The sequence below is a fragment of the Streptomyces sp. NPDC005402 genome, from assembly GCF_040606575.1.
Classification (GTDB): domain Bacteria; phylum Actinomycetota; class Actinomycetes; order Streptomycetales; family Streptomycetaceae; genus Streptomyces.
Genome location: NZ_JBEXFB010000013.1, coordinates 115,344 through 170,936 on the forward strand (window position 1 = coordinate 115,344; position 55,593 = coordinate 170,936).

Below are 55,593 nucleotides of genomic sequence, written 5' to 3' on the forward strand. Positions count from 1 at the left end.
GTACGGGTCGGGGGCCGGGGACGGCCCCTGGGCGGGGTCGGGCTGGTGGGGCCCAGGGGGCGGGGGTATGGACACGGGTACCGTGCTCCTGGTTCAGGCAGTGGTGGGGAACTGACGTACGACAGGGCGCATGGTATGCGCGGGGCGGGCGGGGGTGGAATGCCGATCACGGGTACGACGACCCTGGCGGTGAACGGGCTGACGGCACGGTGGGCTGGGGTGTCTTCCGGGGGGACCGTGTTCTCGGCCGCCGGGGTGTGGCCGCTGCTGGCCTTCCTGGCCGATGGGGCACAGGGCACGGCACGGGCCGAGCTGGCACGGGCGCTGGGGGTGCCCGCGGACCAAGCGGCCGCGGCGGCGCGGGAGTTGCTCGAGGGGCTGGCCGACGCGGAGGCGCTGGACTCGGCGCTCGGCCTGTGGACCAAGCGGACGCTGGAGCTGCGCGAGGAGTGGGAGGCGGGGCTGCCCACCGACGCGCACGGGGTCCTCGCCGGCGATCCCGCCCTCGACCGACGGGAGCTGGACGCCTGGGCGGCGAAGCGCACGGGCGGGCTGATCGAGCGGATGCCGGTGGAGGTGCGGGACGACACCGAACTGGTGCTGGCGAGCGCGCTGGCTCTGCGGACCACGTGGCTGCGGCCCTTCGAGGTGCGTCCGGTACGGCCGTCCGCGGGCCCCTGGCAGGACCGCACCCTGCGCGGGCTGAACCGTCGGAGCGTGCGGCTGGACCGGGTCGCGGTGGTGGCCGCGCCCGAGGGCCGGGTCACCGAGGCGAAGGTGCTCGGCGACAACGGCGTCGACGTCCATCTCCTGCTCGGTGACGAGCACATGACGGCGGGTCAGGTGCTGGCGGCGGGCACCGCCGCGCTCGACGGCACGTGTCCGGCCGTCAGGGGGTCGCTGCTTCCGTACGGGCCGGCGGGGCCGGGGTTGCGGGTGGAGGAGCGCCCGTGTGCCGGTCCTCGGCAGCCGACGCTGGAGCTGACGACGGCGGCGTTCGAGGCAAGGGCGCACCACGATCTGCTGGACCTGCACGGGCTGTTCGGGCTCACGGCGGCACGGGACGCGCGACAGGGCCACTTCCCCGGTCTCAGCTCCTCGCCCCTGGCCGTCGGCTCCGCCCGGCAGTCCGTCCTGGCCCGCTTCGACGCGCTCGGCTTCGAGGCGGCCGCGGTGACGGCGGTCGCGGCGGCACCGGGTGGGGTACCGCCCACCCGTCGGTACACGTCGACCGTGGTCACGGCCGCCTTCGACCGCCCCTTCGGCTTTCTCGCCGTACATCGCGAGACGCGGCTGGTGCTGGCGGCGGGGTGGGTCACGGAACCGGCGCCGTTCCGCTGACCGCGTGCGGGCCGTCGGCCGTCAGTCGTCGAAGGCGGTGGCCCGGGTGTTCTTCTCCCAGGCGGCGACATCGGCCCGTACGCCGTCGAGGTGGTCGAGTACGGCGGTCACCGCGTCGTCGCCGAGGGGCAGGCGCAGCGGGGTCTCCTCGGCGTCGAGGGCGGCGCGGATCAGCGCCGCCGCCTTCGCGGGGTCGCCGGCCTGGGTTCCGTCGCCGCCGGAGACGAACCCGCGGGTCTCACTCACCTTGGCGTAGACCCCGCTGTCGGCACTGACTCCCGCACGGCCCGCGTCGAACAGCGAGGTACGGAAGGCGCCCGGCTCCACGATCAGCACCTTGATGCCGAACTCCCGCACCTCGTCGGCGAGCCCCTCGGACATGCCCTCCAGCGCGAACTTCGTCCCGCTGTACGCCGAGAAGCCCGCGAAGGACATCTGCCCGCCCATGCTGCTCATCTGCACGATCGCCCCCGAACGCCGCTCGCGCATGCAGGGCAGCACCGCCCTCGTGAGCGCCGCCGGCCCGAAGACATGCAGGTCGAACAGCTCGCGCAGTTCGTCCTCGGTGGTCTCCTCGAAGGCGCCGACATGCGTGCGGCCCGCGTTGTTGACCAGCACGTCGATCCGGCCGTGCCGGGCCACCACGTCCCGTACGGCGGCCTCCGCGGCGGCCGTGTCGGTCACGTCCATACGCAGCGCCTCCACCTGGTCGGGGTGGGCGGCCACCAGGTCGTCCAGCGCCTCGGGCCTGCGGACCGCGCCCACCACGACATCGCCGTCGGCCAGGGCCGCCTCGGCGATCGCCCGCCCGAACCCGCTGCTCGCGCCCGTGATCAGCCAGACCTTGTTCATGACGACTCCTCGCGGTTCGACTGTCGTGTCACCAACCAGCCTGCTGCGGAAGTCGGTTGCCCGTCCAAGACCCACGGTGATAACCGATGGCTATGACGACCGACGTACATGTACGGGACCTGCGCTACTTCGTGGCCGTGGCCGAGGAGCTGCACTTCACGCGAGCGGCCGAACGCCTGTACGTGTCGCAGCCCGCGCTGAGCAAGCAGATCCGGGCGCTGGAGCGGCAGTTGGGCGTGGAGCTGTTCCGTCGGGAGCCGCGCGGTGTGCTGCTCACCGAGGCGGGTGAGGCACTGCTGCCGCACGCCCGGCAGGTGCTGGCGGCCTGGGCGGCGGCGGACGCCGCGATGGCGACGGCCCGGGCGGCGGGGCGCGGCACGCTGGTCGTGGGCATGAGCACCAGCCCCGGCCGCGGTGGCCTGCTCCCGGCGATCCGCTCCCGCTTCACGGCCGCGCATCCGGAGGCGGTCGTACGGCTGCGGCAGATGGGCTGGCAGGACCCGACCGCGGGACTGGCGGACGGCGAGACGGAGGTCGCGTTCGTCTGGCTGCCGCTGCCCGACGAGGAGCGCTACGGGTGGACCGTGGTCGCCGAGGAACCCCGCCTGGTCGCCCTCCCCGACCGCCACCCGCTCGCCGCCCGCGAGGAGGTCGACTTCGCCGACCTTGCCGACGAACCGTTCCTCGCGCTGCCGCCGAGCGCGGGCCCCCTGCGCGACTTCTGGCTCGCCCTCGACGAACGGGCCGGCCGACCGCCCCGCATCGGCGCGGAGATCGCGGGCACCGAGGAGACGTACGAGGCCCTCGTCGCGGGCCTGGGCATCTGCCTGGTGGCCGCCGGCAACGCCCCCCTGATCACCCTGGGCGGGGTGGTCACCCGGCCGGTGCGCGGAATCGGGCCGAGCAGGTACGTGCTGGCCTGGCGGAAGGGGGACGGGGGGCGGCCGCTGGTGCGGGGGTACGCGCAGGCTTGTCGGTGGGTGGCGGGGGCGGGGGCGGTCTGACGGGGCGTGGTTTTCCCGGCCCCGGGAGCTTGTTCCGGATCGGGCTGCTGCCCCACTCGGCGGCCGGGCCGACGAGACGGCGGGTGCACGCGGGACGCTTCCGGGTTGCCGCGGGTCGCGTTCGCACCGGTCACCGGTCACCGGTTTGCAAGGGTGTGTCGGGAGCGCGGTGGATTCGGTGGAGCCGGCGCCCGATCCGCCGTCGGCCGTCGGCCGTCGGCTCAAGTCACTCGGCGGCCGTGAGCCTCTCGTCCGTCATGCCGAGACGCGCCTGTTCCTCCTCGACGATCTGTCGTGCCAACTCGGTGTCCGACACGTCGATCGCGTCCGGGGAGGCTTCGGCCACGGCGCTGCGGCGGGCGTAGGCATCGAAGAGACGGGTCTTGGCCTCCAGCATCTTCACCATGCGTTCGTCGACGCCCCCGGTGGCGAGGAGACGGTACACACGCACCGGCCTGACCTGCCCCATACGGTGGGCCCGGGCCACCGCCTGGTGTTCGATGGTCGGCTTGATCTGGGGTTCGCAGATGACAACGACGGAGGCGGCCTGCATGTTGAGGCCGACGCCCGCTGCCTGAATCTGCGCCAAGAGCACCGCGGGACCCGGAACACCGGCGAAGTCGTCGACGATCTGCTGCCGCCGTCCGGCCGGGACACCCCCGGTGAGCGGGCCGAACAACGGAGTGCCGGCGGTGGACGCGGCCGCGAGTGCTTCCCGCACCACGCTCAGTACGTCCTTGAAATAGGAGAAGACCACCGTCTTCTGCCCGTTCTCGCCGGCCTCCTGAACGATCTCCCGGAGCCGGTCCAGCTTGGCCGACTTCTCGGGGCGCAGGTAGGCGGCCCTGCGCATCGCCATGAAGTTGCCCGCGCGCACGGCCTCCCGGTACGCCTCCTCGTCCGATGCGCTCAGTTCCTCCCACTGGTCGGTCTGCTGGAGACTCGGGAGTTCCGTCAGCACGTCCTGCTGGTTGCGCCGCAGGTAGACCGGGGCCACGGCCTTGCGGAAGGCGACCGATCCGGCCAACGCGTCCCGTTCACCGAGGGAGTCCGCGAGGCCGCCGTCGAGCATCCGGACCAGGTTGTGGAACTCCACGACCCTGTTCTCCATCGGGGTTCCCGTCATGAACAGGGCGCGTCCGCAACGCTCCGCCCACAGGGCGACCGCCTGGGACCGCTTGGCCTTCGGGTTCTTCACGGAGTGCGCCTCGTCCACCACGAGCAGTCCGACCTCACCACCGCCCGGCGCGGGAAAGCCGCGCAGCGCGTCGAACGTGGTCAGCCCGACCCCGCCCCGCTCCCTCCAGTCGGCGAACGCATGGTGTCGGTCGGGGCCGTGGAGCACCATGACACGCAGGGCGCTGCGGGCCTCGATCTCCCGTGTCCAGTTCACGAGGACGCTCGCCGGGCAGACGACCATGAAGCGGCTCTCTCCCCCGGCGGCCAGGTGCGCCAGCACCGCGATCGCCTGGATGGTCTTGCCGAGCCCCATCTCGTCGCCGAGTATCACCTTGCGCTGCGCGAGCGCGAACCGCGCGCCGAACGCCTGGTAGCCGCGCAGCGAGACCCGCCGGTGGGTGTCGTCGAGACGCTGGGTCCGTACCCGCTCGGCGATCTCGTCCGGCAGGAAGCCCTCGGCGGCGGCCGTGTCCGGCGGCCGCCCGGAGATCTCGGCCAGCAGGCTGTAGTACTCGGCGGAACGGAGTTCGAAGTCGACCCACGCCGCGACATCGGACGAGGGCCCCCGGAGCAGGTCCACCGATGCCTGGGCGAACAGCCCGGGCAGGTCCGCCCGTTCCGCCTCGTCCACCAGCGACCGGATCTCGGTGACCGCCGCCGACGCGCGAGCCTTCTTCTCCTGACCCGCCAGGAGCATCCGGATGCGCCCGGCGGCGGGCCGGGCGTCGGTGAGCAACGGCTGGAGCCGCTTCGACAGGACGGCGGCCTTGTCGACCGCGCGCCGGGCGTCCGGACCGGCCTCCACCAGTACGTGCAAGGCCGTGACGAGCGCGGTGGTGCGGGGTTCCGGCCGGTCCACGTCGATGTGGACGGCGACGGTTTCGTGCACGGCCTCGGCGAGTCGGCGGGCGGCCGCGAGCATCTGGTCGACGGTGCGCTGCCCGACACCGGGGATCTGCCGCAACCGGTAGGGGCCTGCTTCGAGCACGCTGCCGACTGTGCGCAGCCCGCTCTTTTCGACACTGCCCAGCCGCAGCCGCCCTTCGGTGACGTCCTGCAGTCGGGCAACAGGGATGGTGTCGAGCTCGCGCCGCACCGCTGCGTCGTGGATCGGCTTCAGGGCCGCCCGTGCCGCTTCCACCGCCCTTTCATGGTCCCCGACCACGGCCTGGGCCGCCTCGTACAGCCGCGCCCCCGTCGCGACCGTGTCCCGCTCGCCACGCCCCACGCTCCCCGCCCCTCCATGGACAGAAACCTGTGCCCGCCCGCCGAGAAGCGGGTGAACACAGGTTCCTGATGGTCGTCAGACGTTGAAGCGGAACTCCACGACGTCCCCGTCCTGCATGACGTAGTCCTTGCCCTCCATCCGCGCCTTCCCCTTCGCGCGGGCCTCGGCCACCGAGCCGGTCTCCACCAGGTCGTCGAAGGAGATGACCTCCGCCTTGATGAAGCCCTTCTGGAAGTCGGTGTGGATGACTCCGGCGGCCTCGGGGGCGGTGGCGCCCTTCTTGATGGTCCAGGCGCGGGACTCCTTGGGGCCGGCCGTGAGGTAGGTCTGGAGGCCGAGGGTGTTGAAGCCGACTCGGGCGAGGGTGGTGAGGCCCGGCTCCTCGGCGCCGACCGACTCCAGGAGCTCCATCGCGTCCTCCTCGTCGAGCTCGGCGAGGTCCGCCTCCAGCTTGGCGTTGAGGAAGATCGCCTCGGCGGGGGCGACCAGGGCGCGCTGCTCGTCCTTGAAGGACTCGTCGACCAGCTCGTCCTCGTCGACGTTGAAGACGTACAGGAAGGGCTTCGTCGTCAGCAGGTGCAGGTCGTGCAGCAGCTCCTCGTTGCCGGAGCCCTGGACGATGCCCGCGGAGAACAGCGTGTCGCCCTTCTCCAGGATCTCCTTCGCCGCCTCGACCGCCGCGACCTTCGCCACGACGTCCTTCTTGATCCGCGACTCCTTCTGGAGGCGGGGCAGGACCTTTTCGATGGTCTGGAGGTCGGCCAGGATCAGCTCGGTGTTGATCGTCTCGATGTCGTCCTTGGGCGAGACCTTGCCGTCGACGTGGACGACGTTCTCGTCCTTGAAGGCGCGAATGACCTGGCAGATCGCGTCGGACTCGCGGATGTTCGCGAGGAACTTGTTGCCCAGACCCTCGCCCTCGGAGGCGCCCTTCACGATGCCCGCGATGTCCACGAAGTCGACGGTCGCCGGGAGGATCTTCTGGGAGGAGAAGATCTCGGCCAGTTTCGTCAGGCGCGGGTCCGGGACGCCGACCACGCCGACGTTCGGCTCGATCGTGGCGAACGGGTAGTTGGCCGCCAGCACGTCGTTCTTGGTCAGGGCGTTGAACAGGGTCGACTTGCCGACATTCGGCAGGCCGACGATTCCGATCGTGAGCGACACGTTGCGACTTCCCGTACATGAGAGGAGACGTGAGGAGACTGGCGGCCAGGGGGCCGATCCACCAGTCTACGGCGTGCCGCAGCGCCCTCCGGCGGCCCTGTCGAACGCATGGCCAAGGTCTTTCCCACGGCGTGTCCGAAGAGCGATTCCGCACATAAACAGACCTAGGTTGGTCCAGTGGAGCAACACAGGACCCGACCCCCGCACAACGGAACACGACGCCCGGCCCAAGGAGCACCGCTACCCGCCCAGGCCCGCGGCGAGCGCCGGCCACCGGTGCCTCGCCGCCCGCCGCCGCCCGTGGTCCGGACACTGCGGCGGCTGCCCAACCCCCGGCTCACCGGGCTCGGCGGCGGCCTGTTCTGCACCGGGCTGATGGTCGTGCTCGGCTTCCTCGTCTCCCTGCTGTTCGGCTCGTCGCTGACGCTGTACGGCGTGCTGTTCGTGCCGGTCAGTGTGCTGACGTCGGTCTGGATGCGCCGGGGTGATCTGCTGACCGCCCCGATCATCGTGCCGATCGCCTTCGCCGTCGGGCTCGTCCCGGTGGCCGACAGCAGCGGCGGCACCTCGGGCCGCCTGATGGGCCTGTTCACCGCGCTGGCCACCCAGGCCGGCTGGCTCTACGCCGGCACGCTGGCCGCCGGCCTCATCGCACTGGTCCGCAGGATCCGCCTGGTCCGGGACCGCTCGCGCTGACACTCACGCAGGCTTACGGCACGAGGAACGGCTCCCGGACCGTGTGAGCCGGGGCCGCATGAGCCGGGGCCGCGTGAGCCGGGGCCGCGTGAGCCGGGGCCGCGTGAGCGGCTGCGCCGGCGGAGCGGGTGGCCGTAGGCGTGGCGTCCGCCCGAGACGGGTGGCCGGTGGCCCGTGGCCTCCGGCGGCACCGCCCACGAGCGCGCCAACCCGCCACGCACGGCACGAATACGGCTCCCGAGCCGCCGACCCAGAAGGCACGGCCGACGGCTGCGCCGCCGAAGCGGGTGGCCGTAGGCGTGGCGTCCGCCCGAGACGGGTGGCGGTGGCCCGTGGCCTCCGGCGGCGCCGCCCACCGGGCCCGGCCCCCCTGCCCCTTCACCCCCGCAACTCCGCGGTGGGCCCCTTACCCCTGCGCCGCCCGCATCGCCGCCCCCACGATCCCCGCGTTGTTCTGCAGCTGCGCCGGGACGATCTCGGCCTTGATGCCCTCGATGTGGGGCAGGAACTTCTGGGACTTGCGGCTGACGCCGCCGCCGATGATGAACAGCTCGGGCGAGAAGAGCATCTCGACGTGGGCGAGGTACTTCTGGACACGGTGGGCCCAGTGCTCCCAGGTGAGCTCCTCGACCTCCCGGGCCCTGCTGGAGGCCTTCTTCTCGGCGTCGTGGCCGTGCAGCTCCAGGTGGCCCAGTTCCGAGTTGGGGACGAGGACGCCGTCGACGAAGACCGCGCTGCCGATGCCGGTGCCGAAGGTGAGCAGGATGACGGTGCCCTTGCGGTCCTTGCCCGCGCCGAAGTTCATCTCGGCGACGCCCGCCGCGTCCGCGTCGTTGACCACGGTCACCGGCAGCCCGCCGAGCCGCTCGCTGAACAACGCGCGCGCGTCGGTGTCGATCCAGCTCTTATCGACATTGGCCGCCGTCCGGATGTGGGATCCGTCGGTGACCACGCCCGGGAAGGTCAGCCCCACCGGGCCCGTCCACCCGAAGTGGTCCACGACCTGCTTCACCCCGTCGGCCACGCCGTCGGGCGTCGCCGGGTGCGGGGTGAGCACTTTGTGGCGCTCCTGGGTGAGGTCGCCCTTGTCCAGGTCCACAGGGGCGCCCTTGATCCCGGATCCGCCGATGTCCAAGCCGAAGATCTGCATGGCCCTACGTTACGACGGACGACGGACAGTCACGCCGGGGAGGTCCCCTTGCGCTCCGCGACCAGCGTCGCGGCCTCCTCGCGCAGGTCGCGCCGCAGTTCCTTCGGGAGGGAGAAGGTGATGGACTCCTCGGCCGCCTTCACGAGCTCCACGTCGCCGTAGCCGCGCTGCGACAGCCACTCCAGGACCTCCTCGACGAGCACCTCCGGCACCGAGGCGCCCGAGGTGACGCCGACCGTGGTCACGCCCTCCAGCCAGGCCTCGTCGATCTCGCTCGCGAAGTCCACGAGGTAGGCCTCGCGGGAGCCGGCCAGCTTGGCGACCTCGACGAGCCGCTTGGAGTTGGAGGAGTTGCGGGAGCCGACCACGATGACCAGCTCGGCCTCGGCACCCATCTGCTTCACCGCGAGCTGGCGGTTCTGCGTGGCGTAGCAGATGTCGTCGCTGGGCGGGGAGATGAGCTGCGGGAACTTCTCCTTGAGGGCGTCGACGGTCTCCATGGTCTCGTCGACGCTCAAGGTCGTCTGGGAGAGCCAGACGACCTTCGACTCGTCGCGGACCTCGACCTTGGCGACGTCCGAGGGGCCGTCGACGAGAGTGATGTGGTCGGGGGCCTCGCCGGAGGTGCCGATGACCTCCTCGTGGCCCTCGTGCCCGATCAGGAGGATGTCGTAGTCCTCGTTCGCGAAGCGGACCGCTTCCTTGTGGACCTTGGTGACCAGCGGGCAGGTCGCGTCGATGGTGGCGAGCTTGCCGCGCGCGGCCTCCTCGTGGACGACGGGGGCGACGCCGTGGGCCGAGAACATGACGATGTTGCCCGGCGGGACCTCCTCCGTCCGTTCGACGAAGATGGCGCCCTTCTTCTCCAGGGTCTGTACGACGTACTTGTTGTGGACGATCTCGTGCCGGACGTACACCGGAGCGCCGTACTGCTCCAGGGCTTTCTCGACGGCGATCACGGCGCGGTCCACACCCGCGCAGTAGCCACGGGGGGCGGCGAGCAGGACACGGCGGCCAGGCGAAGCAGTCATGCGTCCCATCGTAAGGCCGCTTTCGGGCGGTCAAAGATCGCGTGCACATGACCTTCCCGGGAAGACTGACCGGCAGACGCAGGGGGAGCGACGGGCGAGGAGGAACACGGCGGCCTGCGGCGCACCCTGGGCTTCCGGGACCTCGTCGTCTACGGGCTGCTGTTCATCGCCCCCATGGCGCCCTTCGGTGTCCACGGCACCCTGGACGCCAAGTCGCACGGGGGCCGTCGCCCTCGTCTATGTCGTCGCCACCGTGGCGATGGCGTTCACCGCGTTGGGTTACGCGCAGATGGTGCGAGTCGCCCCCGGGCGGGGTCGGTGTTCGCCCACGCGCGCGGGGCTCGGCAAGCGATGAACTCCCTGGTCCCGGAGGTCTCCCGCTGGGTGTGGACGGCGCTCGCGGTGGTCGTCACGACCCTGCTGAACCTGTGGGGCGTACGGGCGGCGGCCCGGGTGGGGTTCCTGGTGCTGGCCATGGAGATCGTGGTCCTGCTGGTCTTCGCGGTGTCGGCGGTCGTCGTCCTCGCACGGGACGGCGCCGAGCGCGGCTGGCTGTCCCCGCTGTCCGGGGACGGCACCCAGGGCGCGTTCGCGCTGTCGGCGGTGATCGGGGCGGTGTCGGTCGCCGTGCTGTCGTATCTGGGCTTCGACGCGATCGCCTCCTTCGCGGAGGAGATCACCGGCGGTTCGCAGAAGGTCGCGCGCGCGGTGCTGTTCTGTCTGGCCCTGGCGGGCGTGCTGTTCGTGGCGCAGACCTATTTGGTGGCCCTCCTGGACCCGACGACCTCGGCCGAGTTCGCGGCGGACCCGGGCAGACAGGGCTCGGCCTTCTACGACGCCGTCGACTCCGCGGTCGGGACCTGGCTGCACGATCTGGTGGCCGTCAGCAAGGCGATCGGCGCGGCCTTCGCGGCGCTGGCGGGACAGGCGGCGGCCGGGCGGCTGCTGTTCGCGATGGGGCGTGACCGGCGCCTGCCGCGCGTGCTGGCGAAGACGGACTCCGGCGTCCCGCGCTTGGCCCTGCTGTGCGCGGCCACCGTCACCCTCGTCGCGGCGGTGTGGGCGGCCCGCCGGGACGACGGCATGGACCACCTGGTGTCCGTGGTCGACATCGGCGCCCTGACGGCCTTCACGCTGCTGCACGCGAGCGTGGTGGGCTGGTTCGCGGTCCGACGGCGCGGAGGCCCGGTGATCTGGTGGCGGCATGTGCTGGTGCCGGTCGTCGGGGCGGCGATCACCCTGGCGGTGATCGTGGAGGCGTCGGGGGCGGCACACGTGGTGGGCACGGTGTGGTTCCTGACCGGGCTGGGGGTACTGGTCGCCCAGCGCGGCCGATAGTTCCCGATCGGTGACGGTGCGTTGTCGTACCCGGCCGTTACGCTCGCGGCATGGCTGTGAACTCGACCCCCGAAGCGCCCCTGCCCGTCGGCGAGGTGTCGCGCCTCATCGGCGGCTGGATCGACCGTCTCGGCGCCGTGTGGGTCGAGGGGCAGATCACCCAGCTCTCCCGGCGTCCGGGCGCGGGCGTGGTCTTCCTCACGCTGCGCGATCCGTCGTACGACATCTCGGTGAGCGTGACCTGTTTCCGCCAGGTCTTCGACGACGTCGCCGATGTCGTCAGCGAGGGCGCCCGGGTCGTCGTACTGGCGAAGCCGGAGTGGTACGCGCCGCGGGGCCAGCTCTCGCTGCGGGCCACCGAGATAAAGCCGGTCGGGGTCGGTGAGCTGCTCGCGCGGCTGGAGCAGCTGAAGAAGTCCCTGGCCGCGGAGGGGCTGTTCGCGGCCGAGCGCAAGAAGCCGCTGCCGTTCCTGCCGCAGCTCGTCGGACTGGTCTGCGGGCGTGCCTCGGCCGCCGAGCGGGACGTCCTGGAGAACGCCCGGCACCGCTGGCCGGCCGTCCGCTTCGAGGTGCGCAATGTCCCGGTGCAGGGGGTGCACGCCGTCCCGCAGGTCGTGCAGGCGGTCAAGGAGCTGGACGCGCTGGACGACGTGGACGTGATCATCGTGGCGCGCGGCGGGGGCAGCGTGGAGGACCTGCTGCCGTTCTCCGACGAGCAGTTGGTGCGGGCCGTCGCGTCCTGTCGTACCCCGGTGGTGTCGGCGATCGGGCACGAGCCGGACACCCCGCTGCTCGACTACGTGGCCGACCTGCGGGCCTCCACGCCGACGGACGCGGCCAAGAAGGTCGTACCGGACGTGGGCGAGGAGTACGAACGCGTGCTGGCGCTGCGGGACCGGGCCCGGCGGTGTGTCGAGTCCTTCCTCCAGCGGGAGGAGCGGGGGCTTGCGCACGCGCTCGCGCGGCCGTCGATAGAGGATCCGCACCGGATGATCGACGAGCGCGCCGACCATGTGGCCTCCCTGGCCGACCGCGGCCGCCGCACCCTGGGTCATCTGCTGGACCGTGCCGACTCCGAGCTGACGCACACGCACGCACGCGTGGTGGCCCTCTCCCCCGCCGCGACCCTCCAGCGCGGATACGCCGTGCTCCAGAAGGCCGACGGGCACGTGGTGCGGACGCCGGACGAGGTGACGGCGGAGGAGACCCTGCGGGCGCGGGTCGCCGAGGGTGAGTTCACTGTCCGAGTCGATGCATAGGGTGGGCGGATGACCAGCAAGGTGGCGGAAGAGGCGCTCGGGTACGAGCAGGCGCGGGACGAGTTGATCGAGGTCGTACGGCGGCTGGAGGCGGGCGGTACGACGCTCGAGGAGTCCCTCGCGCTCTGGGAGCGGGGCGAGGAGCTGGCCAAGGTGTGCCGGCGCTGGCTGGACGGGGCGCGGGCGCGGCTGGACGCGGCACTCGCCGGGGAGCCGGAGGACGGCGAGGCCGACTCCGAGTAGCCGCGAGCGGCTGCGGGGGAGCGCGGGCCACCGCGGGCGGAAGACCTGGCGTATGTGAAGCGGATCACCACGCCCCGCTTTTGGTTGAAGGTTGAACTTCATTCGCGTACGGTCGGAGACGTCAACCGGTCCACGGTCCGTTTCTGCGGCCGACGTCCCTCCCGAGAAGGTTCCACCATGTCTCTCGTTCTTGACCCCGCCGCCCAGGACCTGCTGTTCCGCGAGGCCCGCACCGCGAACACCTTCACCGACGAGCCGGTGACCGACGAGCAGGTCCAGGCGATCTACGACCTGGTCAAGTACGGCCCGACCGCGTTCAACCAGAGCCCGCTGCGCATCACCCTGGTCCGCTCCGCCGAGGCCCGCGAGCGCCTGGTCCAGCACATGGCCGAGGGCAACCAGCCGAAGACCGCCACCGCCCCGCTGGTCGCGATCCTCTCCGCGGACAACGAGTTCCACGAGGAACTGCCGCAGCTCTTCCCGCACTTCCCGCAGGCCAAGGACGTCTTCTTCGGCGAGCGCCCCGCCCGTGAGGGTGCCGCCGGGCTGAACGCCGCGCTCCAGGCCGCGTACTTCATCATCGGCGTCCGCGCCGCGGGCCTCGCCGCCGGCCCGATGACCGGTCTCGACTTCGCCGGCGTCCAGAAGGAGTTCCTGGACGGCGACCACACCCCGCTGATGGTCGTCAACATCGGCAAGCCGGGCGAGGACGCCTGGTTCCCGCGTTCCCCGCGCCTGGCGTACGACGAGGTCGTCACCACCGTCTGAGACGGCTGACACACGACGAGAGGGCCCGGCCTGGCGGCCGGGCCCTCTCGCGTGCTCTCACGTCATCTTGAGCGACTTCGCCATCTCGGTCAGCTGGGAGAGCGACCCCGTGCCCGCGACCACCGTCGTCGCCCCGTCGCCCTGGTGCACGAGGGCGTCGTACCGGCCGCCCGAGTACCGCGTCCAGGTGCGGCCCGCGATCTGCTGGGTCTGCTTCGTCGCCTCGCCGCCCTGGCTCGCCTCGTCGATGAACTCCGAGGGCTTCTGAGTCGACTGCTCGATCTGCACGTACTCATCGCCGGGGGCCTGGAAGCCCAGGTGCCACGCGTCGGACTGGTCGCCCTGGAAGCGCACCGAGGTCGCCTTCCAGCCGGCCGGCAGACCCTCGGGCGCGGCCACCGGGTAAGAGGCCGCGCGGCGGGCCGTGAGCAGCTCGACGCGGTAGTCGACCGCCTTGATGTCGGGAGCGGAGTCGTCGTGCGGGATGAACACGTAGATGACCGCCGCCGCGATCCCGATCAGGCCCAGGGAGAGAATCATGTCCCGGACCGTCTTCTGCTTGCCGTTCGAACCTGCCACGCCCCTATCGTCGCAGGTGCCCGGTCCGCTCATCCGTGGGGTCCCCTGCTCATTTTGTCGGACTGACGATAGAGTCGACGATCGAACCCTCATCCGGCCGTCGTCGTATCAGAAAGGTGCGCTCCGATGACCGAGCATCATCATCTGCCGTCCGAACTCGAGGTCCCCTCCGAGGCCCCCGACCGCAACCTCGCCCTGGAACTCGTCCGGGTGACCGAAGCCGCCGCGATGGCCGCCGGCCGCTGGGTCGGGCGGGGCGAGAAGAACGGCGCCGACGGCGCCGCGGTGCGTGCCATGCGGTCCCTCGTCTCCACCGTGTCGATGAACGGCGTGGTCGTCATCGGCGAGGGCGAGAAGGACGAAGCCCCGATGCTCTTCAACGGGGAGCGCGTGGGCGACGGGACCGGGCCCGAGTGCGACATCGCCGTCGACCCGATCGACGGGACCACGCTGACGGCCAAGGGCATGCCGAACGCGATCGCGGTACTGGCCGCGGCGGACCGGGGCTCGATGTTCGACCCGTCCGCCGTGTTCTACATGGACAAGCTGGTCACGGGACCCGAGGCCGCGGACTTCGTCGACATCAACGCGCCGGTCTCCGTGAACATCCGGCGGGTCGCCAAGGCGAAGCGGTCCACTCCGGAGGACGTGACCGTGGTCATCCTCGACCGGCCACGCCACGAAGGGATCATCAAGGAGATCCGGGAGGCGGGGGCGCGCATCAAGCTGATCTCCGACGGTGACGTGGCGGGGTCGATCTACGCGCTGCGCGAGGGCACCGGCGTCGACATGCTCCTGGGCATCGGCGGTACGCCCGAGGGGATCATCTCGGCCTGTGCCGTGAAGTGTCTCGGAGGGACGATCCAGGGCAAGCTGTGGCCGAAGGACGACGAGGAGCGGGCGCGGGCGATCGACGCCGGCCACGATCTGGACCGGGTGCTGACCACCGACGACCTGGTGTCCGGGGAGAACGTGTTCTTCGTCGCCACCGGGATCACCGACGGTGAGCTGCTGCGGGGTGTGCGGTACCGGTCGGAGACCGCGACCACCGACTCGATCGTGATGCGGTCCAAGTCGGGGACGGTCCGGCGGATCGACTCGGAGCATCGGCTCAGCAAGCTGCGGGCGTACAGCGCGATCGACTTCGATCGCGCCAAATAGCTCCGTGCGTGCGGAGCATGGGCGGGTGCGGGTGCGTCGTGGCTTGTCGCGCCCACGCGGCGGAGCCGCACATTAAGACAGCCCCGCGCCCCTAGGTAGTTTCACCAGCCCAGTTCAAAAGGCGCCCCCGGTGCGGTGGGGGCGCCTTTTGCTGTGCGTGCGGGTTCAGCCCGCCTGGGCTATGCGTGCCGCCCTGGCCGCTTTCGTGAGTTCCAGGTCGCGGCGCCTGCGCCGGGCCAGGACCACTCGGCGTTCCGCAGCGGTCAGGCCGCCCCAGACGCCGTAGGGCTCGGGTTGCAGCAGGGCGTGTTCGCGGCACTCGACCATGACCGGACAGCGGGCACAGACGCGCTTCGCGGCCTCCTCGCGGGAGAGCCTGGCGGCGGTGGGTTCCTTGGACGGGGCGAAGAACAGGCCGGCCTCGTCGCGCCGGCACACCGCCTCGGTGTGCCATGGAGCGTCTTGGTCCCTGTCCCGCACTGGCACCCGCTGGGCCGGAACGGCAGCTACCTGCAGGGACGAATGCGGTTGCAGCACGGTCTACTCCTGACGACGGCTTCGCGAGCGAGAGACGATGCAGCAAGCCCTACCCGCTGTGCGCGCGCCTATGCACTGAGTCCCGAACCGCTGGATTCCGGGGGGTCGCACGCGCCTCCACGAGCCGACCCGGGGACGGAATCCTCGCGCTTCGAACCCGCCGGATTCACAACCGTCAACGATCCAGGTGTTTGCGCAAACTCCTGTCGACCTTGCGATCGACCGCGCGCTGAACGCGGTCGAGGATGTCCGCGACGAGCTTTCCGCGCTTGGGCTTGGCGTCGACACTGCCGAGGACTGCCCAGCCGTCGACGTACACCACGGGCGCGTCCGGCTCCGGCGAGTCGAGCGTGTCCACCTGGAAGTCGCCGAGGACACCGACGCCCGTGCCGCGCAGCGAGATGTTCTCGGGGACGCGCACCTCGACGCTGCCGAAGACCGAGAACGCCTTGATGACGACCTGGCGGTACTCGAAGATCGCCTCGCTGAGGTCTATCTCGACGCTGCCGAAGACCGCGTAGGCGTGGATACGGCGGCCCGCGCGCCAGCGGCCCTTGCGGACGGCGGCGCTGAAGACCGCCACCACGTTGTCGTCAGGGTCCGGGGGGATCGCGTCGGTCGGGCGGTTGGACGCCGGGGTCCAGGCCGGGGCGGGACGGGGCTGATGGGCCGCCGGCAGGTCCCGTATGAAGACCTCCAGCTCGCCCACCGTCTTGGCGCTCAGCACCCCCTCGACCCGCTCGGCGTGCTCGTCCGCGGTGAGGCGGCCCTCGGCGAGTGCCTCGCGCAGGATGTCGGCGATACGGTCACGGTCGGCGTCCGAGGCGCGCAGGTCGGCCACCGCGGGTGCGGGGCCCGCGTGCTTCTGAAGGTCGGGCTTCTGAAGGTCCACCGCAGCAGCGTACCGAAACGCGATAGATCGCGACTAGGCCTGTGGACAACTCTTGGCGAACCGACTGAGCCTTACCTCACAAGCTGGCGTCCCTGGACAGGTTCTAGGCTGGTGCGGCCCGCCGACGGAGGCGGGTGGTCGACCCGCAGAGTGAGGAATGGGCTGAGATGCCTGAGTTCGCGTACACCGATCTGCTCCCCATGGGAGAGGACACCACCCCCTACCGGCTGGTGACCTCCGAGGGTGTCTCCACCTTCGAGGCCGACGGGCGGACCTTCCTCAAGGTGGAGCCCGAGGCGCTGCGCAAGCTCGCCGCCGAGGCCATCCACGACATCCAGCACTACCTGCGGCCGGCGCACCTCGCCCAGCTGCGCCGGATCATCGACGACCCCGAGGCGTCCAGCAACGACAAGTTCGTGGCGCTGGACCTCCTGAAGAACGCGAACATCGCGGCCGCGGGCGTCCTCCCGATGTGCCAGGACACCGGCACCGCGATCGTCATGGGCAAGCGCGGACAGAACGTCCTCACGGAGGGCGGCGACGAGGCGGCGCTGTCGAAGGGCATCTACGACGCGTACCTGAACCTCAACCTGCGCTACTCGCAGATGGCCCCGCTGACCATGTGGGACGAGAAGAACACCGGCTCCAACCTCCCCGCGCAGATCGAGCTGTACGCCACCGACGGCGGCGCGTACAAGTTCCTGTTCATGGCCAAGGGCGGCGGTTCGGCGAACAAGTCGTTCCTGTACCAGGAGACGAAGGCCGTCCTGAACGAGGCCTCCATGATGAAGTTCCTGGAGGAGAAGATCCGTTCGCTGGGCACGGCCGCGTGCCCGCCGTACCACCTGGCGATCGTGGTGGGCGGTACAAGCGCCGAGTACGCGCTGAAGACCGCGAAGTACGCCTCCGCGCACTACCTGGACGAGATTCCGGCCGAGGGCTCGGAACTCGGGCACGGTTTCCGGGACAAGGAGCTGGAGGAGAAGGTCTTCGAGCTGACGCAGAAGATCGGGATCGGGGCGCAGTTCGGCGGCAAGTACTTCTGCCACGACGTACGGGTCGTACGGCTGCCCCGGCACGGTGCGTCCTGCCCGGTCGCCATCGCCGTGTCCTGCTCGGCCGACCGCCAGGCCGTCGCGAAGATCACCGCGGAGGGCGTCTTCCTGGAGCAGCTGGAGACGGACCCGGCGCGCTTCCTTCCGGAGACGACGGACGAGCACCTCGAGTCCGACGGTGACGTCGTCCGGATCGACCTCAACCAGCCGATGGACGACATCCTCGCGGAACTCACCAAGTACCCGGTGAAGACGCGGCTTTCGCTGACCGGTCCGCTCGTGGTCGCGCGTGACATCGCGCACGCCAAGATCAAGGAGCGTCTTGACGCGGGCGAGGAGATGCCGCAGTACCTGAAGGACCACCCGGTGTACTACGCGGGTCCGGCGAAGACGCCCGAGGGCTACGCGTCCGGTTCCTTCGGTCCGACGACGGCCGGCCGCATGGACTCCTACGTCGAGCAGTTCCAGGCGGCGGGCGGCTCCAAGGTGATGCTGGCCAAGGGCAACCGCAGCAAGCAGGTCACCGACGCGTGCGGCACGCACGGCGGGTTCTACCTCGGCTCCATCGGCGGCCCGGCCGCCCGGCTCGCCCAGGACTGCATCAAGAAGGTCGAGGTCGTCGAGTACGAGGAGCTCGGCATGGAGGCGGTCTGGAAGATCGAGGTCGAGGACTTCCCGGCGTTCGTCGTGGTCGACGACAAGGGCAACGACTTCTTCCAGGATCCGGCGCCCGCGCCGACGTTCACGTCGATCCCGGTGCGCGGGCCTGGCCTGGCGTAGCGCCGTTCGGTGGCGGCGGGGATGGTTTTCGCCCCCGCCGCCCCTACCCGTCCCATCTCCAGGGGCTGCCGCCCCTTCGACCCCCTCCGTCGGGGGCTACCGGGGCCGGGGCGGGGGCGGAGTGGCACGCGGCGGTAGCCGCCGGGCGACCCGACGGAACGACTCTTCGAGGACCGGGCCGCTCGGCCCACGTTCAGCAGGATGCCGGGTGAGGGCCAGGGGCGGATTCGGATACGGCCCCCAGCACGACACGCCCTCCCCCTCTGCAAGGCCCCGGCCGATCCACCGGCCTTGGCCTTGCCCCGCGCGTCACCTCACCGCTTCTCCTCACCCGCCACGGCGTCTGACGGTGCGTCCGCCGAAACCGGCGAGGAGTGGGGAACGTCGGCGCCCTGCTCTCGACGTCCGGCAACCCGGGCGTCCGCACCGGCACGCGTGCTCCTGGCGGCAGGCCGACCAGACCCGGAGAACGCCGACCCCGCTCTCGACCGCCGAACACCACACATCAGCCGCACCGGCACTCGCCCGAACCGGCAACCGCCCAGACCCGGCAGCCACCGAGATCGCAGGCGCGACGGCACCGATCACGACCGGCTCGGCGTACGTCGACGGTGCCGCGGTCGGCATCGGTCCGGTCATCGGGGGCACCTGCAGCGGAGCCCCGATGTCGTCGGCGCCTGTTCCTCAGCGGACGACGGTGGTCAGAACGGCTCGCTGACCTACCGTCGGTCACCGCCCCAGGAAGATCTGCAACGGTTTCCGGACCGGCGTACGCGGCAGGAATAGGTGCCACAGGGGCAGACGCTGACCAAGACGGAGGTGATCGGCAGTGGCCGACGAGCAGCAGGAACAGGCGTTTCGCATCGAGCACGACTCCATGGGCGAGGTCCGGGTCCCGGTGGACGCCAGGTGGCGGGCGCAGACCCAGCGGGCCGTGGAGAACTTCCCCATCTCCGGGCAGCGGATCGAGCGGGCGCACATCGAGGCGCTGGCCCGGATCAAGGGGGCGGCCGCGAAGGTGAACGCGCGGCTGAACGTCCTCGACAAGGACATCGCCGAGGCGATCCAGGAGGCCGCCGCCGAGGTGGCCCGCGGCGACTGGGACGCGCACTTCCCCATCGACGTCTTCCAGACCGGGTCCGGCACCTCGTCCAACATGAACACCAACGAGGTCATCGCGACCCTGGCGACCGAGCGGCTCGGCCGTGACGTGCACCCCAACGACCACGTCAACGCCTCCCAGTCGTCCAACGACGTCTTCCCCTCCTCCATCCACATCGCCGCCACCGCCGCCGTCACCCGGGACCTGGTCCCCGCGCTCCAGCACCTCGCCGACGCCCTCGCCCGCAAGTCCGAGGAGTTCGCCGACGTCGTGAAGTCCGGGCGGACCCATCTGATGGACGCCACCCCGGTGACGCTGGGTCAGGAGTTCGGCGGGTACGCGGCGCAGGTGCGGTACGGGATCGAACGCCTTGAGGCATCCCTGCCCCGGCTCGCCGAGCTGCCGCTGGGCGGCACCGCCGTCGGCACCGGCATCAACACCCCGCCCGGCTTCTCCGCCGCCGTCATCGAGGAGATCGCCCACACCACCGGGCTCCCGCTCACCGAGGCGCGGGACCACTTCGAGGCGCAGGGCGCCCGGGACGGGATCGTCGAGACCAGCGGGCAGCTCAGGACCATCGCGGTTGGACTGACGAAGATCGCCAACGATCTGCGGTGGATGTCCTCCGGGCCCAGGACGGGGCTGGCCGAGATCTCCCTGCCCGACCTCCAGCCCGGCTCGTCGATCATGCCGGGCAAGGTCAATCCGGTGATCCCGGAGGCGGTGCTGATGGTCGCCGCCCAGGTCATCGGGAACGACGCCACGGTCGCCACCGCCGGAGCAGCAGGCAACTTCGAGCTCAACGTCATGCTGCCGGTCATCGCGAAGAACGTCCTGGAGTCGGTCCGGCTGCTCGCCAACGTCTCCCGGTTGCTCGCCGACCGGACCGTCGACGGGATCGTCGCGCACCGCGAACGGGCCCGGGAGTACGCCGAGTCCTCGCCCTCCGTGGTCACCCCGCTCAACAAGTACATCGGGTACGAGGAGGCCGCGAAGGTCGCCAAGAAGGCCCTCGCGGAGCAGAAGACGATCCGCGAGGTCGTGGTGGAGAGCGGATACGTGGAGCGGGGCGATCTGACGGCCGAACAGCTCGACGAGGCGCTGGATGTCCTGCGGATGACACGGCCGTAACCTTTCCCGTCCCTGGCACGAACCGTGACGCGCACCGCAGCGTCGTATGCCTATGGCACCTAATATCTGTGCATGGCAGACGGTGGAGCGGTGAGAGCGGTGGAAGCGGGTACGTCGGCGCACTTCTGGGAGCCCGGGAGTCAGATCCTGTGGCGCTACCGGGAGAACGCGGGCGCGCACTTCCACATCGCCCGCCCCGTCACCGTCGTGCGCGACGACGAGGATCTGCTCGCCGTGTGGCTGGCACCGGGCACCGAGTGTGTGCGGCCGGTGCTGGCCGACGGCACGCCGGTGCACGCCGAGCCGCTGGAGACCCGTTACACCAAGCCGCGTTCGGTCCGGCGGGACCGCTGGTTCGGCACCGGGGTGCTGAAGCTGGCGCGACCGGGGCTGCCGTGGTCGGTGTGGCTGTTCTGGGAGCCGGGCTGGAAGTTCAAGAACTGGTACGTGAACCTCGAAGAGCCGCTGGCGCGTTGGGCCGGGGGTGTGGATTCGGAGGACCACTTCCTGGACATCACCGTCGATCCGGACCGCAGTTGGCAGTGGCGCGACGAGGACGAGTTCGCGCAGGCCCAGCGGGACGGGCTGATGGGCCCCGACCTGGCCGAACGGGTCAGATCGGCGGGGCGCTCCGCGGTGGAGGTGATCCGCGCCTGGGGCCCGCCGTTCTCGGACGGCTGGCCCGACTGGCGGCCCGATCCGTCCTGGACTGTCCCGCTCCTTCCGGAAGACTGGGACCGTACGCCCGCGCACTTGTCCTCATGAGACCCTTGATGCGCCCCCGGGCTGCAAACGTAGGATCGTCCTCCGCAAGAGCGCGCAGCGACAACTACCGGGGCGGGCGCTGGGCTTGACCGATCGTCACCGAGGGGCGGCAGGACGTGAGCGTGGGGTACGAGGGCAACACCGGTACGGGCCGCGGAAGGTTGACCAAAAACGCAGGAGCAGCCCCTGACCACGCGGGAATTCCGTTCCTGGGACACGCATTCCGGGTATCGGGATTTCGGCGGGACCAACTGCGCGTACGCCGTGCAGCCCCGGACGGACGGATTCGACACGCGTGACGGAGCACCCGACCTCCTTCGAACGCCCCCAGCCGGGCGTCGACCCCACGGACCCCCGCGGGGCGCTTCTGCGTTCCCCGGCGCCGCCGCCCGCGCAGGGCGTCGAGGCGCCGAGCGCTTTACCCGTCCAGGCGCGTTCCGGTGACCCCGCGCCGGAGGCGGCACCCGTCGTCCAGGCCGGCAGCGGCACGACGGGCAGGACCGGCAAGACCGGTAACAGCAAGGACATGGGCATGAACCCGGCCGGTACCGGCCCCGAGCACTCCCAGCCGGCCGCCGCGGAGCCGGACACGCACCGCCCGCGGCCCGTGCCCGAGGGGGTTCCGGTCCAGCCGGGCGGTGCGGACGAGCGGCCGTCCCTGAGCGGCGACGAACGCCGTACCGGCCAGGGACAGCCCCCGGGCCGACCCACGCCCATGCGGCGCGACGGCGACCGGCTGCGCTTCGTGGGCGCGGCGACCCGCCGGATCGCGCGCGGCATCGACCTGGACGAGATCGTGATGGGCCTGTGCCGGGCGACCGTGCCGACCTTCTCGGACGCGATCCTCGTCTATCTGCGCGACCCGCTGCCCGTCGGCGACGAGCGGCCCACCGGCCCCCTCGTGCTCAGGCTGCGGCGCAGCGACCGCATCCCGCAGCAGGAGCGGGACCTGGAGGACGGCATCCTGCCGGTGCCGGTGCCGGAGAACCCGACCGAGCTGGACGCGCTCGGCACCGAACTGTGCGAGGTGCAGCCCGGCAGCGCGCTCGCCGAGGTGCTGCGCGGGGTGCGCCCGGTCTTCACGGACACGCCCGCGGCCCACGCCGCGCTGCCGGAACTGCTCGGCGAGGGCTGCGAGTTCGCCGTACCGTCGGGCCGGCGCGCGATCCTCGCCCCGCTGCGCGGCCGGCGCCGGGTCATCGGCGCCGCCCTGTTCCTGCGCCGCCCCGACCGCATCCCCTTCGACCCGGACGACCTGCTCGTCGCCGCCCAGCTCGCCACGCACAGCGCGCTCGGCATCGACAAGGCGGTCCTGTACGGCCGTGAGGCGTACATCGCCGACGAGCTCCAGCGCACCATGCTGCCCGAGACGCTCCCGCGGCCGACCGGCGTACGGCTGGCCTCGCGCTATCTGCCGGCCGCCGAGACGGCCCGGGTGGGCGGTGACTGGTACGACGCGATCCCGCTGCCGGGCAGCCGGGTCGCACTGGTCGTGGGTGACGTGATGGGGCACTCCATGACGTCCGCGGCGATCATGGGCCAGCTGCGGACGACGGCCCAGACCCTGGCCGGGCTCGACCTGCCGCCGCAGGAGGTGCTGCACCACCTCGACGAGCAGGCCCAACGGCTCGGTACGGACCGTATGGCGACCTGCCTCTACGCGGTCTACGACCCGGTGTCGCACCGCATCACCATCGCCAACGCCGGTCATCCGCCGCCGGTGCTGCTGCACCTGGGCGGCCGGGCCGAGGTGCTCCGGGTGCCGCCGGGCGCGCCGATCGGTGTCGGGGGCGTGGACTTCGAGGCCGTGGAACTGGACGCGCCGGCCGGGGCGACACTGCTGCTGTACACCGACGGGCTCGTCGAGTCGCGGCTGCGGGACGTGTGGACCGGGATAGAGCAGCTGCGGGAGAAGCTCGCCGCCACCGCGCAGTTGACCGGGCCGGATCATCCGCCGCCGCTGGAGGCGCTCTGCGACGAGGTGCTGGACATGCTCGGGCCGGGCGACCGGGACGACGACATCGCGCTGCTGGCGGCCCGCTTCGACGGGATCGCGCCCAGTGACGTGGCGTACTGGTTCCTGGAGCCGGAGGACGCGGCACCTGGGCGTGCCCGGCGGCTCGCGCGGCGGGCGTTGTCCCGTTGGGGCATGGAGGATCTGACCGACTCCGTCGAGCTGTTGGTGAGCGAGGTCGTCACCAACGCGGTGCGGTACGCGACGCGGCCGGTGACGCTTCGGCTGCTGCGGACCGATGTGCTGCGCTGTGAGGTCGGGGACGACGTGCCGCAGTTGCCGCGCCTGAGGCAGGCCCGGGCCACCGACGAGGGTGGGCGCGGGCTCTACCTCGTCAACCGGCTGGCCCGGCGGTGGGGGGCCACTCGGTTGAGCACCGGCAAGGTGGTCTGGTTCGAGCTCAACAGGGGCTAGGAAACGAGAGAGGGCGCCCGGTGGTCACCGGGCGCCCTCTCTCGTTCGCTACTGGTCGTCGTTCGGGTCGAACGGGTTCAGCGGTGAGGTCGATGTCTCGGCCGGTGGAGTGCTCTGCTCACCGGTCGGCGCGCTCTGCGAGGGCGTTTCCGACGGGGTTTCCGACGGAGTCTCCGAGGGTGTCTCCGACGGGGTTTCCGACGGAGTCTCCGAGGGCGTCTCCGACGGCGTCTCGCTCGGCGTGTTCGACACGGTCGGTGTCCACGTCGGCTGGACCGCGGCGCCCTGGTCCGTTTCGAGGTCGAACTTGGTGTTCTTGCCCGCGACGCCGAAGGTGTACGCCGCCCAGATCTGCGCCGGGAAGCCACCGCCGTTGACGCGGTCGAGGCCGGCCGTGTTGTACAGCTTGCTCTGCCCGTGGGTCTTGTAGTCCTCACCGAACAGACCGACCGAGGTGACCAGGTCCGGGGTGTAGCCGGTGAACCAGGCCGACTTGTTGTCGTCGGAGGTACCCGTCTTGCCGGCGACCTTTCGGCCGTCACGGGCCGGGTTCTGCTGGACGGCCTTCTTGGCCGTACCATCGTCGACCACACCGGTCAGCACCGAGGTCACCGTGTCGGCGGCCTCCCGGCTGATGACCTGCTCGCCGATCGGGTCGGGCATCTGGAACTCGGTGCCCCCCTGCTCCGCCGTCTTGATGATGCTCGGCGTGACCTGCTTGCCGTGGTTGTCGAGGGTGGCGTACACACCGGCCATCTGGATCGGGCTCGCTCCCATCGTGCCCAGGGTGTAGGCGGGCAGCGGCCTCAGCTTGCCGGTGTCCATGCCGAGCTTGGTGGCCGTCGCCAGCACCTTGTCCATGCCGACGTCCACGCCCATCTGCGCGAAGACGGAGTTGATGGACTTGTCCATCGCCGTCTGCACGGTGACCTTGCCGTAGTTCGCGTCGTCCTCGTTCTCCGGACCGAAGCCGACCTTGTTGCCGTCGCTGTCCACGACCTGACGCTTGCTGGTGCCGTCGTAGATCGTGTCGGCGCCGATCGCCTTGCCGCTCTGCGTCTCGGAGTTGTTCTCCAGGGCGGCGGCGAGGATGACCGGCTTGAAGGTCGAGGCGGGCTGGTAGTCGGTGCGGTTGGCGTTGCTGATGTAGTGCTTGGTGTAGTCCGTGCCGCCGTACAGGGCGACGATCTTCCCCGTCTTGGGGTCGACGGAGGCGGCGCCGGCCTGGACGTTCTTGTCGACGGTCCGCTTCTTCGGGTCCAGCTGGCTGGTCAGCTGGGTCTTGACCGCCTTCTCCAGCTGGGCCTGCTTCTTCTTGTCGATGTTCAGGGTGATGGTCCACCCCGAGTTCTCGACCCGGGCCTCGGCCTCGTCCTGGGTGATGCCTTCCTTGGCCACCAGCTGCTTCTCCAGCTGCTGTTTGGCGAGCTTGATGAAGTAGCCCTTCTGCCCCTCCATCCCTGGGGCGGCCTTGGGCTCCTTCGGCACCGGGAACGTCATCTCCGCGCGCTTCGTCTTGTCCAGCCAGCCCTGCTGGACCATGTTGTCCAGGACGTAGTTCCAGCGGGCCGTCACCAGTTCCTTGCCGGTCTTGCTGGCGACCGCCCAGTCGTACTGGCTCGGGGCCTGGAGCAGCGCGGCGAGGTAGGCGCCCTGCTCGACGCTGAGCTTGCTGGCGTCGACGCGGTAGTAGTCCTGGGCGGCGGCCTGGATGCCGTAGGCGCCGCGGCCGTAGTAGCTGGTGTTGATGTAGCCGGCGAGGATGTCGTCCTTGGGCGTCTCGCGGTCCACCTTCAGCGAGATGACCAGTTCCTTCAGCTTGCGCGTGACCGTCTGGTCCTGGTCGAGGTAGTAGTTCTTGACGTACTGCTGGGTGATCGTGGAGCCACCCTGTTTGCCCTTGCCGGAGAGGGTGTTGATCAGCCCGCGGGCGATGCCCTTGAGGTCGACTCCCGCATCCGTGTAGAAGGTCTTGTTCTCCGCGGCCACGAAGGTGCGCTGGACCGGCTTGGGCACGTCGGAGAGGTCGACGATCTCGCGGTTGGTGTCGCCCTCACGGGCCATGACCGAGCCGTTGCTGTACTTGTAGATGTTGCTCTGTTCCTGCGCCTTCGCGTTGCCCTTGGGCACGTCGATCATCATGTACATCACGATGAAGGCGCCGATGCCGAGCAGGCAGAAGCCGAGGAAGGCGCCGAGGATCTTCTTCCAGGTGAAGAGCCGGCGTATGCCGCTCTTACCTTTCTTCGCGCTCTTCTTGCCCCGGGCCGCCTTGCGCGCCGCGGCCCTGCCGCCGGACGCGAGGCCCTCGCTCGGCGTCCCGGACGAGCGCGTGGGCGGCGCCGCGCGGCGGCCACCGCGCTGACGTGCTCTTCTCTCTTCCGCTCGTCCCATGGGTCGACTCGCTCCGCTTCCTCATCGGCGGCCACACAGGTTCGTGGCTCAGGTCAGCTCAGAAAGCTAACACCGGTCTGTATGACACCGGGCATTCGATCTGGCCCTGTGCGGGCGTGAGAATCAGCACCCGCCTCCTCGGAACCAGACCTCCGGGAGGGCTTCAAGGTTGCGGAGACGAGGTAAAGTGTTATCACTTTGCTAACTCCAAGTTAGCTCCGAGACGGGGGAACTTTATGTCCGCACAAGATTCCGAACCCATCGCCGACGCGTCCGACGTGCCCGACATGCCCGCCCCGCGCGTACGGGAGTTCGCCGCACACAGCATCGGCGGCGCGCTCGCGCTGCTGCTCGGCCTGGTCGGACTGCTGCTCGCCGTCTTCCTGTTCACCGCGAGCGGGGAGAGCCCCGGGTTCGCCGTCGGCGGGGTGCTCGTCCTGATCGTGGCGCTCATCTCGCTGCGCGGGCTGAACACCGTCGCGCCGGGCGAGGCCCGGGTCGTCCAGCTCTTCGGGCGCTACAAGGGCACGATCCGCCAGGACGGCCTGCGCTGGGTGAACCCCTTCACCTCCCGTACGAAGGTCTCCACCCGGGTCCGCAACCACGAGACCGCCGTCCTCAAGGTCAACGACGCCTACGGCAACCCGATCGAGCTGGCCGCGGTCGTGGTGTGGAAGGTCGAGGACACCGCACAGGCCACCTTCGAGGTGGACAACTTCGTGAAGTTCGTCGCCACCCAGACCGAGACGGCGGTACGGCACATCGCCATCGAGTACCCCTACGACGCCCACGAGGAGGACGGGCTCTCGCTGCGCGGCAACGCCGACGAAATCACCCAGAAGCTCGCCACCGAGCTGCACGCGCGCGTGGAGTCGGCCGGTGTGCAGATCATCGAGTCCCGCTTCACCCACCTCGCCTACGCACCGGAGATCGCCTCGGCGATGCTCCAGCGGCAGCAGGCCGGCGCGGTGGTCGCGGCCCGGCGGCAGATCGTGGAAGGCGCGGTCGGCATGGTCGAGGAGGCACTCGCCCGGATCACCGAGCGGGACATCGTGGAGCTGGACGAGGAGCGCAAGGCGGCGATGGTGTCCAACCTGATGGTGGTGCTGTGCGGCGACCGCGCCCCGCAGCCGGTCCTGAACACCGGGACGCTCTACCAGTGACGGCACCTTCCGAGGGGGGCTCCCCCGAGCGGCGGCCTCAGCAGCGCAAGCAGGTGCTGCTGAGGCTGGACCCGCTGGTGTACGAGGCGCTGGCGCGGTGGGCCGGGGACGAGCTGCGGTCGGCCAACGCGCAGATCGAGTTCCTGCTGCGCAGGGCCCTGAAGGAGGCCGGCCGGCTGCCCGGCGACACCGGCCCGCTGCCGCGCCGGGGGCGGCCGCCCAAGGACGCCCCGGACGCGTAGCAGAACCGTGACAATCGCCGCCCACCTGCGGCTGCGCACGCCCCGGATCCAGCTGCACACCCCGCGTATACACGAGGGGTATACACCGCATGTACAGTCCCTTCCATGTCCATCGGTCACACCCTCCTAGGGCTCCTTGAGTCCGGGCCCCGCCACGGTTACGACCTCAAGCGGGCCTTCGACGAGAAGTTCGGTCACGACCGGCCGCTGCACTACGGCCAGGTCTACTCGACGATGTCGCGGCTGCTGAAGCACGGGCTCGTCGAAGTCGACGGGATCGAGCCCGGCGGCGGCCCCGAGCGCAAGCGGTACGCCATCACGGACGCCGGGATCACCGACGTACAGCGGTGGCTCGCGACGCCCGAGAAGCCCGAGCCGTACCTCCAGTCCACGCTGTACACCAAGGTCGTCCTCGCGCTGCTCACGCACCGGGACGCCGGCGACATCCTCGACAACCAGCGCGCCGAGCATCTGCGGATGATGCGCATCCTCACGGACCGCAAGCGCAAGGGCGACCTCGCCGACCAGCTGATCTGCGACCACGCCCTGTTCCATCTGGAAGCCGACCTGCGCTGGCTGGAGCTGACCGCCGCGCGTCTCGACAAGCTCGCGGAGGTGGTGGTCAAGTGACCCCGGCCGGTTCCCTGCTCATCGCCGACGAGCTGCGCAAGACCTACGGTCCGACCGTCGCGCTCGACGGCGCCCAGTTCTCCATCCACCCCGGCGAGGTCGTCGCCGTCATGGGCCCCTCCGGCTCCGGCAAGTCGACCCTGCTGCACTGTCTCGCCGGGATCGTCACGCCCGACTCGGGCTCGATCACGTACAACGGCCGGGAGATGGCCACGATGAACGACGCCGAGCGCAGTGCTCTCAGGCGCTCCGAGTTCGGGTTCGTCTTCCAGTTCGGGCAGCTCGTCCCCGAGCTGACCTGCGTCGAGAACGTGGCCCTTCCGCTGCGGCTGAACGGCACCTCCCGCAAGGAGGCCGAGAAGGCCGCCCTCGGCTGGATGGAGCGCCTGGAGGTCGACGACCTCAGGAAGAAGCGGCCCAGTGAGGTCTCCGGCGGCCAGGGACAGCGGGTGGCCGTGGCCCGGTCCCTGGTGACCAACCCGCGCGTGCTGTTCGCCGATGAGCCGACCGGCGCCCTCGACTCCCTCAACGGCGAGCGGGTCATGGAACTGCTCACCGAGGCCGCCCGGTCCACCAACGCGGCCGTCGTCCTCGTCACGCACGAGGCACGGGTGGCCGCCTACTCCGACCGCGAGATCGTCGTACGGGACGGGAAGTCCCGGGACATGGAGCGGGTCGTATGAGTCTCAAGCAGTGGTGGCGAGATCTCGCCATGGGGGTGCGGTTCGCCTTCGCGGGCGGGCGCGAAGGGTGGGTCCGGGCCCTGCTGACCGCGGTCGGCGTCGGCCTCGGAGTGACGTTGCTGCTGCTGACCACCGCGCTGCCGAACGCGCTGGCGGTCCGGCACGAGCGGGGTGACGCCCGCGCGGACATCAACTACGGGCAAGACATGAAGAAGGCCGACAACACCCTGCTGTCGGGGAACGCGTCGACCACCTTCCGGGACACCGAGATCCGCGGCCGGGACCTGGAGCCCGAGGGGCCGAAGGCGCCCCTGCCGCCCGGGGTCGCGAAGTTCCCCGCGGTCGGCGAGATGGTCGTCTCCCCCGCGCTGAAGCAACTGCTGGAATCCGAGGACGGCAAGCTGCTGCGGGAGCGGCTGCCGAACCGGATCGCCGGGACGATCGCCGAGAGCGGGCTGGTCGGCTCCCACGAACTCGCCTTCTACCGCGGGGCCGAGGGGCTCGCCGCCCAGGACATCAACGGCGCCGGGATCAGCCGGATCGACAAGTACGGGAACCCGAACCCGACCCAGTCGGACTCCGACCCGGTGCTGGTGCTGCTGGTCCTGGTCGTCTTCGTGGTGCTGCTGATGCCGGTCGCCGTGTTCATCACCGCGGCCGTCCGCTTCGGCGGCGAGCGACGCGACCGGCGGCTCGCGGCCCTGCGTCTGGTGGGTGCCGACGGCCGCTCGACCCGGCGGATCGCCGCCGGCGAGGCGCTGGCGGGCTCGGTGCTCGGGCTGGCCCTCGGCACCGTGTTCTTCCTGATCGGCCGTGAAGTGGCGGGCTCCATCGAGGTGTTCGGGCAGAGCGTGTTCCCGAGCTATCTCAACCCCTCCGCGCTGCTGGCCCTGTTGGTCGCGGTCGCGGTGCCGGCGGCGGCCGTGCTGGTGACGCTGCTCGCCCTGCGGGGCGTGGTGATCGAGCCGCTCGGCGTGGTGCGTACGGCGAAGCCCGCGCGCCGCAGGCTGTGGTGGCGGCTGCTGCTGCCGGTGGCCGGGCTCGGGATGCTGTACCCGATGGTCGGACAGGGCCGGGACGGCGGCGACTTCAACCAGTACCTCGTCAGCGGCGGTGTCATCCTGCTGCTGGTCGGTGTGACCGCGCTGCTGCCGTGGATCGTCGAGGCGGTCGTGGCCCGGCTGGGCCCGGGCACGGTGTCCTGGCAACTGGCCGTGCGCAGGTTGCAGTTGAGCAGCGGCACGGCGGCCCGGATGGTCAACGGCATCGCGGTGGCGGTGGCCGGGGCGATCGCGCTGCAGATGCTGTTCGCGGGCACCTCGAGCGACTACACGAAGGACACCGGCTACGACATCTCGCGGGCGCAGATGCAGGTGACCGTCCCGAAGGGGAAGGCGCTCGCGGCGACCGCGAAGGAACTGGCCGCGACCAAGGGCGTCCGGCAGGTGTACGCGTTCGACGAGGGCTTCGTCAACGACGGCTCGGGCGAAGACGCGAGCTGGGCCCGGGTGACCGTCGCCGACTGCACGTCCCTGCGTGAGGTGGCCAAGCTGCCCTCCTGCCGCGACGGTGACGTCTTCTTCTCGCATGTCGCGCCTGCGACGGGCGAGGACGACACCGCCAGGCAGACCACCGACGACGAGTCGAACGTGACGGCCCGGCCCGGCGAGAAGCTCTACTTCGACACCTCCGAGGCCGCGGAGAAGCAGACCTCGGTCGCCTGGACGGTCCCGAAGGCCGTCAAGCAGGCGGAGTCCATCGCCGACCCGACGGGCTACCGGCGCGGCGGAATCCTGATCACCCCGGGCGCCTTCCCGGCACAGGCCGCGGCGGGGGTGCGCGGAGAGATCTATGTGCGGGTGGACGACTCGCTCCCGGACGCGCGCGATCACGTCCGCAACACGGCCGCCCGGATCAACCCGTACGAGGAGCCCATGACCTGGGTGTCCACCGAGAGCAACGACCGCTACGAGACCATCCGCACCGGCCTGTTCGTGGGCGCCGTCTGCGTGCTGGCCCTGATCGGGGCGAGCCTGCTGGTCTCCCAGCTGGAGCAGCTGCGCGAGCGCAGGAAGCTGCTGTCGGCGCTGGTCGCCTTCGGTACCCGGCGGCGCACCCTGAGCCTGTCGGTGCTGTGGCAGACGGCGATCCCGATCGTGCTCGGTCTGCTGCTGGCCATGGTGGTGGGGCTGACGCTGGGCGTGGTCCTGCTGCGGATGACGGGCACCAGGGTGCGCGTGGACTGGCCGAGCGTGCTGTCGATGACCGGCGTGGGGGCGGCGGTGGTCCTCGTGGTGACGCTGCTGAGCCTGCCGCCGCTGCTGCGGCTGATGCGGCCGGACGGGCTGCGGACGGAGTAGCCGCCCGCAGCCGGGCGTCCGCTCAGAGGCTGTACTCCTTCAATTGACCGAATCCGAGGCAGGTTTTTCTGGGTCCGGGGGCGGTTCCGCCGGGCCCTCCTCGGTCGTCACGGTCTCGTCCTCGGGCTCGGGTGGCGCCGACTGATCCTCGGCGTACGCCTTGAGGTAGCTCACCACCGTGTTGGTCACCGCCACCAGCGGTACGGCCACCACCGCGCCGCCGATGCCCGCCACCATGCCGCCCGTGGCGACCGTGAGGACGACCGCGAGCGGGTGGACGCGCACCGCGCGGCCGAGGATGAACGGCTGGAGGATGTGACCCTCGATCTGCTGGACGGCGAGGACCACCGCGAGGGTCATCACCGCGGTGAACACGCCCTGCGTGACCAGTGCGACGAGCACCGCGAGCGCGCCGGAGGCGACCGCGCCCACCAGCGGGATGAACGAGAACAGGAAGATGAAGACGGCCAGCGGGACGGCCATGGGGACGTCGAGGAAGTAGATGCCGATGCCGATGAAGACGGCGTCGATGAGGGCCACCAGGACCGTGCCGCGGACGTAGGCGGTCAGGGTGCGCCAGGCGCGCGGTCCCGCGCCGGCCACGGCGGGACGAGCGGCGGCGGGGACCAGCTTCAGCGTCCACTCCCAGATGCGCCGGCCGTCGTAGAGCAGGAAGAGGGTGGAGAAGAAGGTCAGCAGGATGCCGGTGAGGGCCTCCACGACGACCTGGACGCCCTCCAGGCCCGCCGAGGTGATCTGGTCGGTGTTGGCACCGACCGCTTCCCGGAGGTTCTTGGCGATCTGGTTGATCTGCTTGTCGGTGACGTGGAAGGGGCTCTTCAGCAGCCAGTTGCGCAGATCGTCGATGCCGCTCTGGATCTGGTCGGAGAGGTCGTCGATGTTCTCCATGACCTGCCAGGTCACGAACCAGCCCATCAGCCCGATGATGACGAAGCCGAGGATCGCGGTGAGAGCCGTGGCGGGGCCGCGCGGGACACCGTGCCGCATGAGGCGGGCCACCGTCGGCTGGAGCAGCGCGGTGATGAGCAGGGCGACGACGAAGGCGAAGACGACGAGCTGTACGGAGCTGATGACCCGCATCAGCACCCAGACGGTGCCCGCGAGGATCAGGAGCCGCCAGCCGGCCTCGGCGGCGACCCGTACGCCCCACGGCACGGCCTGCGCCGGGTCGGGGCGGGGGACCAGCACGACGGGGGGACGGGAGGCGGATTTCGCCTGCTTCTTCTGCTTGCGTTCAGGCTGCTCGGCCGCGTCGGCCTCGGCCTCCTCGCGGGCCACCTCCGCGCGGCGCTCGTCCAACCGATCTCCCACATCGGTCAGCCGGGCACCGAGCCGACCGATCCACCCTGGCACTCGCGACATGATCCGTCCTCTTCCCCCGGTCTCTCCTCACCACTCCCCCCGGAGTCGTCCGGTCCGACCGTACATGGCGAAAGCCCCTCCCCCTAGGACGGGGAGGGGCTGCGCGGGGTTGAGCGGCCGGGGCGGTCCGTGCTCAGTAGTTGCCGTGGGCCTGCCAGTACGCCCAGGCGTCACAGGGACTGCCGTACCGGACATTCATGTAGTTCAGACCCCATGTGATCTGGGTCGCCGGATTGGTCCGCCAGTCGGCGCCGACCGACGACATCTTGGAACCCGGCAGCGCCTGGACGAGGCCGTAGGCGCCGGAGGAGGGATTGACGGCCAGGTAGTTCCAGGTGGACTCGTGGTTCACGATGTTGCTGAAGCACTGGAACTGCCCGCCGGGCACGATCTGGCGCGCGATCGCCTGGACCTGCGCGGCCGTGTAGGAGCTCTGCACCGGGAAGTCGCCGGAGGCGGCCTTGGCCTGCTGCTCCTGCTTCGCCTTCGCCGCGGCGGCCTTCCGCTTGGCCAGCGCGGCCTCGGCTGCCTGCTTGCGGGCCGCTTCCTCCGCCGACTTCCTGGCGACGGCGTCCGCGGCGACGGCCTGCGTGTCGGCCTGCCGGGTCAGCGCGGTCGTCTGCACCTGGGCCTGTTCGCCCACGGGTACGTCCGCGAGGAGCGTCGCGTCACCGACCGGGGCCTGGGCGTCATCGGCGGACGGTGCGGTGTTCGCCTGGGCGACACCCATGACGGCACCGACCGTGGTGACCGCCGTGGCCGAGACCACGGCGAACCCACGCGCGGGATTCCGGCTCATCCCCGGACTAGTACCAGTGGTTGGCCTGCCAGAACGACCAGGCCTCGCAGGGGCTGCCGTACCGGCTGTCCATGTAGTTGAGGCCCCACTTGATCTGGGTGGCCGGGTTGGTCTGCCAGTCGGCACCGACCGACGACATCTTGGAGCCCGGCAGGGCCTGGAAGAGACCGTAGGCACCGGAGGAGGCGTTGACGGCCCGGTAGTTCCAGCTGGACTCGTGGTCCACGATGTTGCTGAAGCACTGGAACTGCCCGCTCGGCACCATCGAGGAAGCCATCGCCTGGATCTGCGCGACGGTGTACGAGCTCTGCACCGGGAAGCTGGAGGAGCTCCGGCTGGCCTTCTCCTTGGCCTCGGCGCGCTCCTTGGCTTCCTTGGCCGCCTGCTCGGCGGCCTCCTTCTTCTCGATCGCGGACTTGGCGGCGGCCTTGCGGGCCGACTCCTCCGCGATCTTCTTGGCGCTCGCGTCCGCGGCGATGGCCTGAGTGTCGGCCTGCTGCGTGAGGGACGCGGTCTGCACCTGAGCCAGCTCACCCGCGGGGATGTCCGCCAGGAGCGTCGTGTCGGCTGCCGTCGCCTCGGCGTCGTTCGGCTGCGCGACACTGCCGGAGGCAACTCCGACAACGCTTCCGACAGCGGTGACCGCGGTGGCTGAGGCCACTGCGAATCCCCGGACCGAAATCGGGCTCACACGGTTTCCTTCCAGCATCGCCCGCTTCGGTGACCCTGGCGGACGCAATCGTGCCCCTAGACACTGGCCTCCCAACTAACGGGGTCACGGGAGGCACGGGCCCGGTGGGCAACTCCCTTGCGAGGAGCGCCGCGTGGTGCGCGGGCGGCATACGGCTGACGTTATGGAGTTGGTGTGGTGCCGTACCGCTGGGGGTACAGGTGTGCCGCATGCGGGGCCTGACAGAACCGAGACTCTGCCGTAACCGGACGCCGGGTGGCAATTCTGAGTTGCGTGTGAAAGCTCACATCCCGTTTGACCCCAGGGATTTCGAGAAAGCTCGACACGCGAAGGCGCCGCCCGGCTAGGCTCTTGGCCTTTCCGGACGGCGCCAACCGGTCCCGGGTTTCCCGGGGTTGTATCAGATCTGGCCGTCTTCGAGCATTTCGGTCACAAGGGCCGCGATCTGGGACCTCTCGGACCTCGTCAGCGTGACGTGGGCGAAGAGGGGGTGCCCCTTCAGCTTCTCCACCACGGCGACCACACCGTCGTAGCGCCCCACCCGCAGATTGTCCCGCTGGGCCACGTCATGGGTCAGAACGACCCGTGAATTCGCGCCGATTCGGGACAGAACGGTGAGAAGCACATTCCGTTCCAGGGACTGCGCCTCGTCCACGATCACGAACGCGTCGTGGAGCGAGCGGCCGCGGATGTGAGTGAGCGGCAGGACCTCGAGCATCCCGCGCGCGGTGACCTCCTCGATGACTTCACGGCTGGCGACCGCGGACAGGGTGTCGAAGACCGCCTGCGCCCAGGGGCTCATCTTCTCGGACTCGGAGCCCGGCAGATAGCCGAGCTCCTGCCCGCCGACCGCGTACAGCGGCCGGAAGACCATCACCTTCTGGTGCTGGCGGCGCTCCAGGACCGCCTCCAGGCCCGCGCAGAGCGCGAGCGCCGACTTGCCGGTGCCGGCTCGGCCGCCCATCGACACGATCCCGATGTCCGGGTCGAGCAGGATGTCCAGCGCGATGCGCTGCTCCGCGCTGCGGCCCTTGATGCCGAACGCCTCCCGGTCACCGCGCACCAGGCGGACGTTGCCCTCGGGCGAGACCCTGCCGAGCGCCTTGCCGCGCTCGGAATGGATGGTCAGCCCCGTGTGCACGGGCAGTTCGGAGGCCTCCGGGACGTGGACGTGGCCTTCCTCGAAGAGGATGTCCACCTGTTCGCCCGGCAGGGTCAGTTCGGACATTCCGGTCCAGCCGGAGGAGCCCGTGATGGCGAGCTCGGCCCGGTACTCCTCGGCGAGGAGTCCGACCGAGGACGCCTTGATCCTGAGCGGGAGGTCCTTCGAGACGACGGTGACGTCGAACCCCTCGGCCTGCAGATTGCGGGCGACCGCGAGGATGCGGGAGTCGTTGTCCCCCAGGCGGTAGCCGCTGGGCAGCACGCTGGGGTCCGAGTGGTTGAGCTCGACACGGACGGTCCCGCCCAGCTCCCCGATCGGGATGGGGGCGTCGAGGCGGCCGAACCTCACGCGGAACTCGTCGAGCAGCCGGAGGGCCTGCCGGGCGAAATAGCCGAGTTCGGGATGGTGCCTCTTGGCCTCCAGCTCCGTGACCACGACGATGGGGAGCACTACCTCGTGCTCGTCGAAGCGGCTCAGGGCGTTCGGGTCGGCCAGCAGGACGCTGGTGTCGAGAACATAGGTGCGCCGGTCAGGCATACGGCGCTTTGTGCTGGTCACCACGGAAGGACGTACCCCCTCGGATGAGGTCGGGGAGCGACGGAGTGGAGCTGGACCGGTCGACGGCCCGTTTGCACGGGCCGGGAACCGGCCCTCCACTGCTTCTTCCGTGCTGTTACCGCACGGTCGAGCTGGTGCAAAGGGCCTCCCGGGCGGACGGCCCCGTGCCGCCCGCTGAGAACCGACACCCGTGGTTCGGGCATCGACCTGACTGGCTTATGCCCTCGAACATGCGGTGCCATGCCAGCACATGTGACGGCGCGCTGGTGAACTCCTTGTTACTTCCGCCCCAAACGGGGTATACGAGCGCTCTCTGTGGAGCGGTGGAGCGCTCTCTGTGGGCCGTCTGTGTCAGCCGCCGTAGCGGCGGTGGCGGGCCGCGTAGTCGCGCAGGGCGCGCAGGAAGTCGACCTTGCGGAAGGCCGGCCAGAAGACCTCGCAGAAGTAGTACTCCGAGTGGGCCGTCTGCCACAGCATGAATCCGGACAGCCGCTGCTCGCCGCTGGTACGGATCACGAGGTCGGGGTCGGGCTGGTCGCCGGTGTACAGATGGCGGCCGATCATGTCGATGTCGACGGCCTCGGCGAGCTCCTCCATCGAGGTGCCCTTGTCGTGCGCGTCCAGCAGCATCGACCGAACGGCGTCGGCGATCTCCTGGCGGCCGCCGTAGCCGATGGCGACGTTGACGAGTATTCCGTCGACGTGGGCGGTGGCCTCCTCCGCCTCCTTCAGCGCCGTCTGCATCGGGGAGGGCAGCAGGTCGGGGGTGCCGACGTGGTGGACGCGCCAGCGGCCGTCGGCGGCGAGGGTGCGGACGACGTCCTCGATGATGCCGAGGAGGGGGCCGAGCTCCTCCGGCGGGCGGTTGAAGTTGTCCGTCGACAGCAGCCAGAGGGTGACGACCTCGACGTCCGTCTCGGTGCACCAGCCGAGGAACTCCTCGATCTTCTCCGCACCGGCGCGGTGACCGTCGACAGGGGTGGAACCGGCGGCCTTCGCCCAGCGCCGGCTGCCGTCCACGATGACACCGATGTGCTTGGGCACCTGGGCGTGGTCCAGGTGGCCTTCCACCCGGCGTGCGTAGACCTTGACCAGCAGGCCGCGCAGCTTGTCGCGCAGGTTCACGTGAAAGTCAGCCCCTTTGAGATGGCGGTCCCCGCGGCTAGAGCGTACCGGTGGTTCCGGGCACCAACTGCGCGGGGCCTTCTGGTGCATGGGCGCCCGCGGCTCGTCGGGGGCCGGTCGCGCCCGTGCGGCGGAGCGCCTGCCGATACGGGCCCCGCGCCCTGACGGGTACCCCGGCCGCCGCTGTCATGCGCGGCTCGTGCGCATGACATGCGCGTGGCGTGCGCGTGGGTGTGGGCACAAAAAACGGGCCGGTCCGTGGGGGGGAGACGGACCGGCCCGAGGGGGGGTTCCCACCATAACCCTTCGTGAGGGCTGGTGCGTGCATCGGCGTGCCACAACTACTCTCCGGAGTCGGGCGGCGACGGCGTGGTGGTCGGCCGAAGCCCTGTTCATGGGGGTTTCATGGCCGAATCGCGGCGGAATCATGGGGGCGTGGAGCGTCGCCCGCGTGGGTGAATCCGGGTCGGAACGTTTCTTTGACGCCGGGAAGTGGGCGCGGCACCGCGCAGCCCCCTCCTCTGCGCGGTGCCACCGCGCAGCTTTGCTGACGCGAATTGCCTCGCTTTGAATTTACGTCAGCCGAGGCCGGGATGCGAGCTGCCTGGGATAACGATGTGGAAACCCCGTGAAGACCATGGATATGCGGGGTGGATCGACCGACGGTGCGCCCATTGTCCGGTTTGCGATTATCTGCAGCCCGCCCGCGGCCCTCCGCGGGCGGGGACGTCAGGCGAGCGGCTTGCGGGCCTCGAGGAGATGGCGGCTGCTGTGGGCGACGAAGGGGCCCTCGGCCTCGATCCGCTCGTGCAGGGACCGCAGTCGGGGTTCGTACTCCTCCACGGTGAAACCGGGGACCATCCACACCACCTTGCGCAGGAAGTGCACGACGGCGGCGATGTCGTGGAACTCGATCCGCAGCCGCTCGGCGCGCAGGTCGACGATCTCCAGTCCGGCGGCCTCCGCGGCCGCGCGTTCCCGGTCGGGATGACGGTCCGCGCTCTGTGCCGCGGGCTGCGGGCCGAGGAAGTGCTCGACGAGTTCGAAGACGCTGCGCGGGCCGACGTGCTGGCCGAAGTACGTGCCGCCGGGCTGCAGCACACGCGTGATCTCCCGCCACTGGGGGTTGACCGGGTGCCGGCTGCTGACCAGGTCGAAAGTGTCGTCGGCGAAGGGCAGCGGCGCGTCCTCCGCCGCGGCGACGACCACGATGCCGCGCGGGCGCAGCAGGGCGGTGGCCTTGGCGACGTTCGGCGGCCAGCCCTCGGTGGCCGCGGCGAGCACGGGCGTCTTGACCCCCTGCCCGAGGGCGAAGTCCACGACCTCGCCGCCGCCGGTCTGGATGTCGAGCGAGGCGGCGGCTCCGGCCAGCCGTCCGGCCAGTGAGCGCGCGTAACCCCACGAGGGCCGTGCCTCGGTGGCCCGCCCCTCGAACCAGGAGAAGTCCCAGCCCGCGGTGGGCACGGCGGCGCCCTCGGCGACCAGGTCCTCGAATGTGCGGGTGTGTCGGGAGGTCATGGAGTTGATCGTGACAGGGGGACGGGGGTGAGCGCCCCTCAATTTCGGGGCCGTCCGCCTTCACACCGGTCGCCCGTCACGGCACCAGCGGCCGGACTTCCCGCGCGGTGAAGCGTACGAAGCCCTCCGGGTCGGGTTCGTCGGCCGTCGGCTGGAGGACGACCGTGTCGGCGCCGGCGTCGGCGAGCCGCTGGACGGCCTTGGCGACGGCGTCCGCGTCCCCGGCGACACCGAGGCCGGGGACGTCGGCGAGGCCCTCGGCGGTGAGTTCGGCGCGCAGCCGGGCGCTCGCGTCGGGTCCGGTGGCGGTGAGGAGGTAGACGACGACCCGGTGCGGATCCGTACGGCCCGCCTTCTGCCGTCCCTCGTCGATGAGCCGCCGGGCCCGGCGGACCCCCTCGGGCGGGGTTGCGGCGGTGAGCATCGTGCCGTCGGCGGCCTCGCCGGCGAGGCGGAGGGTGCGCGGGCCGGTGGCCCCGGTGAGCACCTCGACCGGGCCGTCGGGCGGCCAGTCGAGGGCGACGCCGTCGAGTGAGACGTACCGCCCCCGCGTGGTGACGCGCTCCCCTGCCAACAGGGCCCGCAGCGCGACGAGATACTCGCGCAACAGGGTGAGCGGCGACTCCGCCCGCGCCCCCACCTGCCCCATCCAGTCCTGCACACCGTGGCCGACGCCGAGGACCGCACGTCCCGGGAACATCCGGTGCAGGGTGGCCGCCTCCATCGCGGTGACGGCGACGTTCCGCAGGGGGACGGGGAGCAGGCCGACGCCGATCCGCACCCGCTCGGTCCACGCGAGGGCGGCAGCGGCGGCGGAGATCCCGCCCTCCAGGAAGCAGTCCTCCCACAGCCAGAGCTCTGCGAGCCCCGTCTCGTCGGCGAGCCGGGCGAGGGCCCGCAACCGCTCGGGAGGGAGTTGGGGACGGAACACAGCGCCGAGTCCGGTCATGCCGCCCTTCCTACCCACGGGGGAGACACGGAACAACCCTTTTACGGGGTCGTACGGTTCTCCGGCTCCGGTTCGTATCGCAGCAGTACGACGCCGTTGCCGAAGGTGTGCGACTCGACGAGCCGGAGCGAGGTCAGCGTGTCGGTGTACGGGAAGAGGGGTTTGCCCCGGCCGATGAGAACGGGGTGTACGTAGATCCGCAGCTCGTCGACGAGGCCGTACCGCAGGAAGGTCTCCCCCAAGCCGGCCCCGCCCAGCGCGAGATCACCGCCCGGCCGCTCCTTCAGCGCGCGGACCTCTTCGGGTACGACCTCACGGACGAGGGTGGAGTTCCAGTCGACGTGCGTGAGGGTCCGGGAGTAGACAACCTTGGGGAGGTTCCGCCAGATCGGGGCGAACTCCCTGACGGAGGCGGGGGCGTCGGGGTCGGCGTCGGCGGTGGGCCAGTAGTCGGCCATGAGCTCGTAGACGACCCGGCCGTGGAGCAGCCCGCCCATGGACCCGACCGTGGCGTTCATGTGCGTGTGCAGTTCCTCGTCGACCCTGTGCCAGCTGATGTCGCGGTCGGGGCCCTCGATATAGCCGTCGAGGGACATGGACATCATCAGGACGATTTTCCGCATCGGACACCTGACCTGGGCAGTGGAGAGAGGATCGACACCCACGGTACCGGCGGCGTCGGGGACGGCGTGGGAACGCCATGACGGAAAGGTGGCTCGGGGATGGGGCGTTGGCAGGACGGTCGGGGAGAGCTGGTCGTGCACGGCGAGCGGGGGGAGCTCGCCGTACCGCTGGAGATCGCCTCCTCCTACCGCGCCCGGACGAAGGGACTGCTGGGCCGGGACTCCGTCGACGGGGCCCTGCTCCTCTCCCCCGCGGGCAGTGTGCACACCTTCCGCATGCGCTTCCCCATCGACGTCGCCTACCTCGACCGCGGGCTCCGCGTCATCGCCGTACGCACGATGAAGCCGGGACGACTGGGGCTGCCGCGGGTGCGGTCCCGGCATGTGCTGGAGGCGGGGGCGGGGGTGATGGAGGGGTGGGGGGTTCGGGTGGGGGTGCGGGTGCGGGTTGTTTTGGGGTGAGGGTGCGGGGAGCGGGCACGTGTCGTGCCGAAGAGGAGTTGCCTGCCGTCCGCCTCGACGGACGCCGGCGGGGTCGCCTCGCCGATCGGCTCCCTTGCCGGGGTGGCGCCGAACCGTCGATCCAGAGCAGGCAGCGCGCCTTCGGGCAGCGCATCGAGAGACTTGCACTGCGTCGGCAGAATGACCACCCGGGCTGCCTGCACGGCGATTCCGACGCCGGTGCCCACGATGCCGGACGCCCACGCGCCATTGCTGTTTCCTGCCAGCGGTCGGCGGCCGCTTTGAGTTTGCTGAGGTTGAGGTGGTACAGCTGCTCGTACGTGGGCATGGCTGCCTGGGTCCCCGTGGTGTGGTGATCGCGATGGGTGGTGGCGGGTCCGGCTCAGCCGAACGGCGACGACTCCCCGGACAGGGACCGCATCGTCTGAGTGTTCGTCGTCTCGGTGCTCTGGTAGAGCAGACCCGAGCCGCCGCACTGGCGGGAGAGGCCGTCGCACTTGGACGCGAGTGCGGAGACCTGACTCGACCAGGTCTCCGCCAGGCCGCTGAGCGCTCCGCCGAGACCGCCGTCCCAGTGGCCACCGCCGAAGTCCTTGGACGCCGAGCGGGTCTCGTCCACCGGGTGGGCGCCCTTCGTCCGCGTCCGCCCCGCCATGTCCTGCGCGCCGGTGCCCGCACGGTTCAAAGCCGCCGGATCCTCAATGTCCGTTCCGCCAGACATGTCCTGCCCCCGTGTCGGCTTCCGCTCCTCAAAGGGCGGAAGTCGTCGATAGATGAACCGAATTCATCTGCGATGCGTCAGCAAAATATCATCGCGACGCGCGGACTCCCTTGGGAGTTGACTGGGCGGATCGAGAAAGACCCGCTGGTCAACCCTCGAACGCCCCGGGTCAGTTCTCCCCCCGCGGGAACGACACCTCCACCCGGCGGTTCTTCTTGCGGCCCGCTTCCGTCGCGTTGGAGGCGATGGGGTAGTCCTCGGAGTAGCCGCGGACCTCGTAGGTGATGCCCGAGTCCTTCAACTCCTGGTCCAGGACGTCCTGTACGGCGTTGGCGCGCTGGCGGGAGAGGGTGCGGCCATGGGCGTAGCTGCCGAGGTTGTCGGTGAAGCCGAAGACGCGGATCCGGGTGGCGTTCTGGTTCTTGATCTCCGCCGCGATCGCGGAGATACGGGCCTTCGCCTCGCCGTTCAGCTTCGCGCTGTCCTTGCCGAACAGGACCTCCGCCTGGAGGGCGAACTTCACGTCTGCGTTGGTGTCTTCACGCCGTTCGTCCCCGCTCTGGTCCTCCACGACCTGCTTGATGTCCAGGACCTTCGGTTCGGCGAGGGTGGCCCCCTCCGGGAGCTTCAGGTCCGGGTCGTTGGGGTCCACCTCGACGGGGGCGGTGGCGGAGGGTTCGGTGCCCGGGGGGACGCTGGGGCCGCCGTCGTCGGCCTGGGCCGGAGTGAGGGTCAGCGCGGCCATGAGCGAGGCGACCGTGATGGCCAGGGCCAGGCGGGGTGGGGTTCGGGTGGCGGTCATGGTGGGCGTCATCCGGAGATCTGGATGGTGGCGGAGGCGAAGGTGGGGAGTTGGAAGGTGACGTCGGAGGTGTTGGTCGGGGGGGCCGGGAACTGCATGAACACCGGGATGGACCCGCCCGCCTCGATCCTCGGCATGCCCGTCGTCGTCAGAGGTCGGCCGTCCGTGTCGCGCAGGACGTAGTAGCGCTTCTTGGACTTGGAGTCCACCAGGGTCGCTCCGCCCAGCGACGAGCCGTGCCTGATGATCTCGGTCTCGTCACCCGCTGTCCGCACCGAGACGCGAGCCGCCTTGTCGCCGTCGTTCTTCATCTCGCCGCTCACCGTGAGGAAGCCCCCGGAGTCCCGTTGCGCGGAGGCGATCAGGAGGACCAGTCCGTCCTCACCCTTGAGTTCGGCGATGGGCTCGTCCGTGCCCTCCTGCGTGCTCGCGCCCGAACCACCGCTCTTGGAAGCGGAGGCGGACGCTTCCGGCTTCTTGTCGTCGCCTCCGCCGCCGCAGCCGGCCACGCCGACGGCCAGACCGGCCGCGATCGCCAGCGCGACCATCCCCCTGCGGGCCTTCGCCGTGAACCGAATGCTCATCACTGCGTCCTTCACCACTTGTTGTTCGTTTGTCAGTCGGCCAGGTGAACGTCGAAGAGATCCTCGGGCTTCGGTAGATCCTTGAGGTGCCTCGGGTCCAGAGTCCACTTACGTTCGTCGCACGTGAGTACCGGCAGCACGTCCGCGTCGGCGTCCACTCCCGGTGGTTCGAAGTCGCAGACCGCTTCGATGACGGCAGTGGCCTGCTGTACCGACCTCTTGTCCTCGGTGCCCGGGACGATGGAATCGCCGACGGTCTTGTTGGTCGTTGCCTCGACCTTGTAGCCCGGAAGCGTCCCTGTCAGTGCAGCGCAGTCAACCGTGGCGTCGTTCTGCGCGGCCAGTTGGTCCGCCCGTGCGCAGCCGTCGAACGGCACCCCGAGGCCGTTGAAGATGGCCCGCCACTTCGTGGGATCGAGTACGTTCTTCACCCACTCGTCCCTGAGTTGGTCCCGGGTGTCCAGAGCTGCCGCCAGTGCCGCCGCGTCGGCCGCCGTCTGGGCGCCGTTCCGGTTGGCCCCGGCCTGGCCGACCGCCAGGAAGGCGAACGCGAGAAAGAGCAGGCCCGCCACCACCGTGATGTAGATGGGGAAAGCCTGCCCTGCGTCGTCGTGCCGAGGGGTCCGCGTCAGGCGCCGATGACCTCGTCGATCTTGTCCACGATCGCGTCGTAGATCGCCTGGCCGATGTCCGTCCCCGTGATCGCCAGCACGATCGCCACCACCACCGCGATGATGCCCAGATACTCGACCGCGGTCTGACCCTTGTCGTCGTGGAACCGGTTGCTCATCGTGTGACCCTTCGGTGTCGCCGCCATCGACAACCGGAACGTAGACCCGCGGATCCCGTTCGGCGCAGGGCCCCTGGGCCCAAATCCGGGCCCAACCTCGCATCGGCACGGCTCACCCCACCCCTCGGCCCGAACTCGGTGCCGTGCCCAGCCACTTCGCGGCGGCCTCCGAGCGGCTCGTGCTGTGGAGCTTGGCGAAGATGCGGTTGATGTGGTTCTTGACCGTCTTCTCGCTGATGAAGCAGGCGGCGGCGATCTGCTGGTTGGTCATGCCGGATGCGATGAGGTCCATGATCTCCGCCTCCCTCGCGCTGAGTTGGAAACGCGACCTGTCCGATGACGACTGTGCCACAGATGATTGCAGTTGCGAAAGCCCTTTGAGGGGAATTGGCTTTGCGGGTAGGGGGACATGGGGATCAGTGTGTGCATTCGCATCGCGTAGGTGGGTCAGCAGGGCGCCCGCCGCCGTGGGCGTGAGGTGGGTGCGGCCCCGCGCGGTGTCCCGTACGGCCGCGGCGAGCTGGTCCGCCGTGAACTCGCCGTGGACGAGATAGCCGTCGGCTCCCCTGCGCAGCGCCTCCTGGACGGTCTCCGGTTCCCCGCTGTACGTCAGCATCAGCACCGGGGCGATCGGCACGAGGTACGGCAGCGCCGCGATGCCGTCCACGCCCGGCATCCGGACGTCCAGCAGGACCACGTCCGGGCGGTGCCGGCGCGCGGCCTCGTACGCGTCGCGGCCGTCCGCCGCCTCCGCCACGACCGTGATGTCCGGGCGGCCCGAGAGGAGGGCGGTGAGGCCCGCTCGGACCACCGGGTTGTCGTCGGCGACGACGATGCGGACGGGGGTGGCCGGGGCCGTCGGGAACAGCGCGATCGGCGGGGTGGGGTGCTGGGGGTCGTCCGGCATGTCATGGCCTCCTCTCGTGGGGTGGGGGGTCATCGGTTCGACTTCGGGGAGGGCAGGGGCAGTTGCAGGAGCACTTTCGTGCCCTTGGCGTCCGCGCCCTCGCCGATGTGGATACGGGCGCCCACCGACTCGGCGCGTTCCACCATGCCGACCAGGCCGAAGTGACCGGAGCGGCGGAGTGCGTCGAGGGTGGTGTCCGGGGGGAGCCCGCGGCCGTCGTCCTGGACGCTGATGCTGAGCAGTTCGTGGTCGGGGTCGATGTCCGCCGTGACGTCGATGCGGGTGGCTTCGGCGTGACGGTGGGCGTTCTCCATCGCCTCCTCGGTGATGGTGAGGAGCTGGCGGGCCACGGGGTGCGGGACGGCGAGGGCGGGATGGGGGCCGCTGGGGGCCCGGTACGTCGTGGGGAGTGTGGTGCGGGCGCCGAAGTTCCTTGTGCGGGTGGACAGTTCTTCGAGTACGTCCGTCGAGGGGGCCGGGTCACGGCGCAGGTCGGTGAGGAGTTCGCGGGACTCCGTCGCCGCTCGGCGGGCCGCCCGGGCCACGAGTTCGGCCTGCTGTCTGAGCACGGCCGGGTCCGGGGCGGGGGCTGCCGCGGAGGTGGCCAGACCCTCGGCCGCCAGGGCCACGCCGTGGAGGGTCTTCGCCACCGAGTCGTGCATCTCCCTTGCCAGGCGCGCTCGTTCCTCGCTGATCGCCTCCGTCACCGCCAGGCGGGCCTTCATCGCGGTGAGGGCGTGGGTCGCGGTGCCGAAGCGGAGCAGGAGGTTGCGCAGGGTGGAGCCGACCGCGCCCGTGATCACGCAGAAGCCGGGGAGGAGCAGGATGTCGGCGGGGGTGGTGTTCGGGTGCGGGAGGGCTGTCTGGGCCAGCAGGAGGATCAGGGACTGGAGGGACGCGAAGACCGCGGCGCCTCGCCAGCTGTAGGCGATGCCGGCGAGGAGGGGGGTGCAGACACTGACGTAGGCGAGTGTGGTGTCGGGGCCCGCGGAGATCAGCAGGAGGCTGGCGAAGAGGGTGTCCGCGGCGAGCAGGGAGGGGTGGCGCAGGAGGAGGGGGCCGAAGCGCTCCCAGTCCCTGAACAGGGCGTAGGAGACCATGAAGGTGACGACCACCGCGGCGCCGACGAGGCGGGTGCCGAGGCCGGGGTGGGCGTTGAGGAGGGCGGCGGGGGCGGCCAGGGCGATCATCGCCAGGCGGAAGCCGAAGACCTGGCGGCACATGGCCTGGAGGGCGTTGACCTGGAGGTCCAGGGCGGGGACGTGGGGGTGCGCGTCAACTGTGTTCCCGCCGATATCACCCGTACCACTCTCAGTCATGGACACCCCCACCCCCTACTTCCCCGTGATCGAGCCGAAGTCGGTGCCCGAGCCGAGGAGCAACCCCGCGGCCAGCAGAAGCATCGTGGCCGGGACCATGAAGGTGGTGATCATCATGGTGGCCTTGGGGACCGCGCGGGCGGCCTTGCGGCGGGCGTTCTGGGCGTCCGTGCGGCGCATGTCCTTGGCCAGGGAGACCAGGGTGTCCACGATGGGCGCGCCCAGTTCCTCGCCCTGCTGGAGCGCCGTCACGAACATCGCGACCTGTTCGGAGTCGTTGCGGCGCCGCAGCTCCGCGAAGGCCTGGCGGCGGCTCATGCCCAGGTCCATCTGGCGGAGCGTGATGCGCAGTTCGTCGGCCCAGGGGCCCTCGTACTTGGAGGCCACCCGGTCCAGTGCCTGGCGGAAGCCCAGGCCCGCGCTCACCACCACCGCCAGCACGTCCAGGAAGTCGGGGAGCGTGCGCTCGATGACGTCCTTCCGGACCCGGATCGCCGACCAGATGCCGACCTCCGTCCAGAACGCCCCGAAGGCCAGCAGCAGCAGGGCGACCAGGATCTGGCCGCGGAGGAGGAAGACCAGGAAACCGAGGGCGCCCAGGAAGCCGTACACCGCCCTGCGGGCCGCGTAGCGGTTGATCGTCAGGCCGCCCGGGTTGCCCGCCAGGTCGATCTTGCGGCGGTACTTCGCCACCTGTTTGGGGCCCATCAGGCGAAGGACCGCGGGCGCGTACCGCATGCCCATACGGTCGATCAGCGAGTCCACCGCGCCGGTGCGGGTCGAGCCGACCTCCAGTGCCAGCACCAGGTCGCTCGGCAGTTTCACCTCCGCCCGGTACATGCGGATGCCGGCGAAGACGCCCCACACACTCACGGCCATCAGCAGGGCCAGCCCGAAAGCGATCACAGCCGCCCCTCCTCAGACGTCGATCCGTGACAGACGGCGGATCAGTATGAATCCCACCGCGTAGAGGGCGAACGCGATGATCACCGCCCCCTGGCCCAGCGGTGAGCCCGTCATCCGCTCCAGGGCGCCGTCCTTCACGCCGTTCATGAGGAACAGCGACCCGATGCCCAGGACCGGGACCGCGTACGACGTCATGTTGACCTGGGAGAGCTGGGTGCGGACCTCGCGCCGCGTCTCCTTGCGCTCCTCCAGCGTCTCGGTCAGGTTGCGCAGCGCGCTGACCACTTGACCGCCCGCCCGGCTGGACAGCACGAGGGTCGTCACCAGGACCACCAACTCCCGCGACGGCAGCCGCTTCGCCATCTCGTCGAGCGCGTCCTCCATCGCCACACCCACCGCCAACTGGTTGGCCACGTTGGCCAGTTCCTCCCCGGCCGGGGCCTCCAGCTCCTCCGCCGCCATGCCGATCGCGGTGCGCAGGGCGAGGCCGGCGTGGGTGGCGTTGGCCAGGATGCGGGCCAGTTCCGGGAGTTGGTTGATGAACTTCTCGATGCGCTTCTGCCGCTGCCAGTTGAGGAACTGCACCGCCGCCCAGACGCCCGCGAGTCCGGCCAGCGGGCCGAAGAAGGGTGCCAGGGTCGCCTGGCCGATCAGCCACAGGCCACCGACGAGCCCGATCATCGCGGCGAAGAACTCGCCCGGCGTCACGTCGAGACCCGTCGCCGCCAGCCGCAGTTCCAGCTCCCGGCCGAGCCGGGTGCGGCGCAGCCGGCGGTCCAGGTCCCGGAAGTGCCGGCGACGGCCGGTGTACGGCACCTGGCCCGCGGCCGACAGCCGGTCGACCAGTGCCGCCCGCTGGGCCCGTCCCCTGGCGTAGAAGTGGACGCCCACGACGGCGACCGCGCACGTCAGGAGCGTGGCGCCGATGGTGAGCGTGACTAGGGTCTGGAGGTCCATGAGGGTGGGTCCTACCTGTCCTACCTGGCTTCTCGGATGGCCAACTGGGCCGCGGACTGGGCCACCCCGAAGGCCTGGGGGGTGGGCTGGCTCGCCATGTAGAGGCGGTCGACGGTACGGCGTGGCAGCGGGAAGTACTCGAACCGGCCGTAGATCCGCCCGTCCGCCGCCATGGGCTGGGCGTCGAAGCGGGCCACGGTCGCCAGGCGGTACGCCTCGCTGCCGTGGCTCTCGAGGAGGGCGATCTCGGTGATGCGGCGGGCGCCGTCGGCGAACCGGGTGAGCTGGATGATCACGTCGACCGCGCTGTTGATCTGGTCGTGCAGCGCCTCGAAGGGGATCTCCACCTCCGACATCGAGGCCAGGGTCTTCAGCCGCATCAGCGCGTCCTCCGCGCTGTTGGCGTGGACGGTGGCGAGGGAGCCGTCGTGGCCCGTCGACATCGCCTGGAGCATGTCGAGGGACTCGCCGCCGCGGACCTCGCCGACCACGATCCGGTCGGGGCGCATGCGCAGGGAGTTGCGGACCAGGTCGCGGATGGTGACCCGGCCCTGGCCTTCCACGTTCGGCGGCCGCGCCTCCAGCCGGACCACGTGCCGTTGCTGGAGCTGGAGTTCGGCGGAGTCCTCGATGGTGATGATCCGGTCGCCCTCCGGGATGAGCCCGGACAGGGCGTTGAGCAGGGTCGTCTTCCCGGTGCCCGTCGCGCCCGACACGATGATGTTGAAGCGCGCCTGCACCAGGCCCGCCAGCAGGTACAGCATGTTCTCGTCGAGCGAGCCGAAACCGACCAGTTCCTGCAACGTGTAGGAGCGGGGGAAGCGGCGGATCGTGAGGATCGCGCCGGTCAGGGAGAGCGGCGGGATGATGACGTTGACGCGCTCGCCGGAGGGGAGGCGTGCGTCGACCATCGGGTTCGTCTCGTCCACGCGCCGGTTGACCGTGGAGACTATGCGCTCGATGGTCTGCATCAGCTGGTCGTGGGACGGGAAGCGCAGCGGCAACTGCTCGACGCGGCCGCCGCGTTCGACGAAGATCGAGTCCGGTCCGTTGACCATGATCTCGGTGATGGAGGCGTCTTCGAGCAGCGGCTCCAGGATGCCGAGGCCGAGCGCCTCGTCGACCACCCGCCGGATCAGCTGGGAGCGTTCCACGGTCGACAGGACCGGACCCTCACGGCTGATGATGTGTCCGAGCACCCGCTCAAGGCGGGCCCGGCGCTCGGCGGCCGCCAGCGAGCTCATCTCCGCGAGGTCGATCTCCTCGAGGAGCTTGGCCCGGTAGGAGGAGACCAGGTGGCCGTCCTCGCCCCGGCTGCCGTTCTCCTCGGGGGTGTTGATGCGGGACCGCAGGCTCATGGGGTACCTCGTTCAGTGGTCGAGCGGCATGGTGGCGGTCTTGACGGCGGGGTCGAAGCTCCAGCCGGGGACGATCGACGGGATCTGGACGGTGGCGGTGACGGTGACCGAGTCGCCGCCCCCGCCCTCGGCGCAGTCGACGGACAGCCAGTCGCTGATCGCGTTCACACAGCCGTCCTGCGCGCTCAGGTCCAGCGAGGCCGCCCGCGCCCCGGCCCTGGCCGCCGTACCGGCCTGCTGGGCGGTGTACGCGATGAGCCCGATCTGGACGCCGGCCATGGCGACGAGGATCAGGATCGGGATGAAGCCCAGGTATTCGAGGGCCACCTGGCCACCGTCACGCCGACGGTCGTGGTCTTTCGGGGAGTACGACATCTCAGTCCCTGTCCTCCTCCACCGCGCCCGCGTGTCCGTCGACCTGGAAGGGGAAGGCGATCGAGCCCGGGAACAGGACGGGGACGTCGAGGTGGACGTCGGCCGTGACATAGCCGCCGCCGGTGCTGCAGCTGACCTGGCCGCTCCAGGCGCCGGGCAGCTTGTCCAGTCCCGCCTGTTCGCACGCGGCCTCCCGCTCCCCCGGCGCCGCCGCCGTCGCGGCCCGTACCGCCTCGTCCGCAGCATTCCCCGCGAGCGTGAAGGTGTACCCCAGCAGCACGAACTGCCACAGCAGCACCAGCGTGATGAGGATCAGCGGGGTCATCCCGAGGAACTCGATGGTGACCTGGCCCTCATCGCGGCGGAGCACCCGGGTGCTCATCTCCCCAGCTCCCTGCGCCGCCGGAAGGCCAACGCCCCCCGCTCCCGCCCCCCGTTGCGATGGGAGTTCGCCTCGGTGCCCTTGACCAGGCCCAGTTCACCGGCGAGCCCCCACAGGGCCTGCTTGACCGTGCCCTTGGCGTCGAGTTCGTGGACCCGGCCCGCGTCCACCGCGCCCTGGAGCTCCTTGAAGTTGGCGGGGATCACGGTCGCCGCGACCCCCGTGCCGGTGATCTTCTGGATGAGCCCGGGCTGGATCTCCGTACCGCGGCTGTGGCGGTTGACGACGACGGTGGTCTCCTCGGCCTTGCGGACCTGGAGCCGGTCCCACATGCGCACCGCGCGCTTGGCGCCGCGTACGGCGACCACGTCCGGGGTGGTGACCAGCAGGGCCGTGTCGGCCATCTCCACGATCGCCGCGCCGGCCCCGCTGAGCTGTGCCCCGCAGTCGACGACGACGACCTCGTAGCGGGAGCGCAGGGCGGAGACGATCTGGCGGGCGGCGCGCTCGGTGACCTCCTCGCCGCGTTCGCCCTCCCCGGGGGCGAGCAGCAGCGCGAGGCCGGTGTCGTGCGGGAAGACGGCGTCGGCGAGGACGCGCGGGGAGATGTCGGTGATGGTGGCGAGGTCGGCGACCGAGCGGCGGAACTGGACATCCAGGTAGGAGGCGACGTCGCCGGTCTGGAGGTCCATGTCGAGCAGGGCGGTGGGGCGGCCGGAGGCCTGGGCGGCGAGGGCGAGCTGGATGGCGGTCGTGGTGGCGCCGACGCCGCCCTTGGCGCCGCTGACCGTGACGACGGTGCCGCCGACACCGGTGAACACGTCGGTGGTGGCGCCCAGGTGGCGTCGTACGCCCACCGACCACTGGGCGACGGCCTGCACGCGGGTGGCGAGTTCCTCGTAGCCGAGCGGGAGGGAGATGAGGCCGCGGGCGCCGTAGTCCATGGCGGCCTGGAAGAGGCCGGGGCTGACGTCGGAGGTGACGAGGATGACGCCGACGGCCGGGAAGCGGAGGGCGACCTCACGGATCAGCTCGAGGGCCGGGACGGGACCGATGCGCTCGTGGACGACCACGACCTCGGGCAGCTCGTCGATCGACTCGGAGGCCAGGCGCGCGAGGGTGTCGATGAGCTGGGTGGAGTCGGTGACCGGGGCGACGGGCTCGGCGTCCGGCAGCTGGCTGAGCAGCGTGGTGAGGGAGCGGACCGCGTCCGCGTCGCCGACTGCCGGGAGGATCCTCGTGGGCATGGCGGCCTCTCACTTGTCCTTCGCGAGTTCGTACGTGCGGTCCTGCTCCGGGATGGTGCCGGTCTCGCCCGGTGCCACCAGGGCGAGCCGGACGCGCTTGGCGAAGGACTCGGCGTACGTGATGCGCTGGGCGTCGAGGGCGGAGAGCGCGAAGGTGATGGGGACGGCGTCGGTGGCCTGGCGGGTGCGGCTGTCGGCGTCGGGTTCCAGAGCGGTGATCTTCCCGACGTCGAGGACCCGCGCGTTCGTCACGATGACCTTGGACTGGTCGGGGTCGCCCTCGCGCTGCCCCTCGAAGGTGGCGTAGACGTTGACCGCGGAGCCTGCCGTGATCTTGCCGGCGACGCCGGTCGCCGCGTCGATCATGATGGCGACCTCCTGCTGCCCGGGCTGCAGGGCGGGCTGGTCGACGATCATGTCGCTCTGCAGCAGGGAGCCCTTCTGGAGGGTCGTCACGGCGATCTTGTCGCGGATGGCCGCGAGGTCGGTGACCGCGTTCGCGGAGAGCCAGCGCTTGGGCATCTCGGTCTTCTCGAACTGCGCCGCGGTGAGCCGGGTGTAGGGCTCGATGTCCTTCTTGACCTCGTACGCCGTGACCTCGGGGCCGACCTTGGACTTCACGTCGTCGATGACGGAGAGCACGCCGGCGAAGGCCGCGAGGGCGCCCAGGACCGACAGGAGCAGGATTATCACGCCGCGGCGCTGACGGGAGTTCATGAACCGTGGACCTCGTTGGGGGCTCGGTCGAGCGGAATCGGGGACGGGGGCGATCCGGTACGGCTCACCCGGCGGGCAGTTGGTGCTGATACTGCTGGTGCTGCTGAGGAACGGTCGTCGTCGGTGCGGTGGCCGAACAGAAGACGCAGCGGTCTCCGATGACGTCGATACCGCACCAGTGACAGACGTTCTGCCGTACCGAGGTGACCAGTTGGTAAAGGACGGACAGGTCGGGCAGGAAGGTGCAGAACTCGATCAGCTTGCCGGTGCCCCACCACTGGGCGGACTCGGCGGGCAGCGGAGCCTCCCGCAGTCCCTGGATCCGCCAGGACCTGGCGAGGGCCCCGGAAACCCAGTCGGACTGGAGCTGGCCACGGGCGACCAGCATCGAGGTGGCGAACTCCGGGCCGGCGAGCGCGGCGTCCGGGGCGATCCTGACGAGCTGCGGCTGGGGGTGGGCGAGCACGGCGAACTGGCTGCCCGGCACCCATGACTTGGCGTGCGACTTGAGCCCGACGGGGACCCGGTCGAGCTTGGCCACCGAGCCGAGGAGCGCGCCCGCGTGGAGGTAGTGGGTGAGCAGCCGGCCCGCCGAGGCGAGGACGCCGGGGCTGAGGTCGCAGGAGGCGAGCTGTCTCAACTGGCGGGCGAGGACGGCGAGTCCCAGGGGTGGCAGTTCGGGCTGGAACAGGGCGATCCGGTCGCTCTCCAGGAGGGACCGCACGGTACGCAGCCGCTGGTCCACCGCCGGGGGCACGGCACGGGAGTACGCGACGATCACATGGCCGTGCTGGTCGATCAGCGTCTGGAGGGCGGCGAGCGAATGGTCGAGCGGCTGCCGGTCGAGGCCGTCGAGCACGACGGCGGGCAGGGTCCGCTCGTCCTGCGCCGGCAGCGCCATGTCGGCGCCGGTCACTGCGATGGCAGTTGGCACGCGCAGCTCCCCGTATCCCATGGCCGTGGGCCCGACGGATCACTCCGGCGCACCCGGTCGACTTCACTGCGTGACTACCTGAGCACTGTAACCACGGGTCTATGGCCGGAGAACAGCGATTCTGTGACTTCCTGGCCGACGTGAGGGATCAAAAGCGGGTGATTCCTGCCCAGATGGGGCGCACTTGCCACGTGCGCGGGCCGCAGAAAGGCCTGTTGTGCATTCATCCTCGACGCCGACCTTGACAGCGGGATTGGTCTGGACCAACTCTCTTGTCATGCCCATACTCAGCAGAAAACCGGCGCGGTTCCGGACCGCGGCCCTCACCGCGGCCCTCGCCCTGGGCGGCGCCCTCGGTGTCGCGGGACCGGCGTCCGCCGCGGACGTCAACAACGCCAAGAACGCCGGCTTCGAGTCCGGCCTGACCAACTGGACCTGTTCGGCGAGCAGCGGTACGACCGTCTCCTCCCCCGTGCACGGCGGCTCGGCCGCACTGAAGGCGACGCCGGCCGGGCAGGACAACGCGCGCTGCACCCAGACCGTGGCCGTGAAGCCGAACGCGACGTACACGCTGAGCGCGTGGGTGCAGGGCGGCTACGCCTACCTGGGCGCGACCGGCACCGGCACGACGGACGTGTCGACCTGGACCCCGGACTCCGCCTCCTGGAAGCAGCTGACGACCACCTTCACCACGGGCGCCTCGACGACCTCGGTGACGGTGTACACGCACGGCTGGTACGGACAGACCGCGTACTTCGCCGACGACGTGTCGGTGTACGGCCCGGACGGGGGCGGCGGGGGCGATCCCGCTCCTACGGTCCCGGGAGCGCCGACCGGTCTCGCGGTCTCCGGCACGTCCTCCTCGTCCGTCTCCCTCGCCTGGAACACGGTGTCGGGCGCGACGGGCTACAACGTCTACCGCAACGGTACGAAGGTCACGGCGGTGACCGGGACGTCGGCGACCGTGACGGGGCTGGCCGCGTCGACGTCGTACAGCTTCCAGGTCACGGCGGTGAACTCGGCGGGCGAGTCCGTGAAGTCGGGCGCGGTGACGGGGACTACGGGCGCGTCGACGGGCAACGGAGGCGGCGCGCTGCCGAAGCACGCGGTCACCGGGTACTGGCAGAACTTCAACAACGGGGCCACGGTCCAGAAGCTGTCGGCCGTGCAGTCGCAGTACGACATCATCGCGGTCGCCTTCGCGGACGCCACGACGACTCCGGGCGCCGTGACCTTCAACCTGGACTCGGCCGGGCTCGGCGGGTACACGGTCGACCAGTTCAAGGCGGACATCAAGGCGAAGCAGGCGGCCGGCAAGAAGGTCGTCGTCTCCGTGGGCGGCCAGAACGGCACGGTCTCGGTGAGCGACCCGACGTCGGCGGCGAACTTCGCGAACTCGGTGTACGCGCTGATGCAGACGTACGGCTTCGACGGCGTCGACATCGATCTGGAGAACGGCCTCAACGCGACCTACATGTCACAGGCGTTGCGATCGCTGTCGGCAAAGGCGGGGGCGGGCCTGATCCTCACGATGGCACCGCAGACGATCGACATGCAGTCGACGTCCAACGCCTACTTCCGGACCGCGCTGAACGTGAAGGACATCCTCACCGTCGTCAACATGCAGTACTACAACAGCGGTTCGATGCTGGGCTGCGACGGCAAGGTGTACTCCCAGGGTTCGGTGGACTTCCTGACCGCGCTGGCCTGCATCCAGTTGGAGGGCGGACTGGCCCCGTCCCAGGTGGGGCTGGGTCTGCCGGCGTCCACGAGCGGGGCGGGCAGCGGCTATGTCCCGCCCTCCGTGGTGAACAGCGCGCTGGACTGCCTGACGAAGGGCACGAGTTGCGGCTCCTTCAAGCCGGCGAAGACCTACCCCGACCTCCGCGGCGCGATGACCTGGTCGACGAACTGGGACGCGGCGGCGGGCAACGCCTGGTCCAGCACGGTGGGACCGCACGTGCACGGGTTGCCGTAGCCGTGGGTCAGGGCGCGACCGGGTTGTCGCCCTGGATGACCTGCATGACCTGCCGTCCCGCCTCCCCGATCGTCGGGCTCAGCTCATGCACGCCGGTGCCCTGGAGCGTCACCAGGCCGGAGTGCACGGGGTCGATCGCGTGGTCCGGACGGCCGTAACGCACGATGCTCGTCACCGTCAGATCGATCGGCGCCCGCGTGTCGCGAACCAGCGAGAAGCGGGCGCCGAGGCGGACGGGGCCCCGGAGGCAGCGCACGACCACGGTCGCCTCCGTCGCCCCGGTGCCGCGCACCTCGTGGATCTGCAGTTCGGCGTCCACGCTCACACCAGGGGCCGGTAGTACCCCAGCACCGGTGCCAGCCGGGCGAACCACTGGCCCAGCGTGTCCCGGCCCTTGGCGTCGACCACGCACTCGTAGAAGCGGCCGTCGGGGTGGACGACGGCCATCATCAGGGTCTTGCCGTTGGGGCCCGCCTTGTAGTGGACGCTGCGGACCTCGTGCCAGGGGAACTCGGCGGTCTGGCCGTGGGACTCGAAGGCGACGCCCGCCGAGTCGACGACGATGGAGTTGTGGCGGTCCACGGCCATGAACTCCGGGCCCTCGGGGGGCGGGGGCGGCGGCGGGTAGCCGTGGCCGTACTGCGCGGGCGGCGGCCCGAAGCCCGGCGGGGGCGCGGTCGGGGGAGCCATGGGCGGAGGAGGGGGCGGGGGCTGGTCGCCGTAGGGCGGGCCCGGCGGTGGCGGGGTGGTCATCGGCATCCGTCCCCTCGCGTCGCGGACTGTTTCCAGGTCATGTGAAACATTCTCCCCACCCCACAGCGTCAGAGAAGTGAGGACCTCTTCCACGGCCGGGCGCACAGCACCAGGGGGAACACATGAGACAGGCCCGCGCGGACGAGTACGCGGAGTTCGCCGCTGCCCGGGCCGGACATCTGTACCGGTCGGCGTGTCTGCTGACCGCGGGTGACACTCATCTCGCGGAGGACCTGGTGCAGGAGGCGCTCGGGCGGATCTACGTCCGCTGGAGCCGGATATCCCTCGTCGGCAACCCCGCGGCGTACGCGCAGACCGTCCTGGTCCGGGTGTTCCTGACCCATCAGCGCCGCCGCAGCAGCAAGGAGCGCGCGACCGACGTCCTGCCGGAGGTGGCCGCCGCCGGTGTCGACACGCCCCTGCGGCTGACGCTGC

At 70.5% G+C, this 55,593-nt stretch carries 54 protein-coding genes and 1 pseudogene (2 of these 55 running past the window's edge); 20 read left to right on the forward strand and 35 right to left on the reverse strand.

The features are described from left to right. Positions 1 to 75: the beginning of a DUF4190 domain-containing protein gene (locus tag ABZT02_RS25235; protein ID WP_356020935.1), read on the reverse strand. 1,161 nt of this gene lie to the left of the window's left edge; 75 of the gene's 1,236 nt are visible here — the first part of the coding sequence; its start codon is at positions 73 to 75; its stop codon lies beyond the left edge, outside the window. An 84-nt stretch (positions 76 to 159) separates the two neighbouring features. Between ABZT02_RS25235 and ABZT02_RS25240 the strand changes: the two genes are divergently transcribed. After that, positions 160 to 1,341 carry a serpin family protein gene (locus ABZT02_RS25240; protein WP_356020937.1) on the forward strand — a complete coding sequence of 394 codons (1,182 nt, stop codon included), beginning with the start codon at positions 160 to 162 and terminating at the stop codon, positions 1,339 to 1,341. A 21-nt stretch (positions 1,342 to 1,362) separates the two neighbouring features. Here the strand turns inward: ABZT02_RS25240 and ABZT02_RS25245 are convergent, their stop codons facing one another. Beyond that, entirely contained in the window at positions 1,363 to 2,193 is an 831-nt protein-coding gene (locus ABZT02_RS25245) for an oxidoreductase (RefSeq protein WP_356020939.1), read from the reverse strand. An 86-nt stretch (positions 2,194 to 2,279) separates the two neighbouring features. Here ABZT02_RS25245 and ABZT02_RS25250 point away from each other — a divergent pair, with 86 nt between their 5' ends. After that, a complete protein-coding gene (locus ABZT02_RS25250) occupies positions 2,280 to 3,197 on the forward strand; it encodes a LysR substrate-binding domain-containing protein (protein ID WP_356020942.1) in 918 nt (305 codons plus the stop codon). Between the two features lie 226 nt (positions 3,198 to 3,423). Here the strand turns inward: ABZT02_RS25250 and ABZT02_RS25255 are convergent, their stop codons facing one another. Together ABZT02_RS25255 and ychF are read right to left on the reverse strand one after the other, a co-directional pair. Further along, positions 3,424 to 5,604 carry a DEAD/DEAH box helicase gene (locus ABZT02_RS25255; protein ID WP_356020944.1) on the reverse strand — a complete coding sequence of 727 codons (2,181 nt, stop codon included), beginning with the start codon at positions 5,602 to 5,604 and terminating at the stop codon, positions 3,424 to 3,426. 75 nt (positions 5,605 to 5,679) lie between these two features. After that, complete coding sequence (gene ychF, locus ABZT02_RS25260; RefSeq protein ID WP_351991694.1) at positions 5,680 to 6,768, reverse strand: redox-regulated ATPase YchF; 1,089 nt, start codon at positions 6,766 to 6,768, stop codon at positions 5,680 to 5,682. A gap of 177 nt (positions 6,769 to 6,945) precedes the next feature. Here ychF and ABZT02_RS25265 point away from each other — a divergent pair, with 177 nt between their 5' ends. Next, positions 6,946 to 7,464 carry a DUF6542 domain-containing protein gene (locus tag ABZT02_RS25265; protein ID WP_356020946.1) on the forward strand — a complete coding sequence of 173 codons (519 nt, stop codon included), beginning with the start codon at positions 6,946 to 6,948 and terminating at the stop codon, positions 7,462 to 7,464. 406 nt (positions 7,465 to 7,870) lie between these two features. Here the strand turns inward: ABZT02_RS25265 and ppgK are convergent, their stop codons facing one another. Together ppgK and ABZT02_RS25275 are read right to left on the reverse strand one after the other, a co-directional pair. Then, on the reverse strand, positions 7,871 to 8,614 hold the full coding sequence (ppgK, locus tag ABZT02_RS25270; RefSeq protein WP_356020948.1) for a polyphosphate--glucose phosphotransferase: 744 nt from the start codon (positions 8,612 to 8,614) through the stop codon (positions 7,871 to 7,873). A gap of 29 nt (positions 8,615 to 8,643) precedes the next feature. Further along, positions 8,644 to 9,654 (reverse strand): 4-hydroxy-3-methylbut-2-enyl diphosphate reductase, encoded by a 1,011-nt coding sequence (locus ABZT02_RS25275; RefSeq protein WP_356020950.1) that lies wholly within the window; start codon positions 9,652 to 9,654, stop codon positions 8,644 to 8,646. 105 nt (positions 9,655 to 9,759) lie between these two features. On the opposite strand from ABZT02_RS25275, the pseudogene ABZT02_RS25280 reads away from it, so the two are divergent. From ABZT02_RS25280 to ABZT02_RS25295, 4 genes and pseudogenes are all read left to right on the forward strand, one after another. Then, positions 9,760 to 10,983: pseudogene (locus tag ABZT02_RS25280) on the forward strand (APC family permease). Between the two features lie 50 nt (positions 10,984 to 11,033). Continuing rightward, positions 11,034 to 12,242: an exodeoxyribonuclease VII large subunit gene (gene xseA, locus ABZT02_RS25285; RefSeq protein ID WP_356020953.1), complete on the forward strand. Its 1,209-nt coding sequence runs from the start codon at positions 11,034 to 11,036 to the stop codon at positions 12,240 to 12,242. 9 nt (positions 12,243 to 12,251) lie between these two features. Then, a complete protein-coding gene (locus ABZT02_RS25290; protein WP_356020955.1) occupies positions 12,252 to 12,485 on the forward strand; it encodes an exodeoxyribonuclease VII small subunit in 234 nt (77 codons plus the stop codon). A 177-nt stretch (positions 12,486 to 12,662) separates the two neighbouring features. Continuing rightward, positions 12,663 to 13,253, forward strand: coding sequence for a malonic semialdehyde reductase (locus tag ABZT02_RS25295; protein WP_356020957.1), 591 nt, complete (start codon positions 12,663 to 12,665; stop codon positions 13,251 to 13,253). Between the two features lie 57 nt (positions 13,254 to 13,310). Here ABZT02_RS25295 and ABZT02_RS25300 read toward each other — a convergent pair whose 3' ends face one another. Beyond that, entirely contained in the window at positions 13,311 to 13,832 is a 522-nt protein-coding gene (locus ABZT02_RS25300; RefSeq protein ID WP_356020959.1) for a DUF4245 domain-containing protein, read from the reverse strand. Positions 13,833 to 13,958: 126 nt separating this feature from the next. On the opposite strand from ABZT02_RS25300, the gene glpX reads away from it, so the two are divergent. Continuing rightward, positions 13,959 to 14,993 carry a class II fructose-bisphosphatase gene (gene glpX, locus ABZT02_RS25305; RefSeq protein ID WP_031042027.1) on the forward strand — a complete coding sequence of 345 codons (1,035 nt, stop codon included), beginning with the start codon at positions 13,959 to 13,961 and terminating at the stop codon, positions 14,991 to 14,993. 165 nt (positions 14,994 to 15,158) lie between these two features. Here glpX and ABZT02_RS25310 read toward each other — a convergent pair whose 3' ends face one another. Beyond that, positions 15,159 to 15,530: a WhiB family transcriptional regulator gene (locus ABZT02_RS25310; protein ID WP_355743598.1), complete on the reverse strand. Its 372-nt coding sequence runs from the start codon at positions 15,528 to 15,530 to the stop codon at positions 15,159 to 15,161. Positions 15,531 to 15,705: 175 nt separating this feature from the next. Further along, positions 15,706 to 16,422, reverse strand: a complete 717-nt coding sequence (locus ABZT02_RS25315; protein ID WP_356020962.1) for a DUF1707 domain-containing protein — start codon at positions 16,420 to 16,422, stop codon at positions 15,706 to 15,708. 167 nt (positions 16,423 to 16,589) lie between these two features. Between ABZT02_RS25315 and ABZT02_RS25320 the strand changes: the two genes are divergently transcribed. The 4 genes from ABZT02_RS25320 to ABZT02_RS25335 all read left to right on the forward strand — a co-directional run bounded on the left by ABZT02_RS25320 (position 16,590) and on the right by ABZT02_RS25335 (position 23,683). Further along, positions 16,590 to 18,257: a fumarate hydratase gene (locus ABZT02_RS25320; RefSeq protein ID WP_356020964.1), complete on the forward strand. Its 1,668-nt coding sequence runs from the start codon at positions 16,590 to 16,592 to the stop codon at positions 18,255 to 18,257. Positions 18,258 to 19,086: 829 nt separating this feature from the next. Continuing rightward, entirely contained in the window at positions 19,087 to 20,490 is a 1,404-nt protein-coding gene (locus ABZT02_RS25325; protein WP_356020967.1) for a class II fumarate hydratase, read from the forward strand. Between the two features lie 72 nt (positions 20,491 to 20,562). Then, positions 20,563 to 21,255 carry a DUF402 domain-containing protein gene (locus ABZT02_RS25330; protein WP_356020969.1) on the forward strand — a complete coding sequence of 231 codons (693 nt, stop codon included), beginning with the start codon at positions 20,563 to 20,565 and terminating at the stop codon, positions 21,253 to 21,255. 295 nt (positions 21,256 to 21,550) lie between these two features. Further along, positions 21,551 to 23,683 (forward strand): SpoIIE family protein phosphatase, encoded by a 2,133-nt coding sequence (locus ABZT02_RS25335; RefSeq protein WP_356020971.1) that lies wholly within the window; start codon positions 21,551 to 21,553, stop codon positions 23,681 to 23,683. 48 nt (positions 23,684 to 23,731) lie between these two features. Here ABZT02_RS25335 and ABZT02_RS25340 read toward each other — a convergent pair whose 3' ends face one another. Next, positions 23,732 to 26,077: a transglycosylase domain-containing protein gene (locus ABZT02_RS25340; RefSeq protein WP_356020974.1), complete on the reverse strand. Its 2,346-nt coding sequence runs from the start codon at positions 26,075 to 26,077 to the stop codon at positions 23,732 to 23,734. A 236-nt stretch (positions 26,078 to 26,313) separates the two neighbouring features. On the opposite strand from ABZT02_RS25340, the gene ABZT02_RS25345 reads away from it, so the two are divergent. The 5 genes from ABZT02_RS25345 (at position 26,314) to ABZT02_RS25365 (ending at position 31,155) form a co-directional block, all read left to right on the forward strand. After that, the gene (locus tag ABZT02_RS25345; protein ID WP_356020976.1) at positions 26,314 to 27,240 is read left to right on the forward strand and encodes an SPFH domain-containing protein; all 927 of its coding nucleotides are present in this window, start codon (positions 26,314 to 26,316) and stop codon (positions 27,238 to 27,240) included. Beyond that, a complete protein-coding gene (locus ABZT02_RS25350) occupies positions 27,237 to 27,482 on the forward strand; it encodes a hypothetical protein (protein WP_356020978.1) in 246 nt (81 codons plus the stop codon). The genes ABZT02_RS25345 and ABZT02_RS25350 overlap by 4 nt, the downstream gene beginning before the upstream one ends. 105 nt (positions 27,483 to 27,587) lie before the next feature. Next, positions 27,588 to 28,112, forward strand: a complete 525-nt coding sequence (locus ABZT02_RS25355) for a PadR family transcriptional regulator (RefSeq protein ID WP_356020980.1) — start codon at positions 27,588 to 27,590, stop codon at positions 28,110 to 28,112. Then, entirely contained in the window at positions 28,109 to 28,795 is a 687-nt protein-coding gene (locus ABZT02_RS25360; protein WP_356020983.1) for an ABC transporter ATP-binding protein, read from the forward strand. The genes ABZT02_RS25355 and ABZT02_RS25360 overlap by 4 nt, the downstream gene beginning before the upstream one ends. Continuing rightward, positions 28,792 to 31,155, forward strand: a complete 2,364-nt coding sequence (locus ABZT02_RS25365; protein ID WP_356020985.1) for an FtsX-like permease family protein — start codon at positions 28,792 to 28,794, stop codon at positions 31,153 to 31,155. The genes ABZT02_RS25360 and ABZT02_RS25365 overlap by 4 nt, the downstream gene beginning before the upstream one ends. Before the next feature lie 39 nt (positions 31,156 to 31,194). Here ABZT02_RS25365 and ABZT02_RS25370 read toward each other — a convergent pair whose 3' ends face one another. The 8 genes from ABZT02_RS25370 to ABZT02_RS25405 form a co-directional block, all read right to left on the reverse strand. Beyond that, positions 31,195 to 32,538: an AI-2E family transporter gene (locus ABZT02_RS25370; RefSeq protein ID WP_356020987.1), complete on the reverse strand. Its 1,344-nt coding sequence runs from the start codon at positions 32,536 to 32,538 to the stop codon at positions 31,195 to 31,197. 133 nt (positions 32,539 to 32,671) lie between these two features. Then, positions 32,672 to 33,337, reverse strand: coding sequence for a transglycosylase SLT domain-containing protein (locus ABZT02_RS25375; RefSeq protein ID WP_356020990.1), 666 nt, complete (start codon positions 33,335 to 33,337; stop codon positions 32,672 to 32,674). A gap of 7 nt (positions 33,338 to 33,344) precedes the next feature. Then, positions 33,345 to 34,046 (reverse strand): transglycosylase SLT domain-containing protein, encoded by a 702-nt coding sequence (locus tag ABZT02_RS25380; RefSeq protein ID WP_356020992.1) that lies wholly within the window; start codon positions 34,044 to 34,046, stop codon positions 33,345 to 33,347. Positions 34,047 to 34,428: 382 nt separating this feature from the next. Next, complete coding sequence (locus tag ABZT02_RS25385) at positions 34,429 to 35,754, reverse strand: PhoH family protein (protein ID WP_356020995.1); 1,326 nt, start codon at positions 35,752 to 35,754, stop codon at positions 34,429 to 34,431. A gap of 348 nt (positions 35,755 to 36,102) precedes the next feature. After that, positions 36,103 to 36,876 carry an isoprenyl transferase gene (locus tag ABZT02_RS25390; RefSeq protein ID WP_356020997.1) on the reverse strand — a complete coding sequence of 258 codons (774 nt, stop codon included), beginning with the start codon at positions 36,874 to 36,876 and terminating at the stop codon, positions 36,103 to 36,105. A 729-nt stretch (positions 36,877 to 37,605) separates the two neighbouring features. Further along, entirely contained in the window at positions 37,606 to 38,394 is a 789-nt protein-coding gene (locus ABZT02_RS25395; protein ID WP_356021000.1) for a methyltransferase domain-containing protein, read from the reverse strand. A gap of 76 nt (positions 38,395 to 38,470) precedes the next feature. After that, on the reverse strand, positions 38,471 to 39,343 hold the full coding sequence (locus ABZT02_RS25400) for an LLM class flavin-dependent oxidoreductase (RefSeq protein WP_356021002.1): 873 nt from the start codon (positions 39,341 to 39,343) through the stop codon (positions 38,471 to 38,473). A 41-nt stretch (positions 39,344 to 39,384) separates the two neighbouring features. Beyond that, complete coding sequence (locus ABZT02_RS25405; RefSeq protein WP_356021004.1) at positions 39,385 to 39,966, reverse strand: dihydrofolate reductase family protein; 582 nt, start codon at positions 39,964 to 39,966, stop codon at positions 39,385 to 39,387. Positions 39,967 to 40,065: 99 nt separating this feature from the next. Between ABZT02_RS25405 and ABZT02_RS25410 the strand changes: the two genes are divergently transcribed. Beyond that, complete coding sequence (locus tag ABZT02_RS25410; protein ID WP_356021007.1) at positions 40,066 to 40,428, forward strand: DUF192 domain-containing protein; 363 nt, start codon at positions 40,066 to 40,068, stop codon at positions 40,426 to 40,428. 382 nt (positions 40,429 to 40,810) lie between these two features. On the opposite strand, the gene ABZT02_RS25415 is transcribed toward ABZT02_RS25410, so the two are convergent. The 15 genes from ABZT02_RS25415 to ABZT02_RS25485 form a co-directional block, all read right to left on the reverse strand. Further along, on the reverse strand, positions 40,811 to 41,113 hold the full coding sequence (locus ABZT02_RS25415) for a hypothetical protein (protein ID WP_356021009.1): 303 nt from the start codon (positions 41,111 to 41,113) through the stop codon (positions 40,811 to 40,813). Positions 41,114 to 41,318: 205 nt separating this feature from the next. Further along, a complete protein-coding gene (locus tag ABZT02_RS25420) occupies positions 41,319 to 41,951 on the reverse strand; it encodes an OmpA family protein (protein WP_356021011.1) in 633 nt (210 codons plus the stop codon). Positions 41,952 to 41,959: 8 nt separating this feature from the next. Beyond that, entirely contained in the window at positions 41,960 to 42,535 is a 576-nt protein-coding gene (locus ABZT02_RS25425; protein WP_356021013.1) for a hypothetical protein, read from the reverse strand. Between the two features lie 32 nt (positions 42,536 to 42,567). Continuing rightward, positions 42,568 to 43,167 (reverse strand): pilus assembly protein TadG-related protein, encoded by a 600-nt coding sequence (locus ABZT02_RS25430; RefSeq protein WP_356021216.1) that lies wholly within the window; start codon positions 43,165 to 43,167, stop codon positions 42,568 to 42,570. After that, entirely contained in the window at positions 43,164 to 43,325 is a 162-nt protein-coding gene (locus ABZT02_RS25435; RefSeq protein WP_356021015.1) for a Flp family type IVb pilin, read from the reverse strand. The genes ABZT02_RS25430 and ABZT02_RS25435 overlap by 4 nt, the downstream gene beginning before the upstream one ends. A gap of 112 nt (positions 43,326 to 43,437) precedes the next feature. After that, positions 43,438 to 44,232 carry a response regulator transcription factor gene (locus tag ABZT02_RS25440; RefSeq protein WP_356021017.1) on the reverse strand — a complete coding sequence of 265 codons (795 nt, stop codon included), beginning with the start codon at positions 44,230 to 44,232 and terminating at the stop codon, positions 43,438 to 43,440. A gap of 29 nt (positions 44,233 to 44,261) precedes the next feature. After that, complete coding sequence (locus ABZT02_RS25445) at positions 44,262 to 45,551, reverse strand: histidine kinase (protein WP_356021019.1); 1,290 nt, start codon at positions 45,549 to 45,551, stop codon at positions 44,262 to 44,264. Positions 45,552 to 45,566: 15 nt separating this feature from the next. Then, positions 45,567 to 46,454, reverse strand: coding sequence for a DUF5936 domain-containing protein (locus ABZT02_RS25450; RefSeq protein WP_356021218.1), 888 nt, complete (start codon positions 46,452 to 46,454; stop codon positions 45,567 to 45,569). A gap of 15 nt (positions 46,455 to 46,469) precedes the next feature. Next, the gene (locus ABZT02_RS25455) at positions 46,470 to 47,414 is read right to left on the reverse strand and encodes a type II secretion system F family protein (RefSeq protein WP_356021021.1); all 945 of its coding nucleotides are present in this window, start codon (positions 47,412 to 47,414) and stop codon (positions 46,470 to 46,472) included. A 20-nt stretch (positions 47,415 to 47,434) separates the two neighbouring features. Then, complete coding sequence (locus tag ABZT02_RS25460; protein WP_356021023.1) at positions 47,435 to 48,772, reverse strand: CpaF family protein; 1,338 nt, start codon at positions 48,770 to 48,772, stop codon at positions 47,435 to 47,437. A gap of 12 nt (positions 48,773 to 48,784) precedes the next feature. Then, positions 48,785 to 49,147: a TadE/TadG family type IV pilus assembly protein gene (locus ABZT02_RS25465; protein ID WP_356021026.1), complete on the reverse strand. Its 363-nt coding sequence runs from the start codon at positions 49,145 to 49,147 to the stop codon at positions 48,785 to 48,787. A 1-nt stretch (position 49,148) separates the two neighbouring features. After that, positions 49,149 to 49,529 (reverse strand): TadE/TadG family type IV pilus assembly protein, encoded by a 381-nt coding sequence (locus ABZT02_RS25470; RefSeq protein WP_356021028.1) that lies wholly within the window; start codon positions 49,527 to 49,529, stop codon positions 49,149 to 49,151. Next, entirely contained in the window at positions 49,526 to 50,776 is a 1,251-nt protein-coding gene (locus tag ABZT02_RS25475) for an AAA family ATPase (RefSeq protein ID WP_356021031.1), read from the reverse strand. The genes ABZT02_RS25470 and ABZT02_RS25475 overlap by 4 nt, the downstream gene beginning before the upstream one ends. Positions 50,777 to 50,785: 9 nt before the next feature. Further along, positions 50,786 to 51,493, reverse strand: a complete 708-nt coding sequence (cpaB, locus tag ABZT02_RS25480) for a Flp pilus assembly protein CpaB (RefSeq protein WP_356021033.1) — start codon at positions 51,491 to 51,493, stop codon at positions 50,786 to 50,788. 64 nt (positions 51,494 to 51,557) lie between these two features. Further along, positions 51,558 to 52,448, reverse strand: coding sequence for a hypothetical protein (locus tag ABZT02_RS25485; protein ID WP_356021036.1), 891 nt, complete (start codon positions 52,446 to 52,448; stop codon positions 51,558 to 51,560). Positions 52,449 to 52,704: 256 nt separating this feature from the next. Between ABZT02_RS25485 and ABZT02_RS25490 the strand changes: the two genes are divergently transcribed. Beyond that, positions 52,705 to 54,405: a glycoside hydrolase family 18 protein gene (locus tag ABZT02_RS25490; RefSeq protein ID WP_356021038.1), complete on the forward strand. Its 1,701-nt coding sequence runs from the start codon at positions 52,705 to 52,707 to the stop codon at positions 54,403 to 54,405. A gap of 7 nt (positions 54,406 to 54,412) precedes the next feature. Here ABZT02_RS25490 and ABZT02_RS25495 read toward each other — a convergent pair whose 3' ends face one another. After that, the gene (locus ABZT02_RS25495) at positions 54,413 to 54,724 is read right to left on the reverse strand and encodes a hypothetical protein (protein WP_356021040.1); all 312 of its coding nucleotides are present in this window, start codon (positions 54,722 to 54,724) and stop codon (positions 54,413 to 54,415) included. Between the two features lie 2 nt (positions 54,725 to 54,726). Then, positions 54,727 to 55,158 (reverse strand): hypothetical protein, encoded by a 432-nt coding sequence (locus tag ABZT02_RS25500; protein WP_356021043.1) that lies wholly within the window; start codon positions 55,156 to 55,158, stop codon positions 54,727 to 54,729. 122 nt (positions 55,159 to 55,280) lie between these two features. Here ABZT02_RS25500 and ABZT02_RS25505 point away from each other — a divergent pair, with 122 nt between their 5' ends. Then, on the forward strand, positions 55,281 to 55,593 hold the 5' portion of the coding sequence (locus tag ABZT02_RS25505) for a SigE family RNA polymerase sigma factor (RefSeq protein WP_356021045.1). Its footprint extends 194 nt past the window's final position; the window shows 313 of its 507 coding nt (coding positions 1–313); the start codon lies at positions 55,281 to 55,283; its stop codon lies off the right edge, out of view.

Bases quoted from the DNA above. Each gene is read 5' to 3' on its own strand.
- ABZT02_RS25240 (WP_356020937.1), top strand. From the start codon at position 160: ATGCCGATCACGGGTACGACGACCCTGGCGGTGAACGGGCTGACGGCA.
- ABZT02_RS25245 (WP_356020939.1), bottom strand. From the start codon at position 2,193: ATGAACAAGGTCTGGCTGATCACGGGCGCGAGCAGCGGGTTCGGGCGG.
- ABZT02_RS25250 (WP_356020942.1), top strand. From the start codon at position 2,280: ATGGCTATGACGACCGACGTACATGTACGGGACCTGCGCTACTTCGTG.
- ppgK (WP_356020948.1), bottom strand. From the start codon at position 8,614: ATGCAGATCTTCGGCTTGGACATCGGCGGATCCGGGATCAAGGGCGCC.
- ABZT02_RS25275 (WP_356020950.1), bottom strand. From the start codon at position 9,654: ATGGGACGCATGACTGCTTCGCCTGGCCGCCGTGTCCTGCTCGCCGCC.
- xseA (WP_356020953.1), top strand. From the start codon at position 11,034: ATGGCTGTGAACTCGACCCCCGAAGCGCCCCTGCCCGTCGGCGAGGTG.
- ABZT02_RS25290 (WP_356020955.1), top strand. From the start codon at position 12,252: ATGACCAGCAAGGTGGCGGAAGAGGCGCTCGGGTACGAGCAGGCGCGG.
- ABZT02_RS25295 (WP_356020957.1), top strand. From the start codon at position 12,663: ATGTCTCTCGTTCTTGACCCCGCCGCCCAGGACCTGCTGTTCCGCGAG.
- glpX (WP_031042027.1), top strand. From the start codon at position 13,959: ATGACCGAGCATCATCATCTGCCGTCCGAACTCGAGGTCCCCTCCGAG.
- ABZT02_RS25320 (WP_356020964.1), top strand. From the start codon at position 16,590: ATGCCTGAGTTCGCGTACACCGATCTGCTCCCCATGGGAGAGGACACC.
- ABZT02_RS25330 (WP_356020969.1), top strand. From the start codon at position 20,563: ATGGCAGACGGTGGAGCGGTGAGAGCGGTGGAAGCGGGTACGTCGGCG.
- ABZT02_RS25340 (WP_356020974.1), bottom strand. From the start codon at position 26,077: ATGGGACGAGCGGAAGAGAGAAGAGCACGTCAGCGCGGTGGCCGCCGC.
- ABZT02_RS25345 (WP_356020976.1), top strand. From the start codon at position 26,314: ATGTCCGCACAAGATTCCGAACCCATCGCCGACGCGTCCGACGTGCCC.
- ABZT02_RS25355 (WP_356020980.1), top strand. From the start codon at position 27,588: ATGTCCATCGGTCACACCCTCCTAGGGCTCCTTGAGTCCGGGCCCCGC.
- ABZT02_RS25365 (WP_356020985.1), top strand. From the start codon at position 28,792: ATGAGTCTCAAGCAGTGGTGGCGAGATCTCGCCATGGGGGTGCGGTTC.
- ABZT02_RS25370 (WP_356020987.1), bottom strand. From the start codon at position 32,538: ATGTCGCGAGTGCCAGGGTGGATCGGTCGGCTCGGTGCCCGGCTGACC.
- ABZT02_RS25375 (WP_356020990.1), bottom strand. From the start codon at position 33,337: ATGAGCCGGAATCCCGCGCGTGGGTTCGCCGTGGTCTCGGCCACGGCG.
- ABZT02_RS25380 (WP_356020992.1), bottom strand. From the start codon at position 34,046: ATGCTGGAAGGAAACCGTGTGAGCCCGATTTCGGTCCGGGGATTCGCA.
- ABZT02_RS25395 (WP_356021000.1), bottom strand. From the start codon at position 38,394: ATGACCTCCCGACACACCCGCACATTCGAGGACCTGGTCGCCGAGGGC.
- ABZT02_RS25400 (WP_356021002.1), bottom strand. From the start codon at position 39,343: ATGACCGGACTCGGCGCTGTGTTCCGTCCCCAACTCCCTCCCGAGCGG.
- ABZT02_RS25405 (WP_356021004.1), bottom strand. From the start codon at position 39,966: ATGCGGAAAATCGTCCTGATGATGTCCATGTCCCTCGACGGCTATATC.
- ABZT02_RS25410 (WP_356021007.1), top strand. From the start codon at position 40,066: ATGGGGCGTTGGCAGGACGGTCGGGGAGAGCTGGTCGTGCACGGCGAG.
- ABZT02_RS25420 (WP_356021011.1), bottom strand. From the start codon at position 41,951: ATGACCGCCACCCGAACCCCACCCCGCCTGGCCCTGGCCATCACGGTC.
- ABZT02_RS25425 (WP_356021013.1), bottom strand. From the start codon at position 42,535: ATGAGCATTCGGTTCACGGCGAAGGCCCGCAGGGGGATGGTCGCGCTG.
- ABZT02_RS25435 (WP_356021015.1), bottom strand. From the start codon at position 43,325: ATGAGCAACCGGTTCCACGACGACAAGGGTCAGACCGCGGTCGAGTAT.
- ABZT02_RS25440 (WP_356021017.1), bottom strand. From the start codon at position 44,232: ATGCCGGACGACCCCCAGCACCCCACCCCGCCGATCGCGCTGTTCCCG.
- ABZT02_RS25445 (WP_356021019.1), bottom strand. From the start codon at position 45,551: ATGACTGAGAGTGGTACGGGTGATATCGGCGGGAACACAGTTGACGCG.
- ABZT02_RS25455 (WP_356021021.1), bottom strand. From the start codon at position 47,414: ATGGACCTCCAGACCCTAGTCACGCTCACCATCGGCGCCACGCTCCTG.
- ABZT02_RS25460 (WP_356021023.1), bottom strand. From the start codon at position 48,772: ATGAGCCTGCGGTCCCGCATCAACACCCCCGAGGAGAACGGCAGCCGG.
- ABZT02_RS25465 (WP_356021026.1), bottom strand. From the start codon at position 49,147: ATGTCGTACTCCCCGAAAGACCACGACCGTCGGCGTGACGGTGGCCAG.
- ABZT02_RS25470 (WP_356021028.1), bottom strand. From the start codon at position 49,529: ATGAGCACCCGGGTGCTCCGCCGCGATGAGGGCCAGGTCACCATCGAG.
- ABZT02_RS25475 (WP_356021031.1), bottom strand. From the start codon at position 50,776: ATGCCCACGAGGATCCTCCCGGCAGTCGGCGACGCGGACGCGGTCCGC.
- cpaB (WP_356021033.1), bottom strand. From the start codon at position 51,493: ATGAACTCCCGTCAGCGCCGCGGCGTGATAATCCTGCTCCTGTCGGTC.
- ABZT02_RS25485 (WP_356021036.1), bottom strand. From the start codon at position 52,448: ATGGGATACGGGGAGCTGCGCGTGCCAACTGCCATCGCAGTGACCGGC.
- ABZT02_RS25490 (WP_356021038.1), top strand. From the start codon at position 52,705: ATGCCCATACTCAGCAGAAAACCGGCGCGGTTCCGGACCGCGGCCCTC.
- ABZT02_RS25500 (WP_356021043.1), bottom strand. From the start codon at position 55,158: ATGACCACCCCGCCACCGCCGGGCCCGCCCTACGGCGACCAGCCCCCG.